General features: G+C 46.9%; 41 protein-coding genes, 11 tRNA genes and 3 rRNA genes (1 of these 55 running past the window's edge). 17 read left to right on the top strand and 38 right to left on the bottom strand.

Going from position 1 to position 57,671, the window contains the following annotated elements; genetic code table 11:
- Positions 1–739, bottom strand: partial view of a GntP family permease gene (locus J4N37_RS00275; protein ID WP_252041410.1) — the 5' portion only. The gene continues 638 nt to the left of window position 1, outside the view; the window shows 739 of its 1,377 coding nt (coding positions 1–739); it begins with the start codon at positions 737–739; the stop codon falls past the left edge of the window.
- Between the two features lie 152 nt (positions 740–891).
- Between J4N37_RS00275 and J4N37_RS00270 the strand changes: the two genes are divergently transcribed.
- Complete coding sequence (locus tag J4N37_RS00270) at positions 892–1,413, top strand: gluconokinase (RefSeq protein ID WP_005429966.1); 522 nt, start codon at positions 892–894, stop codon at positions 1,411–1,413.
- Positions 1,410–3,206 (top strand): phosphogluconate dehydratase, encoded by a 1,797-nt coding sequence (edd, locus tag J4N37_RS00265; protein WP_252041409.1) that lies wholly within the window; start codon positions 1,410–1,412, stop codon positions 3,204–3,206. Before J4N37_RS00270 ends, edd begins: the two co-directional genes overlap by 4 nt.
- Positions 3,207–3,382: 176 nt before the next feature.
- On the opposite strand, the gene J4N37_RS00260 is transcribed toward edd, so the two are convergent.
- The 9 genes from J4N37_RS00260 to J4N37_RS00220 form a co-directional block, all read right to left on the bottom strand.
- Positions 3,383–3,712: an SMR family transporter gene (locus J4N37_RS00260; RefSeq protein ID WP_010444869.1), complete on the bottom strand. Its 330-nt coding sequence runs from the start codon at positions 3,710–3,712 to the stop codon at positions 3,383–3,385.
- Between the two features lie 2 nt (positions 3,713–3,714).
- Complete coding sequence (locus J4N37_RS00255; protein ID WP_138942392.1) at positions 3,715–4,092, bottom strand: SMR family transporter; 378 nt, start codon at positions 4,090–4,092, stop codon at positions 3,715–3,717.
- A gap of 203 nt (positions 4,093–4,295) precedes the next feature.
- Complete coding sequence (locus tag J4N37_RS00250) at positions 4,296–5,222, bottom strand: LysR family transcriptional regulator (protein ID WP_010444865.1); 927 nt, start codon at positions 5,220–5,222, stop codon at positions 4,296–4,298.
- Between the two features lie 39 nt (positions 5,223–5,261).
- A complete protein-coding gene (locus J4N37_RS00245) occupies positions 5,262–6,269 on the bottom strand; it encodes a substrate-binding domain-containing protein (protein WP_138954350.1) in 1,008 nt (335 codons plus the stop codon).
- A 133-nt stretch (positions 6,270–6,402) separates the two neighbouring features.
- Positions 6,403–7,329 carry an SPOR domain-containing protein gene (locus tag J4N37_RS00240; protein ID WP_045392448.1) on the bottom strand — a complete coding sequence of 309 codons (927 nt, stop codon included), beginning with the start codon at positions 7,327–7,329 and terminating at the stop codon, positions 6,403–6,405.
- A 148-nt stretch (positions 7,330–7,477) separates the two neighbouring features.
- Complete coding sequence (locus tag J4N37_RS00235) at positions 7,478–8,434, bottom strand: ABC transporter permease (protein ID WP_252041408.1); 957 nt, start codon at positions 8,432–8,434, stop codon at positions 7,478–7,480.
- Positions 8,435–8,436: 2 nt separating this feature from the next.
- Positions 8,437–9,414 (bottom strand): ABC transporter permease, encoded by a 978-nt coding sequence (locus J4N37_RS00230; RefSeq protein WP_010444857.1) that lies wholly within the window; start codon positions 9,412–9,414, stop codon positions 8,437–8,439.
- A gap of 146 nt (positions 9,415–9,560) precedes the next feature.
- A complete protein-coding gene (locus J4N37_RS00225) occupies positions 9,561–11,114 on the bottom strand; it encodes an ABC transporter substrate-binding protein (RefSeq protein ID WP_252041406.1) in 1,554 nt (517 codons plus the stop codon).
- Positions 11,115–11,219: 105 nt separating this feature from the next.
- Positions 11,220–12,935, bottom strand: coding sequence for an ABC transporter ATP-binding protein (locus J4N37_RS00220; protein WP_252041404.1), 1,716 nt, complete (start codon positions 12,933–12,935; stop codon positions 11,220–11,222).
- A gap of 686 nt (positions 12,936–13,621) precedes the next feature.
- Between J4N37_RS00220 and J4N37_RS00215 the strand changes: the two genes are divergently transcribed.
- The gene (locus tag J4N37_RS00215) at positions 13,622–14,347 is read left to right on the top strand and encodes an HAD family hydrolase (RefSeq protein ID WP_252041403.1); all 726 of its coding nucleotides are present in this window, start codon (positions 13,622–13,624) and stop codon (positions 14,345–14,347) included.
- Positions 14,348–14,575: 228 nt separating this feature from the next.
- Here J4N37_RS00215 and J4N37_RS00210 read toward each other — a convergent pair.
- The 5 genes from J4N37_RS00210 to J4N37_RS00190 all read right to left on the bottom strand — a co-directional run bounded on the left by J4N37_RS00210 (position 14,576) and on the right by J4N37_RS00190 (position 15,179).
- Positions 14,576–14,652 (bottom strand) — tRNA-Pro (locus tag J4N37_RS00210).
- Between the two features lie 64 nt (positions 14,653–14,716).
- A tRNA-His gene (locus J4N37_RS00205) sits at positions 14,717–14,792 on the bottom strand.
- Positions 14,793–14,840: 48 nt separating this feature from the next.
- Positions 14,841–14,917: transfer RNA gene (locus J4N37_RS00200), tRNA-Pro, on the bottom strand.
- 76 nt (positions 14,918–14,993) lie between these two features.
- Positions 14,994–15,069 (bottom strand) — tRNA-His (locus J4N37_RS00195).
- 33 nt (positions 15,070–15,102) lie between these two features.
- Positions 15,103–15,179: transfer RNA gene (locus J4N37_RS00190), tRNA-Arg, on the bottom strand.
- A 361-nt stretch (positions 15,180–15,540) separates the two neighbouring features.
- Here J4N37_RS00190 and J4N37_RS00185 point away from each other — a divergent pair.
- Positions 15,541–15,954: a c-type cytochrome gene (locus J4N37_RS00185; protein WP_010444846.1), complete on the top strand. Its 414-nt coding sequence runs from the start codon at positions 15,541–15,543 to the stop codon at positions 15,952–15,954.
- 72 nt (positions 15,955–16,026) lie between these two features.
- Here the strand turns inward: J4N37_RS00185 and rep are convergent, their stop codons facing one another.
- On the bottom strand, positions 16,027–18,042 hold the full coding sequence (rep, locus tag J4N37_RS00180; RefSeq protein ID WP_045392445.1) for a DNA helicase Rep: 2,016 nt from the start codon (positions 18,040–18,042) through the stop codon (positions 16,027–16,029).
- 170 nt (positions 18,043–18,212) lie between these two features.
- On the opposite strand from rep, the gene J4N37_RS00175 reads away from it, so the two are divergent.
- From J4N37_RS00175 to ubiK, 4 genes are all read left to right on the top strand, one after another.
- Complete coding sequence (locus J4N37_RS00175) at positions 18,213–18,794, top strand: TetR/AcrR family transcriptional regulator (protein ID WP_010444841.1); 582 nt, start codon at positions 18,213–18,215, stop codon at positions 18,792–18,794.
- 18 nt (positions 18,795–18,812) lie between these two features.
- Positions 18,813–19,919 carry a multidrug efflux RND transporter periplasmic adaptor subunit VmeC gene (gene vmeC / locus J4N37_RS00170; RefSeq protein WP_010444839.1) on the top strand — a complete coding sequence of 369 codons (1,107 nt, stop codon included), beginning with the start codon at positions 18,813–18,815 and terminating at the stop codon, positions 19,917–19,919.
- A gap of 11 nt (positions 19,920–19,930) precedes the next feature.
- The gene (vmeD, locus tag J4N37_RS00165) at positions 19,931–23,053 is read left to right on the top strand and encodes a multidrug efflux RND transporter permease subunit VmeD (RefSeq protein ID WP_252041401.1); all 3,123 of its coding nucleotides are present in this window, start codon (positions 19,931–19,933) and stop codon (positions 23,051–23,053) included.
- A 131-nt stretch (positions 23,054–23,184) separates the two neighbouring features.
- Entirely contained in the window at positions 23,185–23,436 is a 252-nt protein-coding gene (gene ubiK / locus J4N37_RS00160; protein ID WP_005427244.1) for a ubiquinone biosynthesis accessory factor UbiK, read from the top strand.
- A gap of 468 nt (positions 23,437–23,904) precedes the next feature.
- On the opposite strand, the gene ilvC is transcribed toward ubiK, so the two are convergent.
- Positions 23,905–25,389, bottom strand: a complete 1,485-nt coding sequence (gene ilvC / locus J4N37_RS00155) for a ketol-acid reductoisomerase (protein ID WP_071236557.1) — start codon at positions 25,387–25,389, stop codon at positions 23,905–23,907.
- Positions 25,390–25,531: 142 nt separating this feature from the next.
- Here ilvC and ilvY point away from each other — a divergent pair, with 142 nt between their 5' ends.
- On the top strand, positions 25,532–26,422 hold the full coding sequence (ilvY, locus tag J4N37_RS00150; protein WP_010444829.1) for an HTH-type transcriptional activator IlvY: 891 nt from the start codon (positions 25,532–25,534) through the stop codon (positions 26,420–26,422).
- Between the two features lie 204 nt (positions 26,423–26,626).
- On the opposite strand, the gene J4N37_RS00145 is transcribed toward ilvY, so the two are convergent.
- The 12 genes from J4N37_RS00145 to J4N37_RS00090 all read right to left on the bottom strand — a co-directional run bounded on the left by J4N37_RS00145 (position 26,627) and on the right by J4N37_RS00090 (position 35,345).
- Positions 26,627–26,703 (bottom strand) — tRNA-Trp (locus J4N37_RS00145).
- Positions 26,704–26,771: 68 nt separating this feature from the next.
- Positions 26,772–26,848 (bottom strand) — tRNA-Asp (locus tag J4N37_RS00140).
- A gap of 32 nt (positions 26,849–26,880) precedes the next feature.
- A 5S ribosomal RNA gene (gene rrf, locus J4N37_RS00135) occupies positions 26,881–26,997 on the bottom strand.
- An 87-nt stretch (positions 26,998–27,084) separates the two neighbouring features.
- A 23S ribosomal RNA gene (locus tag J4N37_RS00130) occupies positions 27,085–29,974 on the bottom strand.
- Between the two features lie 261 nt (positions 29,975–30,235).
- Positions 30,236–30,311: transfer RNA gene (locus tag J4N37_RS00125), tRNA-Val, on the bottom strand.
- Positions 30,312–30,349: 38 nt separating this feature from the next.
- Positions 30,350–30,425, bottom strand: a tRNA-Ala gene (locus J4N37_RS00120).
- 9 nt (positions 30,426–30,434) lie between these two features.
- A tRNA-Lys gene (locus tag J4N37_RS00115) sits at positions 30,435–30,510 on the bottom strand.
- A gap of 2 nt (positions 30,511–30,512) precedes the next feature.
- Positions 30,513–30,588: transfer RNA gene (locus J4N37_RS00110), tRNA-Glu, on the bottom strand.
- A gap of 89 nt (positions 30,589–30,677) precedes the next feature.
- Positions 30,678–32,230: ribosomal RNA gene (locus J4N37_RS00105) — 16S ribosomal RNA — on the bottom strand.
- Together the 16S, 23S and 5S rRNA genes with 6 tRNA genes alongside form the textbook arrangement of a ribosomal RNA operon.
- A gap of 450 nt (positions 32,231–32,680) precedes the next feature.
- The gene (hemG, locus tag J4N37_RS00100; RefSeq protein ID WP_252041399.1) at positions 32,681–33,208 is read right to left on the bottom strand and encodes a menaquinone-dependent protoporphyrinogen IX dehydrogenase; all 528 of its coding nucleotides are present in this window, start codon (positions 33,206–33,208) and stop codon (positions 32,681–32,683) included.
- A gap of 9 nt (positions 33,209–33,217) precedes the next feature.
- A complete protein-coding gene (locus J4N37_RS00095; RefSeq protein ID WP_038885256.1) occupies positions 33,218–34,675 on the bottom strand; it encodes a TrkH family potassium uptake protein in 1,458 nt (485 codons plus the stop codon).
- A gap of 46 nt (positions 34,676–34,721) precedes the next feature.
- A complete protein-coding gene (locus J4N37_RS00090) occupies positions 34,722–35,345 on the bottom strand; it encodes a YigZ family protein (RefSeq protein ID WP_038885255.1) in 624 nt (207 codons plus the stop codon).
- A 267-nt stretch (positions 35,346–35,612) separates the two neighbouring features.
- Here J4N37_RS00090 and fadB point away from each other — a divergent pair, with 267 nt between their 5' ends.
- The 3 genes from fadB to acuI all read left to right on the top strand — a co-directional run bounded on the left by fadB (position 35,613) and on the right by acuI (position 40,221).
- The gene (gene fadB, locus J4N37_RS00085) at positions 35,613–37,784 is read left to right on the top strand and encodes a fatty acid oxidation complex subunit alpha FadB (protein WP_252041397.1); all 2,172 of its coding nucleotides are present in this window, start codon (positions 35,613–35,615) and stop codon (positions 37,782–37,784) included.
- Positions 37,785–37,798: 14 nt separating this feature from the next.
- A complete protein-coding gene (fadA, locus tag J4N37_RS00080) occupies positions 37,799–38,974 on the top strand; it encodes an acetyl-CoA C-acyltransferase FadA (RefSeq protein ID WP_252041395.1) in 1,176 nt (391 codons plus the stop codon).
- A 266-nt stretch (positions 38,975–39,240) separates the two neighbouring features.
- Positions 39,241–40,221, top strand: a complete 981-nt coding sequence (gene acuI, locus J4N37_RS00075) for an acrylyl-CoA reductase (NADPH) (RefSeq protein ID WP_252041393.1) — start codon at positions 39,241–39,243, stop codon at positions 40,219–40,221.
- 73 nt (positions 40,222–40,294) lie between these two features.
- Here the strand turns inward: acuI and J4N37_RS00070 are convergent, their stop codons facing one another.
- Both J4N37_RS00070 and J4N37_RS00065 read right to left on the bottom strand, forming a co-directional pair.
- On the bottom strand, positions 40,295–41,236 hold the full coding sequence (locus tag J4N37_RS00070; RefSeq protein WP_010444807.1) for a LysR family transcriptional regulator: 942 nt from the start codon (positions 41,234–41,236) through the stop codon (positions 40,295–40,297).
- Between the two features lie 167 nt (positions 41,237–41,403).
- Positions 41,404–41,586: a hypothetical protein gene (locus J4N37_RS00065; RefSeq protein WP_045386113.1), complete on the bottom strand. Its 183-nt coding sequence runs from the start codon at positions 41,584–41,586 to the stop codon at positions 41,404–41,406.
- 132 nt (positions 41,587–41,718) lie between these two features.
- Between J4N37_RS00065 and tusA the strand changes: the two genes are divergently transcribed.
- Positions 41,719–41,967 (top strand): sulfurtransferase TusA, encoded by a 249-nt coding sequence (gene tusA / locus J4N37_RS00060; RefSeq protein ID WP_010444805.1) that lies wholly within the window; start codon positions 41,719–41,721, stop codon positions 41,965–41,967.
- 43 nt (positions 41,968–42,010) lie between these two features.
- On the opposite strand, the gene J4N37_RS00055 is transcribed toward tusA, so the two are convergent.
- Complete coding sequence (locus J4N37_RS00055; protein WP_005426054.1) at positions 42,011–42,271, bottom strand: hypothetical protein; 261 nt, start codon at positions 42,269–42,271, stop codon at positions 42,011–42,013.
- A gap of 160 nt (positions 42,272–42,431) precedes the next feature.
- Entirely contained in the window at positions 42,432–42,986 is a 555-nt protein-coding gene (locus J4N37_RS00050; RefSeq protein ID WP_010444803.1) for a TMEM165/GDT1 family protein, read from the bottom strand.
- 483 nt (positions 42,987–43,469) lie between these two features.
- Here J4N37_RS00050 and glyQ point away from each other — a divergent pair, with 483 nt between their 5' ends.
- The 4 genes from glyQ (at position 43,470) to J4N37_RS00030 (ending at position 50,252) form a co-directional block, all read left to right on the top strand.
- The gene (gene glyQ, locus J4N37_RS00045) at positions 43,470–44,387 is read left to right on the top strand and encodes a glycine--tRNA ligase subunit alpha (RefSeq protein ID WP_045421103.1); all 918 of its coding nucleotides are present in this window, start codon (positions 43,470–43,472) and stop codon (positions 44,385–44,387) included.
- A 13-nt stretch (positions 44,388–44,400) separates the two neighbouring features.
- Entirely contained in the window at positions 44,401–46,467 is a 2,067-nt protein-coding gene (gene glyS / locus J4N37_RS00040) for a glycine--tRNA ligase subunit beta (RefSeq protein ID WP_252041391.1), read from the top strand.
- Between the two features lie 217 nt (positions 46,468–46,684).
- Positions 46,685–48,769 carry an alpha-amylase gene (locus J4N37_RS00035; protein ID WP_252041389.1) on the top strand — a complete coding sequence of 695 codons (2,085 nt, stop codon included), beginning with the start codon at positions 46,685–46,687 and terminating at the stop codon, positions 48,767–48,769.
- Between the two features lie 229 nt (positions 48,770–48,998).
- Positions 48,999–50,252: a valine--pyruvate transaminase gene (locus J4N37_RS00030; protein ID WP_252041387.1), complete on the top strand. Its 1,254-nt coding sequence runs from the start codon at positions 48,999–49,001 to the stop codon at positions 50,250–50,252.
- 140 nt (positions 50,253–50,392) lie between these two features.
- On the opposite strand, the gene J4N37_RS00025 is transcribed toward J4N37_RS00030, so the two are convergent.
- The 5 genes from J4N37_RS00025 to dnaA form a co-directional block, all read right to left on the bottom strand.
- Positions 50,393–50,830 carry an Hsp20 family protein gene (locus J4N37_RS00025; protein ID WP_005426066.1) on the bottom strand — a complete coding sequence of 146 codons (438 nt, stop codon included), beginning with the start codon at positions 50,828–50,830 and terminating at the stop codon, positions 50,393–50,395.
- A 650-nt stretch (positions 50,831–51,480) separates the two neighbouring features.
- The gene (gene gyrB, locus J4N37_RS00020) at positions 51,481–53,898 is read right to left on the bottom strand and encodes a DNA topoisomerase (ATP-hydrolyzing) subunit B (protein WP_010444796.1); all 2,418 of its coding nucleotides are present in this window, start codon (positions 53,896–53,898) and stop codon (positions 51,481–51,483) included.
- A gap of 13 nt (positions 53,899–53,911) precedes the next feature.
- A complete protein-coding gene (gene recF / locus J4N37_RS00015; RefSeq protein ID WP_010444794.1) occupies positions 53,912–54,991 on the bottom strand; it encodes a DNA replication/repair protein RecF in 1,080 nt (359 codons plus the stop codon).
- A gap of 9 nt (positions 54,992–55,000) precedes the next feature.
- Positions 55,001–56,101, bottom strand: a complete 1,101-nt coding sequence (dnaN, locus tag J4N37_RS00010) for a DNA polymerase III subunit beta (RefSeq protein WP_252041385.1) — start codon at positions 56,099–56,101, stop codon at positions 55,001–55,003.
- A gap of 63 nt (positions 56,102–56,164) precedes the next feature.
- Positions 56,165–57,571 carry a chromosomal replication initiator protein DnaA gene (gene dnaA, locus J4N37_RS00005; protein ID WP_010444790.1) on the bottom strand — a complete coding sequence of 469 codons (1,407 nt, stop codon included), beginning with the start codon at positions 57,569–57,571 and terminating at the stop codon, positions 56,165–56,167.
- Positions 57,572–57,671: the final 100 nt, after the last annotated feature.

The following is a 57,671-nucleotide window of genomic DNA, read 5'->3' as shown; positions in this document are numbered from 1 at the left end:
GTACAGGCAGCACTAGGATGGTCATTACTGTGCCAAATTTTGGCAGTTGTGCATCTTCAACTTGCGTATCACCGTTGAAGAAGGCTTTTGATAATGGGATATCGAATTTCTTGCCCGCGTACAAACCAAATAGGTAAGCGCCTAAGTACCAAGTTGGAATAGCCACTAGGATACCAACAACAAGCAGTAGACCAATGTTTGCGCCTAGGAATTCTGCTGCTGCAACTGGACCTGGATGCGGAGGAACAAAGCCGTGCATCACTGCAAATGCACCTGCTGCTGGTAGTGCGTATTTGATTGGCGAACCACCAAAACGTGCTGCCACACTTAAGATGATTGGCATCATTACGACTAGGCCAGCATCAAAGAAAATTGGGAAACCGAACAGTAGTGAAGCCACACCCAATGCAAATGGTGCGCGCTCTTTACCGAAGCGTCCAATCAAAGTATCTGCCAGCACTTGCGCACCGCCAGTTACTTCCAAAATCTTACCGATCATTGCGCCAAGACCAACCAGCAATGCGACTGAAGCCAACGTGCCACCAAAGCCACTCATCATGGTTGGAACAACTTGGTCAGAAGAAACGCCAGTCGCCAATGCTGTACCTAAACTCACCATAGTTAGGGAAGCAAAAGCGTGCACTTTTAGTTTAATAATCAATACAAGTAACGCTGCTATCGCGAGGACTGCAATCGTTAGTAGGAACGTAGGGTCTGGAGCTTGGGTTAGCTGTTCCATGGGTTCACCTTTAAGAATTATTGTTTGTGTTGTGGTTCACATTTATTTGAGTTACCGGTAACATGTTACCGATAACATGAATAAGATAAACCCATATTTTAAAGTGAATTCGAAAATTGAGATCACGCGCAAATTTGTTATGAGGATAAGTTATGGCTGGTAGTAGTGTCGTCGTTATGGGCGTTTGTGCGAGTGGCAAAACCACAATTGGTGAGCACTTGGCGAAAAAGCTGGGACGTAAATTCATTGATGGTGATGATCTTCACCCACGAGCAAACATTCAGAAGATGGCGTCAGGTCAGCCTCTGAACGACGACGACCGCAAACCTTGGCTAGAACGTATCCGCGACGCTGCTTATAGCTTAGAAAGCAAAAACGAGCACGGCATTATTGTCTGTTCGGCACTAAAAAAGATTTATCGTGACCAAATCCGCGAAGGCAACGAGAACGTGACCTTCCTTTTCCTAGACGGCAGCAAAGACCTGATCCTTGAGCGCATGCGTGCTCGCCAAGGTCACTTCATGAAAGAGAACATGGTCAACAGCCAGTTTGAAACGCTAGAGCGTCCAGAAGATGAGCCTCGCACCATTTTCGTCAGCATTGATGCAACCATCGAAGATGTTGTGTCGAATGCCGCTGAGTTAATCCTAGTGCAAGACGAGGCAATGGCATGACTCATCAAGTAATCTTAGACGTTACCCAGCGCTTAGTTGAACGCAGCCAAGAAGCGCGTGCGGCGTTTCTTGCTCGCACTGAAGTCCAAGCCGAAGCAGGCAAAGGCCGCATAGGTCTCTCTTGCGGTAACTTGGCTCATGCTGTTGCGGCATCTTGTTCTTCAGAAAAGAAAAACATTCTCGATTTCACTCATTCAAATGTGGCACTGATCAGTGCTTACAACGATATGTTAAGTGCCCACCAGCCTTACCAACACTATCCTGATCAAATCAAACAAGTGCTGTCTGGTTACGGTCACACTGCGCAAGTTGCTGGCTGTGTTCCGGCAATGTGTGATGGCGTGACTCAAGGTCAAGCGGGCATGGACATGTCACTGTTTTCTCGTGACTTAATTGCTCAATCGACAGCACTTTCACTGAGCCACAACGTATTCGATGCGACCTTGCTGCTGGGTATCTGCGACAAAATCGCACCGGGACAACTGATGGGCGCGCTGTCTTACGCACACCTACCAACGGCATTTGTGCCAGCAGGTTTGATGGCAACAGGCATCAGCAATGAAGAGAAAGTCGACGTTCGCCAAAAATACGCGGCGGGCGAAGTAGGTAAAGACGCGCTACTTGATATGGAGTGTCGCGCTTACCACTCGGCGGGCACGTGTACTTTCTACGGCACGGCAAACACTAACCAACTTGTGTTTGAAGCCATGGGTTTGATGCTGCCAGGTTCGGCATTCATCCATCCACATACTGAACTACGTAAAGCGCTGACCGATCACGCGGCTCTGAAAATCGCGGCAATGAATGCAGGTTCAGCCAACTTCCGCCCATTGTCTGAAGTTGTCACAGAAAAGAGCCTGATCAACGGTATTATTGCGCTATTGGCATCGGGTGGCAGCACCAACCACACTATCCACATGTTGGCAGTGGCGCGTGCAGCAGGTTTGATTCTGACATGGCAAGACATCAGTGACCTATCTGAAGTCGTGCCACTATTAGCGCGCGTTTACCCAAATGGCCCAGCTGACATGAACGCATTCCAAGAAGCGGGCGGCGTACCTGCGCTATTGCATCGTTTGGACGAGGCAGGCTTGCTTCATCGTGACGTGAAACCGGTATTCGGCGAATTCGAAGACCAAATGACTCTACCGAGCTTAGTCGACGGCAAACTAACTTGGACACCATGTGGTGGCAGCCAAGACGGCGAAGTGATTGCTGCGCCAACGCAAGCTTTCCAAAACACCGGTGGTACTCGCGTACTTAACGGTAACTTGGGTAAAGCGGTAGTGAAAGTGTCTGCGGTGAAAGAAGATCAGCGCATCATCGAAGCGCCAGCAATCGTATTCCAATGCCAACACGAAGTGGAAGCGGCGTACAAACGCGGTGAACTAAACCAAGACTGCATTGTGGTTGTGACGCACAACGGTCCTGCAGCGAACGGCATGCCGGAGCTGCATAAACTGATGCCAATTCTCGGCAACGTGCAGAAAGCGGGCTTCAAAGTCGCACTAGTTACGGACGGTCGACTATCTGGTGCATCCGGTAAGATTCCATCAGCAATCCACGTATCTCCAGAAGCAATTCGTGGCGGCGCGATTGGCTTGGTGCGCAATGGCGACATCATCCGCGTTGATTGCCAAACTGGCGAACTGAATAACCTAAGCGACGTTACGGGTCGGGAACTGTTAGAGATGGATACTGAAGCCAAGCAACAGACTTGGGGTCGTGGTTTCTTTAGCGTGATTCGTCAAAGCGTTTCGAGCGCAGAAGAAGGCGCAAGCTTTATTGTTTAAGACGGAGAGAAAGATCCCGTCATTCCGACGAGCTTAGGCGAGATCAGGAATCTAATATCAGAGTGCTGTGAAGCGAGAGGAAATACCTCTGCCACAGCACTTTTTGTTGGCAGATTCTGAATCATGCTCGTACCTCGCTGTTCAGAATGACGAGCTTTGGGATTCAGCAAACGACATCAAGCCGTCTTCATCACCACAACCGCCGCAATCACAACAAAGATACCAAACCAGCCAATCGGCTTAAGCTTTTGTTTGAACAGCAAAGCACCACCAATCGCGGTACCTAAGATACCTATCGCGCCCCAAGAGGCGTAAGCGATAGCAAGATCGATCTCTTTTACCGCTTGGGCAAGTAAGGTAAATGCCGCCATCACTAGCACTATTGCGATAACGCCCCAGCCTTTGTGCTCAAAGCCTTTCGAGCGAGTCAGCGCCATGTTCGCCATGATATCGACTAACGCCGCCAACACCACAAATCCAAATGAAACAGTAAAAAATTGGCTCATGATTAACACCTCGCATTCGATGAGCGTGGCAACTCATCTTTTTGTTGAGGCTGACCATGTGATTCGCCTAGCGTCACACACACGATACCGACTACTGCCAGCGCCAAACCAAGCAACTGCTGCGTGCTTAAGTTGGCATCAAACAAAACGATAGAAACTAGGGTAATCAAGGCGATACCCAAGCCTTCCCATGTTGCGTACGCGACACCGATGGAAATTTTCTTTGCCGCAATTGATAAGAAATAATAAGAAATGGCGATCAGAACATACATCACCAAATAGCCTTCCCATGCGTTACTTTCACCGATAAATGACATGGTACTGGTGCCGGCCACTTCAGCAACGATGGCGAGCAATAAAAATAGACGTGCAATAAGCATGGTTCATCCTCCCCAGAAATTAAAAAACTGCATAACGGAGAATGGTGAATGCCTTTCAATGATCAGACACTCAAAGAATTGATAAGATAAAAAGAGCCGCTTCTCCTGACTATTTGTAGTCAGATTAGCCCTTCTTCAGCGAAACAGACAGGTAATTGAGATATTCATTTTTGAATATCTTTAGGGATTGTTTGTCTATGAGATCACGTTAATGGTGTATTGAGGGTTTGTTGGACCACTTGATGCAAATGACGATGCAATGGATGGTTACGATACGTCTGCAAATAGCCACCCGAGACAACAAATTGGCTGAATTCGCGGTTTACCATCGGCATTGGATAAGAGGCGAGTTCATGCATCAAATGCGCAGTGCTTTGGCTGGCGTACATAATGGCATCAGTCTCAAGCAGCATTTGGCAAGCAACACGCAAATTGTAGGACTTGAGCAGTACCACAGGTTCGTAACCCATGCGACGATATTCCGATTCCACTGTACACAGCGGATTGTATGACGCAGGCCCAGGTAGCGATACCAGCGGCAATTTCGACACCGTACCCCAGTCATTACTGACTTGCGACAATGTTGGATGGTCTTTACGCGCCAAAATCACGCGCTTCTCGACAAACAGAGGGCGCATGTAGATGTCTTTCGACAATTCAGTTTCTTGATCGAGAATACAGTAGTCGTGTTCGCCCTCTAACATCTCATCTTGGGAATAGATGTTCCAACTTGAGAAAGCAAACGAGGCTTGAGGAAACGCCTGATGGCAGCCGCGCAGAAGGCGTTGACCTTGTTCGTCCATCAGATATGGATCCGTCACAATCGCAATCTGACCTTGGTAGTCGAGTGGATCAAATTCAGAGAACTCCTGCACCACTTTTTCCAGCGGTGATAGCATGTTATCGAACTCTGCCGCTAAGCGAATCGCCATTGGTGAGGGCTCAACCCCATGAGCTTTGCGCACGAACAGTGGATCATCAAATACATTTTTGAGTTTCATCACCCCTCGACTAGCACTCGGCTGCGAGATACCAAGCTGCATTGCCGCCAACTTGATACTGCGGTTTTCCACCACGGCTTTGAGCAGGCGCATTAAATTAAGATCTAGCGCATCAAGTTGGTGTGGCATATAAGTACCTTTGTCAAAGATGGAGAAAACTAGGGTGAGTTAGACGCTCTCGCCTGCGGTTATTTGATAGCCCATATCGACAATGGTATCAGCTTGCTCCTCACCCTTGAGGCGTGATATCAGCAGTTCAGCACTCTTCTCTCCGATTGCAAAACGCGGAGTATCGACACTGGTTAACTTGGGACTAATGGCTTGACCGATATCTAATGCGTTATAGCCAACAATGGCAAGTTGCTCTGGTACTTTGATATTAAGTTGCTGTGCATTTAATAAAGTACCGATTGCGATATCATCATTGGTACAAAATACACCGTCCAGATCTGGATAGGTATTTAAAGCGCGTTCTAGTAGATCAGATGCCAAAGAGAAACTTGAGTGTTCGCCAGTTAATATATGCTTGGGCTCTAAACCTGCTTCTGTCATCGCACGATCATAACCTTTCATACGTAGCTTGGTACGCGTATCTAGGCGAGCTCCGAAGTAGACTATCGTACGTTTTCCCGACTCCAACATACGCTTCACCACGTTATAAGCCGCATCTTCATGATCCAACCCCACTGCCATATCAATCGGGTATTCTGGCAATTCCATCGTTTCCACTACTGGTACGCCTGCATTCTTGATCATCTGCAACGTGCGCTGAGTATGATGGCTTTCCGTCAGGATTAAGCCGTCGACTTGGTAAGAAAGCAAAGAGGCAATCTTGCGCTCTTCTTCCAATTCATCATAGCTAAAGTGTGCAAGGAGGGTTTCGTAGCCATTGGCTTTGGTGACTGTTTCAATGCCCTGAACAAAAGACGCAAAAATTTGGTTGGACAATGAAGGAAGCAAAATGCCGATCGCTTTACTGGAAGACTTCGACAACATCGCTGGCGCTCGGTTCTCGATGTAACCCATCTCTTCAATCGCCGCAGCAATCTTCACCCGTGTTTTTTCTGCCACGGAGTCTGGGTTACGCATATAACGCGAGACCGTCATTTTAGTTACGCCAACTTTATCTGCGACATCCTGTAGCGTCGTTCGTGCTTTCTTATTCTGTTGAGCCATAAATATCTAAATTATCAGTAATGTTACATGTAACATTATGCCCAGTCAGTCAAACTTGAACAAGCAGCACTGTTCTTTTATGCAAGCTAGTAAGTAATAAGCCTCGCATTGCGAGGCTTATATCGGGACTGCGTTATTTGACGCACATGACATTGAGTAGTGATATGCCTGTTAATGGGTTCGGCTCACGATCAGCGAATAACCCCAACCGATTCTCTCCCCAATAAGGCAGTTGCAGAGGCCATTCATTCTTTTCCATCACTCCAGAATCGCGTAAAGCTTTGAACTCAGATGAAGATACTAAGCCCATCCCTAACTCACCACATACTTGTTGTGAGCTTGCATAACTCAAGCGATTCCATGGCTTGCCATATTCCATGTAAAACTGATTTCCTGCATCAAGCAAGTAAGGTACGACGTAAGTTTTGCCTTGTAAGATGGCCTTCAATCGCACTTCAACATTGTTGCTGACACTCACAGGTTCTGCTGGCTTCACTTTTGTAGAAGGGGTTGCCTCCGGCACGTTTACAGCAGCCGGCTTTGGCTCGAACGCAGAGGTATTCTTAGCCACTGGCTTCGGCTTGCTTACGCTCTTAGTCTTCTTCACTGGCTCAGAGATGTTTGCTCCCACCACACGAATAAAGGCTTCTTTATAACCAGATACGGTCCTAACTTGGGCTAAATCTGTGCTCGCTTGCTCAAAACTTTTGTACGGCCCAATCAAACAGCGGAACCCTTTGTCTTCCGGCTTCATCCAAACATCAGTACTGATTTTGTTATAGAGTGGCTTAGCTTTGGCTAACGGCATTTTTTTAGGTAACAAACCGCATTGAACCCAAAATAAATTGCCTCCTTGCGGCACTTTCTTTCCCCATACTCCCTTCCCAATAGGACAAGTCTTATCCAGAACAGGCAACTCTTGGTGACTCGCTTGCGTCGCCTGGCACAGGAATTCTTGTGCACTTACCGTCTCTGCGAACGGCGCACAGGCTAGCAGTAAAGCTAAGCTCAAAGTTGGATGGGCGATACGTGATGGCTTAAGCGCCTTCTTCATTTCCATACGCTTCACTCTAATAAGGTTTAGTGATGAAATTATCGCGACAAAGCGTCAATAAAACATGAATGATAAAACAACAAGCAAAAAAAGAGCCGGATTTTCATCCAGCTCGTATTTTATACTCAACTTGTTGTTTTCTTAACTACTGAGATCAACCTTTATAAATTTTTGGGTTGAATACATCACGTAACCAGTCACCCAAGAGGTTGATCACCAATACTAGCGTTACTAGTACGATACCTGGGAAGGCAGTAATCCACCAAGCACCTGAGAAGATGTAGTTAAAACCGATGCTGATCAACGCACCCAGTGACGGCTGGTCGACTGGCAGCCCCAGACCTAGGAATGACAGTGCTGCTTCCGACATGATTGCGTTTGCTACCTGTACCGTCGAGATAACCAAGATTGGCGATAGACAGTTCGGTAGGATATGGCGGAACATGATGCGAGGTGCTTTAAAGCCCATAACACGCGCCGCTTCGACGTATTCTTTCTTCTTCTCAGCCAGTACCGAAGCACGAATGGTACGTGCGTACTGCGGCCATTCTGCCACGCCAATGATCACCACCAGCATGACTACCGCGTATTGGCTATAGAAATCACTGCCAAAACTGGCTTTGAAGATAGCTGACACGATGATCGCTACCATCATGGTCGAGAACGACAACTGTACGTCTGCAAAGCGCATCAGGAAGCTATCGATACGACCGCCGAAGTAACCTGCAGACAAACCAATGATGATACCCAGTACCAACTGAAGACCAACCGCAAGGAAGCCGATAGTCAGAGACAGGCGAGAGCCGTAAAGAATGGTCGATAAAATATCGCGGCCTTGCTCATCAGTTCCCAACACAAAACGCTCATCGCCCTCTTCCATCCAAGACGGTGGCAACTCAGAATCCATGATGTCGATAGACGTCAGATCATACGGGTCTGTCGGTGCCAGAATTGGCGCAGCCAACGCCAACACTAAGAACATCATAAAGACGGTAAAACTCGCCATCGCAACTTTGTCGCGTTTGAAGTAGTACAAGAAATCCGACTCTTTGAAACGTTGCCACGCCGATGGAGCGGCTTCCTGAGCTGGTGTTACACTTGATTGGCTCATGATTAAGCTCCTTTTCCAGTTAGGTTCACAGTTGGGTTGATGATGCCGTACAGCAAGTCAACGATGGTATTGGTTACCACGAAAATCAGACCAACAAAGATAACGTAGGCAGTAATCAGCGGTGTATCAACACGGTTGATTGCCTCTAGGAAAAGGAAGCCAGTGCCCGGCCATTGGAACACGGTTTCCGTCAGGATGGTGTAAGCCACCATAGTACCAATCTGCACACCGCCAACCGTCAGTACTGGTAGCATAGTGTTCTTAAGTGCATGTTGGTAATAAATTTTGTTTAAGTTCAGGCCTTTTGCTTTGGCGAACTTAATGTATTCCGAGCTCAGTACTTCCAGCATTTCTGAACGGACCAAACGGATGAACAACGGCAGCATGATCGAAGCCAGTGCCACACAAGGTAGAATCAAGTGCTTGATGCCATCAATGGTAAAGAAGCCAGATTCCCAACCGAGCACATTAGCGGTCTCGCCCCGTCCGTAGGAAGGTAGCCAACCGAGTTCTATGGAGAAGACATACATCAGCATGATTGCGGTTAAGAACACCGGAATCGAGATACCGACACTACTCATCGCCATGACGAATTTCGTAAAAATACTCTTAGGATGGATCGCGGAATACACCCCAAGCGGAATCGATAAAAAAACAATAATCAGCGTCGCACCAAACACGAGCTCTAGCGTAGCCACCAGCTTATCGAGAATCACCTCAACCGCAGGTCGCTTGAAGAAGTAAGATGTACCTAAATCACCTTGCAGTGCATTGCCCACAAAGCGAGTGTACTTTGTGATAAAGGGATCGTTCAGGCCCAGTTCATCACGCAGCGCTTGGCGCTCCGATTCTGAAACCGACTGACCTACAAGCTCACGCAGCGGGTCACCCAGGTTATCCTGAATGGCAAACGCCACCAAACTGATCACAAACATCACTATCAGTGCCTGAAACAGGCGCTTGACCAGAAACGAAAACATTCCTTGCCCCTTAACTATCCATAGATCTCTATTCAGAGAGAAAATTCAGTCTGTAAAACCAACTCAGTCCGACTGAAACAAAACTGAGTCGAGTGCTTTAAGTTGAGGAGGGACATCCATCCCTCCTCAAAATCGACTAACCGTGATTATTCAACCACTAGGTCACCGAAGTAAGGCATTACCATTGGGTTAACGATGTCAGCTGCTTTCACGTTAGACTTCGCGCCCCACGCTTCACTTTGCCAGTGTAGCGGTACGAATGCTGCATCGTTGTATAGCGTCGCTTCTACACCTTTCAGCATTTCAGCGCGTTTCGCTGGATCCGTTTCTACGTTTGCCGCTTCAACCACTTTGTCCATTTCTGGGTTTGAGTAGTAACCACAGTTGTACTGGCCACGGCCCGTTTCTTCGTTACGAGTCATGGTTAGGAACTCGTTGAAGTTCGCTGAATCTTCCGTATCTGAGTGCCAACCGATCATCAACATGTCTGCCGCACACTTGTCGAACTCAGGCCAGTATTGCGCTTTAGGCATCGTCTTCAGATCAACCTTGATGCCGATCTTAGACAGCATTGCTGCCGCCGCTTGCGCAACTTTCGCATCGTTCACGTAACGGTTGTTTGGCGCCATCATGGTCAGCGTAAAGCCTTTCTCATAACCCGCTTCTTTCATCAGCTGTTTCGCTTTCTTCAGATCGTAGCGAGGAACCAATTTGTCATCGTGACCTACGTAACCAGCAGGGCTCTGTTGACCAGCTGCCGTAGCGAAGCCTTTCATGATCTTCTTCACGATGCCTTCGTTATTGATTGCGTGAACAATCGCTTGGCGAACGCGAACATCTTTCAGTGCTTCATTGCTGTTTTGGTTCATTTGGAATGTGATGATACGTGTACCTGGTAGCGTCACTAAGTCGATGCCGTCTGCATCTTTCACACGTTTGTGATCGTTTGGTGCTACTGGATGAATCATGTCAACGCCGCCAGAAAGCAGTGCTGCTACACGAGTCGCGTCTTCTTTGATCGGAACCAGCGTTAGCTTATCAACGTTACCTTTCGACGCTTTATCCCAATAATCTTTAAAGCGTTCGAATTCCACTTTTACGCCCTGCTCACGAGAAGTCACAATGAATGGACCCGTGCCAGATACGTTAGTCGATGCAAATGAGTTACCGTGCTTCACTAGCTCAGACTTGTCTTTGCCATCTTCTGTCTTACCAGAGTAGAACTTGCTGTCCATTGGGAAGATGTAAGTCGCCGTTTGTAGCACAAGTGGGTACGGACCTTTAGTCACTAGATCCACTGTGTAGTCGTCAACCTTCACGATTTTTTCGTACGGGTCGAAGATAGCTTTGAAATCTGGAGAGCTTTGTAGACGTTCGAAAGTCCATACTACGTCGTCCGCCGTCATGTCGTTACCAGAGTGGAACTTAACACCTTGGCGTAGCTTGAAACGTACCGTTGTATCGTTCACACGTTCCCAGCTTTCTGCTAGACGAGGTTCAAAGTCCATGTCTTGTGTGAAACGAACTAGTGGATCAAATACCATGTGTGACATTTGCAGCGTACCGCCTGATAGCTGCTCATGCGGGTCCAGCGATACTGGGTCAGCTGCGTAGCCAACTTTGATATCTGCTGCCATTGCGTTAAAGCTTAGGCCCGCTGCCATTAGCGCCACTGCTAATTTGCTTTTCATGGTTTTCATTTGCATAACTCCTTCATGCGGGAATTCGAATCCCTTGTTGTGTTTGCGTCTTTGTTATGACTAAGGTTTGTTGACCTTGATGGTCAGCCAAGCGAAAAACTTGGTTTATGCCGTTTTGATTTCTTCTCTCAAACCTGTGAATTCAGGCATCAGAGAAATCAGTTTCTTGCTGTATTCGTGCTGAGGAGCGGTAAATAACTGCTCAGTTGGCGCCACTTCCAGTAGCGTACCCATCTGCATCACACCCACTCGGTCACACATTTGGCGAATAACCGGTAAGTCGTGGCTGATAAACAACATGGTGAGGTTGAGCTCACTTTGCAGATCTTTTAGCAAGTTCAGAATTTGTGCCTGTACCGATACATCCAACGCTGATGTCGGTTCATCACAAATCAGTAGTCGAGGACGGGTCGCCAGTGCACGCGCAATAGAAATACGCTGACGCTGACCACCGGAGAATTCATGAGGGTATTTCACGCCCGCCATTTTGCCCAAACCTACGTGATCAAGCAGGTCATTCACAATCTGACGCGTTTCCGCTTCATTCTTAGTGAGCTTATGGAAACGAATTGGCTCCGCGATGATGTCGAAAATCTTCATACGCGGGTTCATTGAAGTGTATGGGTTTTGGAAGACCATCTGCATTTGGCGACGCAACGGACGACGCGCTTTTTCTGATTTCAGCGCCGTTAGGTCAATGCCTTCAAAGCTTACTTGACCTGAGTTTGGTTCGTACAAACCAGCAATTACACGTGCGATGGTCGATTTACCTGAGCCAGATTCACCCACCAAGCCAAACGTCTCGCCTTCGTGCACTTCAAAACTGACATTGTTTGAGGCCTGCACGTATTCGCGGCGGCTTTCAAACAACGAATCTTTGGTCACGAAGCGTAGGTTTACGCTCTTCACATCCAATAGAGGGCCGGTGTACTCGCGTTGGTCTTGGCTTTGACCTAGCCAGTGGTTCTTGATATCCAGTTCTTGTAGCTCTGTTGCTTCTTCGATGTAGCTCACTAGTGGGAAGCGATCGAGTTTAATGTCAGAACGAGGAACCGCTGAAATCAAGCTGCGCGTGTATGGGTGGTCAGGATCGCCCAACACCTTAGCGGTTGGGCCAAATTCAACCAAATCACCACGGTACATAACTGCCACACGGTCAGTCACGTTTGAAACCACGCCCATGTCGTGTGTCACCAACATACAACCGACGTTGTTCTTGATACACAGTTCACGGATTAGGTTTAGGATTTGGTCTTGGATTGATACGTCGAGTGCCGTAGTTGGCTCATCGGCAATGATCAGATCTGGCTCACCAGCCAGTGCGATAGCAATAACCACACGCTGACGCATACCGCCAGAGAATTGGTGTGGGTACTGTTTAAGACGGTTTTCAGGTTGCGGGATGCCAACCTGCTGCATAAGAGAAAGCGCACGTTGATACGCCTCTTCATCCGACACCTTCATGTTGGCGTGGATGGTCTCTTTCAATTGCTGCTCAACCGTAAATAGAGGGTTAAGCGAGGTCATTGGGTCTTGAAAGATAAAGCCAATCTTAGAGCCGCGAACCTTACGCATCGCTTCTGGCGTCAAACCAGAAATTTTCTCCCCATCAAGGTACACATCGCCGCTGGCAACACGCCCCGGAGGACTAAGCAAATCAATAACGGCGTTACCAACGGTGGATTTACCCGCACCTGATTCGCCAACAACACCCACAATTTCGCCACGATCGATATGAAAAGAAAGCGATTTCACGGCCGCATGGACACCGTGACGGGATGGATATTCAATACGAAGGTTTTTCACCTCTAATAGTGACATTTCAGACCTCTACTGCCTTGTCTGTGGTATTAAATCGCGCCATAAAAGCGCCATTCATCACCTGAATGAATCCGTTCAAATTCAGAATAATACTCTGAAATCTTAATGCGGAGACAATTTGGCAAAAATTACACAAAAAAGCAACAATTAAAGTATATTCCGCCGAAAAAACATTAATTACACGCACAATGAGCGAATAAAAATTCATTAACAAGTATTTAACCATTTTCATAACACACCATTTTTGTGCGCCACGCACCATTAAAAACAGAAAAATGCTCTAAATTTACGCATAAACTCACTATTGATAGTATCCCTATTATTCACGTGTCATCATTAACATTTACCAAACAATATTCCGTTCTTATTGGGACTTTTCGACATAAAATGTTACTAACAAAATAGTCTGCATACATAAAAAGCCAAAATTCACTCACCAACGGTAAGGCTAAAACGTGAGCAGTTTTGCAAAACACATGAAATATGCCATTGAACTTAAGTTATGCGTCTGTTATGCGGTTTTGTGATTAAAGCAATTTTGTTGCTGTCAGAAATTCGGAGTGGCCTACCTAATTCAAGGTAAAAAATCACAAGTTGAAGCGGTAATTTTGCGTATTCCTCTGTCATTTTGGATGAGATAAGAGATAATCAAACTTCAACGCTGAGTAGTGAATAAAGGAGCCCTTGTGCTTAAAGCGATTTTTTTTGATATGGACGAAACTTTATGTGGCACATCCCAAGCCGATAAAGTGGCAGGACAAGATTTTGCTGATTGGATAGCTCGAACATACCCACAAGTCGCCGATTCAACTGCCTTTGTTCAGCGCTACTTGCAAGGCGTATACAAAAAGCTCAATGACGAATTTCCTCAGCTGATTGCTCTATTACCAGATGAAAATGCTTTCCGCTGTGGTTTAATTCAAACCATCCTGGCAGAGCAAGGGATCGAGATCGACGGCGAACAAGCGCAGCAGGCACAAAGCTTCTTCGACTCAGCTCGAATGGGCGCTTTTACCTTCTTCCCTGGCGTGAAGGAGATGCTGACCGAGCTTCGCCAGCACTACAATTTAGTGGTGATCACCAACGGGCCCATCTTCTCCCAGCATCCTAAGCTCAAAGCGACGCAGATGCACGAATGGGTGGATCACATCATCGTGGGTGGCGAAGAGCCAGAAGAGAAGCCTGCTGCAAGCATCTTCCAAAAAGCACTCAACCTTGTTGATGCGAAACCAGAAGAAGCGATTCATATTGGTGATTCTCTACTCGCAGATATTGCGGGAGCCAACAACATAGGCATTCTGAGTGTGTGGGTTAACGAGGCAGGCACAGCGAATCCAACCGATATCAAACCAAGCTATGAAGTGAAAGAGACGGTTGAGCTCAAAGAAATTCTAAAAACGCTCGCTCAATAAAGCGCTCAACTCAAGAAATACAAAGCCCCAGCTATCGTGCTGGGGTTTCTTTTATCAGCTCGAAAAGCATTTGGATCATGGGTGGTCAAAAGCTCCCAGAGCTGTACATTTTTGGCAGAATTGAAAATAGAGTGAGGATTTTTGAAAGTAAGAAATGCAAAAAGCCCCAGCCTTTCGACTGGGGCTTTTAAACGACGAAAGCCTGCTAAAAAGCAGGCTTTCTAATGGTGGTCGGTGAAGAGGGATTCGAACCCCCGACCCTCTGGTCCCAAACCAGATGCGCTACCAAGCTGCGCTATTCACCGAACTGTATTTGCTGATTCTCTCAAATCAGACTGGATACTTCAACTAAGAAGTCACCTAAATTAATGGGGTGGCTAACGAGATTCGAACTCGCGACCACCGGAATCACAATCCAGGGCTCTACCAACTGAGCTATAGCCACCATCAATTTTTACTGTTTACCGCTCTATTATAGCCATAAACTAAATAGTGGTCGGTGAAGAGGGATTCGAACCCCCGACCCTCTGGTCCCAAACCAGATGCGCTACCAAGCTGCGCTATTCACCGACGAATTTTGTTTCGACTCTTGGGATATCTGAATCAAAACTGGAAACTTCATTAATTTAATGAGTTACCTAAATAATGGGGTGGCTAACGAGATTCGAACTCGCGACCACCGGAATCACAATCCAGGGCTCTACCAACTGAGCTATAGCCACCACTATTTTGTGCCGTTAATTTGTATTCCGGAATGGCACGCCCGAAAGGATTCGAACCTTCGACCTTTGGCTCCGGAGGCCAACGCTCTATCCAACTGAGCTACGGGCGCATGCCCCATCGGCGGAGAGGAATAATACGGATATCACACTATGCCGTCTAGTACTTTTTTTACTTTTTTTCTCGTTTGGTCTCTTTTTCGACAGTTATCTGCCTTTAAAGTGAATTTTTGATGTGATTCACGCCCTGTCATGGATAACTTGTTGTTTATTGCAACAACTTATCGGGATATAATCACCCATTATTTACATTGATTTAACAGTCGCAACCAGATTGTTCAATCACTTTAGACTGTTAGAGATGGTATTCTGCATAGTATTCAAGCCATGCATCGAAACTGTCTCTAACCGCGCTAAATACTCTAACTATATAAGTAGGTAAGTCACTTACCTTTGGAATGTGAAGTGGGTTTAATGGATATGTCTCGACGAATGATTAGCGTTTTGTTCGCTGCCTTAACTTTTTCTACGGCAGCTTTAGCTTCTGACATCAGCCAAACTGAATATGATGCGATCGCAGAACGCATCAAGCCTGTCGGTGATGTTTATCTTGCAGGTGCAGAACCAGTAAAAGCAGAACCAACTGGTCCCCGCGATGGCGCGTCAGTTTATGGTACTTTCTGTATTGCTTGCCACGCATCTGGCGTAAACGGCGCACCGAAGACTGGTGATGCTGGAGATTGGGCGCCGCGTATTGCACAAGGCAAAGACGTGTTGAACAACCACGCAATCCAAGGCTTCAATGCAATGCCTGCAAAAGGCACGTGTATGGATTGTTCTGATGACGAAATCATCGCGGCAATCGACCACATGATTGAAGGTCTATAATAAAGACATCAACGAAAAAGGCTTGCCACTTGGCAAGCCTTTTTGTTTTAAGCAAGTTAGAACAACGTTGTTCTACTTCTTAAACATAGCTCGAATATTGGCGATGTGTGCTTGGCCCTTTGCCATGCGTTCTTCTGCCGACACTGGTTTCTTGTTTGCTTCCCATTCAACATCATCAAATGGCAGTTCATCCAAGAAGCGGCTTTGAGTTGGTTTAAGCAGCTCACCAAACTGTCGACGCTCTTTACACATAGTAAAGGTAAGCTCACGCTGAGCTCGAGTGATGCCCACGTACATTAGTCGACGTTCTTCTTCAACGTTGTCTTCATCAATACTGGTTTGATGCGGCAAGATACCCTCCTCCGAACCAATCAAGTAAACATAAGGAAATTCTAGACCTTTCGACGCGTGCAATGTCATTAGCTGAACGGCATCGCTGTCTTCGTCCTCCTCACCCCGCTCCATCATGTCACGCAGAGTAAGGCGTTGAACGACCTCTTTTAACGTTTTCTCTTCTTGGTCATAGTTGTCGCCTTCTAAATCCGCCACAATCCACGAGTAGAGATCAGAAACGTTCTTCATGCGCATTTCTGCCGCTTTCGGACTTGCTGAGGTTTCGTATAGCCAATCTTCATAATGAATATCACGCACAAGCGAACGCACCGCTTCGACCGTATCACCACGCTCTGCTTGATCAGCAATCGCCACCAACCATTGCGTGAAACGGCGCAGGTTTTCTAAGCCACGGCCAGTAAGGTGCTGCTCCAGTCCCATCTCAAAGCTGACTTCAAACAGGCTCTTACCACGCATATTGGCGTAGCTGCCTAGCTTCTCTAGTGTGACCGGACCAATTTCACGACGGGGCGTATTCACAATACGTAGAAATGCATTGTCATCATCTGGGTTCACCAACACGCGTAGGTAAGCCATGATGTCTTTGATTTCCGCACGAGCAAAGAAAGACGTGCCGCCAGACAGTTTGTATGGCACACGGTTTTGCATCAGTGACTTTTCAATCAGACGTGACTGGTGGTTACCACGGTATAGAATCGCGTAATCTTTATAATCGGTGCGGTTTAGGAACTTGTGCGCAATCAATTCACCCGTTACGCGTTCTGCTTCGTGCTCTTCATTCTTCGCCAACAGCACTTTGAGTTTTTCACCGTCAGGAATTTCCGAAAACAGTGATTTCTCATACACGTGAGGGTTGTTGGCAATCAGGATGTTCGCCGCGCGCAGGATGCGACTGGTCGAGCGGTAATTCTGCTCCAACTTAATCAAGCGCAAATTTGGGTAATCTTCACCAAGCAATACTAAATTTTGCGGTTTAGCACCACGCCATGAATAGATAGATTGGTCATCGTCGCCTACCACAGTCAAACGACCACGCTCGCCAACGATTAACTTCACCAAGTCATATTGGCTAGTGTTGGTATCTTGATATTCGTCCACCAATAGGTAACGAATGCGGTTCTGCCAACGTTGACGCACTTCTTCATTGTTACGTAGCAATTGCACTGGCAGAGAAATCAGGTCATCAAAGTCGAGCGCGTTGTACGCCTTCATCTGCTTCTGATACATCTCAAAACAGAACGCAAACAGCTGTTGTTGCTCACCTTGAGCCAACGCTTTGGCTTGCTCTGGTGTCAGCATGTCGTTCTTCCAGTTAGAGATACAACTTAGCAACTGACGCAGCAGATCTTTGTCGCCATCTAGCTGCTTTTCTGTCAGTTCTTTAAGAAGCGCAAGCTGGTCTTGATCATCAAACAGTGAGAAACCGGCTTTTAAGCCGAGATGTTTGTACTCACGCTTGATGATGTTGAGCCCCAAAGTGTGAAAGGTCGAGACCATCAGACCTTTCGACTCACTCTTACCCAACGTCTGACCAACGCGCTCTTTCATTTCACGCGCCGCCTTGTTGGTAAAGGTTACCGCAGCAATATTGCGAGCCTTATAGCCACACTGCTGAACCAAATAAGCAATTTTATTGGTAATTACACGAGTTTTACCCGAACCAGCCCCAGCAAGCACCAAGCATGGGCCTGATACGTACTTAACGGCTTCGTCTTGTCTAGGGTTCAGCTTCATAAAAATTCTCTGCGGGTGGAAATAGTGGCGCCTATGATAAAGGGGTGACCGTGGGAAAGCTACGCTGATTTTCACGTAAATTTTACACGGATAGTTGCAACATTTTGTTGCATAAGTGACCAGTCTTTACGCTATAATGAATGAACGTTCATTCATTGGGTGGTGGGGTTATGACCAATAACACTACTGGAGATAAATACCAGCAAATCATTACAGCTGCTGAACGCTTAATCGCTGAGTCAGGTTTTCATGGTCTTTCCATGCAAAAACTTGCGACTGAAGCCGGTGTCGCTGCAGGCACGATTTACCGATATTTCTCAGATAAAGAACATCTTTTGGAAGAAGTTCGTCTTACTGTTACTAAACGTATCGCGGACGCCGTTCAAGCAGATGTGACTGACGATATGCCATTGAAAGAGCGTTACCGCACTATGTGGCTCAACATTTGGCACCTTGCTGGTTCAAACTTAGACACTTTAAGCAATCGTGTCCAATATGAATCACTGCCTTGTGCAAGTCGTGGAAATACTAGGGAACTTGAACGACAAATGTTTGCCCAAGTAGATCGTCTTTTTAATCAAGGCAAAGCGGAAGGGGTATTCAAACCTCTTGATAACGAAATTCTTTCAGGGTTGAGTTTCGAAGCTAGTGTTGCGCTTGCTAGAAAACATGCTTTGGGATTTTATCAGCTGGATGACGATGCGCTGGAAGCAGCCGTTGAAGCCAGCTGGGATGCAATTATTAAACACTAACTTGGAGTTCTTAATAGAATGAAAAAGTGGACTTTCTTTATGTTGCTTATCGCAATTCTACTATTCGGTAGCGTGATAGGTTTCAACTTATTCAAGCAACAGAAAATTGCTGAATACATGGCGAATCGTCCAGAGCCAGAATTTCCAGTAACCGTCACAGATGTAAAAGCGGTTGATTGGATTCCGGTGATCGAAGCGATTGGTTTTATCGAGCCGAACCAAGGTGTCACTGTTGCGAATGAAACCAGCGGTGTCATTGATAAGATTTCTTTCGATTCAGGCACTCAAGTTGAAGAAGGCCAACCTCTAGTACACCTAGATTCTGAGGTAGAAAAGGCTAACCTTAAGAGCTCTCAAGCAAAATTACCAGCAGCTCAAGCGAAGTACAAACGCTACCAAGGTCTTTTCAAGAAAGGCTCTATCTCTAAAGAAGCGTATGACGAAGCTGAAGCAAACTACTTCTCACTTAAAGCGGATATCGAGAGCCTGAAGGCAACCATCGACCGCCGTGAAATCAAAGCACCTTTTGCTGGTGTTGTTGGTATTCGTAACGTTTACCTTGGTCAGTACCTACAAGCAGGTACCGATATCGTACGCCTTGAAGACACTAGCGTCATGCGTCTGCGCTTCACTGTGCCGCAAACAGATATCTCTCGTATCACACTTGATCAAGAAGTGGATATCTTCGTTGATGCTTACCCAGACAGACCTTTCAAAGGTTCTATCTCGGCAATCGAACCTGCGGTTAACGTTCAAAGTGGTCTGATCCAAGTTCAAGCTGACATTCCAAACAGCGATGGCAAACTTCGCAGCGGTATGTTTGCGCGTGCAAACATTATTCTGCCTAAGTTAGAGAACCAAGTAACGCTACCGCAAACGGCTATCACGTTTACGCTTTACGGTGACAACGTGTACATCGTGACTGAAGAAGATGGTGAAAAACGCGTTAAACAACACGTAGTAAAAGTTGGCGAACGCACTAAAGACATCGCGCATATTCTAGAAGGCGTGAAACCAGGTGATGTGGTGGTAACTTCGGGGCAAATCCGTCTAAGTAACCATGCGAAAGTGACCATCGTTGAAGATTCGGCACTGACACCACCTGCTGAAACACCAATGCTTTAATTGGAGGCATCATGCGCTTTACTGATGTTTTTATTAAACGTCCAGTTTTAGCGGTATCGATCAGCTTTTTGATTGCGTTACTTGGTTTACAAGCCGTTTTCAAAATGCAGGTTCGTGAATACCCTGAAATGACAAACACGGTAGTTACAGTAACTACTAGCTATTACGGTGCTAGCGCCAACTTGATCCAAGGCTTTATTACCCAGCCTTTGGAGCAAGCGGTGGCTCAGGCCGATAATATCGACTACATGACTTCACAGTCGGTACTTGGTAAATCAACCATTACCGTCAACATGAAGTTGAACACCGATCCGAATGCAGCACTATCTGATATTCTGGCCAAAACCAACTCGGTTCGTTCACAGCTTCCAAAAGAAGCGGAAGATCCAACAGTAACCATGTCTACGGGTTCAACAACGGCGGTTCTGTATATTGGTTTCACTAGTGATGAGCTGTCTTCAAGCCAGATCACCGACTACCTTGAACGTGTAATCAACCCACAGCTATTCACGGTTAACGGTGTATCAAAAGTTGACCTATACGGTGGTATGAAATACGCATTACGCGTATGGCTAGATCCAGCGAAAATGGGTGCACTTAAGCTGACCGCAACAGATGTGATGGGCGTTCTAAATGCCAATAACTACCAATCAGCGACCGGTCAAGCAACAGGTGAATTCGTTCTTTACAACGGTAGTGCTGATACTCAGGTATCGAATGTTGCCGAGTTAGAAGCACTGGTTGTAAAAACGGGTGACGGTGACGTAATTCGTCTTGGCGATATTGCAAAAGTAACGCTAGAGAAGAGCCACGATGTTTACCGCGCAAGTGCAAACGGTCAGGAAGCGGTGGTTGCTGCGATTAACGCGGCACCAAGTGCTAACCCGATCAACATCGCTGCAGATGTGCTAGAGCTACTGCCTCAGTTAGAGCGTAACTTGCCAAGCAACATCAAAATGAACGTGATGTACGACTCTACTATCGCTATCAACGAATCAATTCACGAAGTTGTGAAAACTATTCTTGAAGCGGCGATCATCGTACTGGTGGTTATCACCCTATTCCTTGGTTCATTCCGAGCGGTAATTATCCCTATCGTTACTATCCCACTATCATTGATTGGTGTTGCGATGGTAATGCAGGCGATGGGCTTCTCGTGGAACTTGATGACACTTCTGGCAATGGTACTCGCCATCGGTCTGGTGGTAGATGATGCGATCGTGGTTCTTGAGAACGTCGACCGCCACATCAAGGAAGGGGAATCGCCGTTCCGCGCAGCCATCATCGGTACACGTGAGATTGCCGTACCAGTAATTGCAATGACGCTGACACTAGGTGCGGTATACGCACCGATCGCGCTAATGGGCGGTATCACAGGCTCACTATTTAAAGAGTTCGCGTTAACCCTAGCGGGTGCGGTATTTGTGTCTGGTATCATCGCTCTGACTCTGTCGCCGATGATGTGTTCAAAAATGCTTAAGGCAAATGAAGAGCCAAGCAAGTTTGAACAAAAAGTACATCACGTATTGGATGGCATGACCCACCGCTACGAGAAAATGCTGACCGCTGTTATGGCGCACCGCCCAGTGATCATCGCTTTCGCGATCATCGTATTCGCAACGCTCCCAATTCTGTTTAAGTTCATTCCAAGTGAATTAGCTCCTTCAGAAGATAAAGGCGTTGTCGTACTGATGGGTACTGCACCATCGAACGCGAACTTGGATTACATCCAAAATACCATGAATGACGTAAACAAGATTCTGTCTGATCAACCAGAAGTGGAATACGCTCAGGTGTTTAACGGTGTACCAAACTCCAACCAAGCGTTCGGTCTTGCGACTCTAAAACCTTGGAGTGAACGTGAGGCGAGCCAAGCAGAGATAACTAAACGCGTAGGTGGGCTAGTTTCTCAGGTACCGGGTATGTCTGTTACTGCATTCCAGATGCCAGAACTTCCTGGTGCAGGTTCAGGTCTGCCTATTCAGTTCGTTATTACTACGCCAAATAGCTTTGAAAGCTTGTTTACGATCGCAAGTGATATTCTAGCGAATGTGTCAACTAGCCCGATGTTTGTCTACTCGGACTTGGATCTAAACTACGATTCAGCAACGATGAAGATCAGCATTGATAAGGACAAAGCTGGCGCGTACGGCGTGACCATGCAAGACATTGGTGTAACGCTAAGCACTATGATGGCAGATGGTTACGTAAACCGTATCGACCTAAATGGTCGTTCTTATGAGGTAATCCCTCAGGTTGAACGTAAATGGCGTCTAAACCCAGAGTCAATGAAGAACTACTACGTACGTTCTGTTGATGGTAAAGCTGTGCCACTTGGTAGCTTGATTACTATTGATGTGGTCGCAGAGCCTCGCTCTCTACCTCACTTCAACCAGTTGAACTCTGCTACAGTTGGTGCAGTACCATCACCAGGTGTTGCGATGGGTGATGCCATAAATTGGTTCGAAGATATCGCACAGAGCAAGCTACCTGCAGGCTACAACCATGACTACATGGGTGAGGCTCGTCAGTTTGTAACGGAAGGTAGCGCACTATACGCCACATTTGGTTTGGCACTGGCAATCATCTTCTTGGTACTGGCGATTCAATTTGAATCTATCCGCGATCCAATTGTAATCATGGTATCGGTACCGCTAGCAGTATGTGGTGCATTGATTGCTCTGGCGTGGGGTACGGCCTCGATGAACATCTACTCGCAGGTTGGTTTGATTACTCTGGTTGGTCTGATTACCAAGCACGGTATCTTGATCTGTGAGGTAGCGAAAGAAGAGCAGTTACACAACAAACTGTCTCGTATCGATGCGGTAATGGAAGCGGCGAAAGTTCGTCTACGTCCGATCCTGATGACAACGGCGGCGATGATTGCAGGTCTGATCCCACTGATGTATGCAACGGGTGCAGGTGCGGCTCAGCGCTTCAGTATCGGTATCGTAATCGTTGCTGGTCTAGCGATCGGTACACTGTTTACGCTATTCGTACTTCCTGTGATTTACAGCTACCTAGCTGAGAAACACAAACCACTGCCAGTATTTGTTGAAGACAAAGACTTGGAAAAGCTAGCTCGAGTGGATGAAGCAAAAGCTGCTCATCGCGAATTAGCTGATAACAAGTAAGCATAAAGCACTAAGAAAAAGGTCACTTCGGTGACCTTTTTTATTGCTGCTCTCTTTTTTGCCATCTAAATGGCGACTTTCCCGTATCATTTACATAGAATGTGGGCAAATCAAAAGGAGTTTTAGCCACTATGTTTGACCCAAAGAAATTAGAGCAAATCGCTAAACAAATTCACGAATCAATGCCACAGCCAGTAAAAGAACTAGGCGCGGATGTTGATCAAAAAGTTCGCCAAGTAATCCAAGGTCAGCTAAACAAGCTAGACGTAGTTAGCCGCGAGGAATTCGACGTACAAACTCAAGTTCTGTTGCGTACTCGTCAAAAGCTGACAGAAATGGAAAAGAAATTGGCAGAGCTTGAAGAAAAGCTCGCTGACAAATAAGCGAGAAGCGACAAGAAAATTCTAAGGGTTGATGTGAGAACGTCAGCCCTTTTTGCTTATTGGGTTTCGGTTCCATTTTGTCTTTTTAGTAACAAATTCAGTCAACTCCTCCCAAATTAAGGCTTTGATCCAGAATCTCCGAAATACTCCTATAGATTTCCAAAGCCAAGCATTCCCGCATCTCGAAAGATGAAGTCAGTCTCTCTCAAAAACAAAAAGGCTTGGTCAACGGAGACCAAGCCTTTTAATTAGATGTTGTGTTTTATTTTGTATTTATTGACCCCAGTCTATCTGGAGTTCTTCCTGCTTTGCTTTAATGCAATTATGCAGATTGTATATTCGAAGCTAAGAGCTTTAGTCCCTTAAACGAATTGCGCTGAATTAAGGTTTCATTTCTAGGAGAAGGCGCGGAGTTTACGATAGTAAATGAGCACCTTCGACACCGAAATGGAACCTTAAGGCAAGTAATTAGCCGCCTACAGCGATGTTCTTCATATCAGTCATATACCCGCGTAGCTCTTCACCAATGTACTCCACTGGGTGGTTACGGATAGCATCATTTACAGCGATAAGAGTCGCGTTATCTACTTGGTTAGAAGCTTCACCTAGCCCCTTACCAATTACGTCAGTATTTACTGCTGGCATAAACTTCTCACGTAGAAGCGGTGTTGCTACGTTAGCGAACAGGTAGTTACCGTATTCCGCAGTGTCTGAGATAACCACGTTCATCTCGTATAGGCGCTTACGTGCGATAGTGTTCGCAATCAGTGGTAGCTCGTGTAGAGACTCGTAGTAAGCAGACTCATCGATGATGCCAGATGCCGTCATTGCTTCAAACGCTAGCTCAACACCCGCACGAACCATAGCAACCATAAGAATACCGTTGTCGAAGTACTCTTGCTCAGAGATTTCTACGTCAGTTTCTGGGTAGTTTTCGAAAGCAGTTTCACCTGTTTCTGCACGCCAGCCTAATAGGTTCACATCGTCGTTTGCCCAGTCAGCCATCATAGTGCTAGAGAAGTGACCTGTGATGATGTCATCCATGTGCTTGTTGTATAGCGGACGCATCAGCTCTTTTAGCTCTTCAGAAAGCTCAAATGCTTTCACTTTTGCAGGGTTAGTTAGGCGATCCATCATGTGAGTGATACCACCAAACTTCAGTGCCTCAGTGATGGTTTCCCAACCGTATTGAAGAAGCTTACCTGCGTAGCCAGGATCGATACCATCAGCAATCATCTTCTCGTAACATACGATAGAACCAGCCTGTAGCATGCCACAAAGGATAGTTTGCTCACCCATTAGGTCAGATTTCACCTCAGCAACAAAAGAAGACTCTAGACAGCCAGCACGGTGACCACCTGTTGCTGCAGCCCAAGCTTTAGCGATATCCCAACCTTCGCCTTTAGGATCGTTCTCTGGGTGAACAGCGATAAGAGTCGGTACACCAAAACCACGCTTGTATTCTTCACGAACTTCTGTGCCCGGACACTTAGGTGCAACCATTACTACCGTTAGGTCTTTACGGATTTGCATGCCTTCTTCAACAACATTGAAACCGTGTGAGTAACCTAGTGCTGCGCCTTCTTTCATTAGCGGCATTACTGTCTCAACAACGTTTGTGTGCTGCTTATCTGGAGTAAGGTTTACTACTAGGTCAGCTTGTGGAATTAGCGTTTCGTAGCTACCTACTTCAAAACCGTTGTCTTTTGCGTTTTTGAATGACTGGCGTTGCTCATCAATCGCGGCTTGGCGAAGCGCATAAGCAACGTCTAGACCAGAATCGCGCATGTTCAGACCTTGGTTAAGGCCTTGAGCACCACAACCTACGATGACCACTTTCTTACCTTTTAGGTAATCTGCTTCTGATGCGAATTCTTCGCGGTCCATAAAGCGACAACGACCAAGTTGGTCCAATTGCTCACGCAAGTTTAGGGTATTGAAATAGTTAGCCATCTGGGTGCTCCTTAACATTCTTCCATAGAGGTCGGTATTTGTGTTACCGAATGAGTTCATACTAAAACAGACATTCCGTTGCTGAAAGTGATATATTCACAATTACTTATTGCAATTAATGCAACATGAAAGTGAAGATTTAATGAACATCAAAAGCCTACAATTATTCATTCATCTATGTGATAGTAAGAGCTTCGCTAAGACAGCAGCAGCAATGCATATAAGCCCTTCAGCACTGAGTCGACAGATCCAGAAACTAGAAGAAGAAACACACCAGCAACTGTTCTTGCGTGACAATCGAAGCGTTGAATTAACGGTTCAAGGTAAGAAGCTATTACCTGTTGCCCTGAAGATCTTAGGTGAGTGGCAGCAATACCAAAGTTACGTCAAAGGAACAGAAGACGAGTTAAAGGGTGAGATACGTTTATTTTGCTCGGTAACCGCAAGTTACAGCCACCTCCCAGAGCTTATTTCTGAATTCCGCTTACAGCACCCATTTATTGAATTCAAACTTTCTACTGGTGATCCAGCTCAAGCCATCGATAAGATATTAGCGGATGAAGCTGATATCGCTATCTCTGCTAAACCTGAACAACTTCCAGCAAAAATTGCATTCGAGCCGATCAGTGAAATTCCGCTATCTGTTATTGCTCCTCTCGGGGTCAGTAGCTTCGCTGAAGAACTCCAAAAGGAAAGCCCAGACTGGTCAACGATCCCCTTTATCTTGCCAGAAGCAGGCACCGCTAGGGAAAGAGCTAACGTGTGGTTTAAACAAATGAAGATTAAGCCGAATATCTATGCTCAAGTTTCAGGGCATGAAGCTATTGTCAGTATGGTAGCTCTAGGCTGTGGTGTTGGCATCGCTCCTGACGTGGTAATCAACAACAGCCCCGTCAGAGAAAAGATAAATAGGCTTAAAGTGCTTCCAATTAAGCCATTTGAACTCGGTGTCTGCTGTACTAAAAGTCAGTTAGAAAACCCATTAGTCAAAGCTCTTTGGGAGATAGCAGAAAGCAAATACATCTCCTTATAAGCCAAAGGCTTCTTATGAAGATTGCGAGTAGCTTTGGTCAGTGATGAAAAATGACAAAAGTAGCCAAGTAAAAGCAACGCCTAGCAATAACTAGAAAGGCTCCAGTATTTCTGCTAGAGCCCTAAATATGGCAGGGGTAGATAAGTTGATAGTTTTTATTCAGACGTAAAAAAGCCCCAGCATTGCTGCTGAGGCTTTAGAAGATGGCAGGGGTGGAGAGATTCGAACTCCCAACACGCGGATTTGGAATCCGCTGCTCTGCCAATTGGAGCTACACCCCTGTAGAAACTACAGTTTATCACATTGTAGATTCAAAAAAACCTCGCATAAGCGAGGTCTTTGAAATAAGTGGCGGAGCGGACGGGACTCGAACCCGCGACCCCCGGCGTGACAGGCCGGTATTCTAACCAACTGAACTACCGCTCCGCACTGGTTAGACATTTAAGTCTAAATTTAAAGCCTGGCGATGTCCTACTCTCACATGGGGAAGCCCCACACTACCATCGGCGCTAATTCGTTTCACTTCTGAGTTCGGAATGGAAATCAGGTGGGTCCAAATCGCTATGGTCGCCAAGCAAATTCTTTAATTCGGAAAGCTGTTTTCAGTTCTTAACACATTCAATGTTCTTACATTGAGTCCATCAAAACCCCTTGGGTGTTGTATGGTTAAGCCTCACGGGCAATTAGTACAGGTTAGCTCAACGCCTCACAACGCTTACACACCCTGCCTATCAACGTTCTAGTCTCGAACAACCCTTTAGGATACTTAAAGTATCAGGGAAGACTCATCTCAGGGCTCGCTTCCCGCTTAGATGCTTTCAGCGGTTATCGATTCCGAACTTAGCTACCGGGCAATGCGTCTGGCGACACAACCCGAACACCAGAGGTTCGTCCACTCCGGTCCTCTCGTACTAGGAGCAGCCCCCTTCAATCTTCCAACGCCCACGGCAGATAGGGACCGAACTGTCTCACGACGTTCTAAACCCAGCTCGCGTACCACTTTAAATGGCGAACAGCCATACCCTTGGGACCGACTTCAGCCCCAGGATGTGATGAGCCGACATCGAGGTGCCAAACACCGCCGTCGATATGAACTCTTGGGCGGTATCAGCCTGTTATCCCCGGAGTACCTTTTATCCGTTGAGCGATGGCCCTTCCATTCAGAACCACCGGATCACTATGACCTGCTTTCGCACCTGCTCGAATTGTCATTCTCGCAGTCAAGCGGGCTTATGCCATTGCACTAACCTCACGATGTCCAACCGTGATTAGCCCACCTTCGTGCTCCTCCGTTACGCTTTGGGAGGAGACCGCCCCAGTCAAACTACCCACCAGGCACTGTCCGTAACCCCGATAAGGGGTCGACGTTAGAACATCAACACTACAAGGGTGGTATTTCAAGGACGGCTCCACCAACACTGGCGTGCTGGTTTCAAAGCCTCCCACCTATCCTACACATGTAGGGTCAATGTTCAGTGCCAAGCTGTAGTAAAGGTTCACGGGGTCTTTCCGTCTAGCCGCGGGTACACTGCATCTTCACAGCGATTTCAATTTCACTGAGTCTCGGGTGGAGACAGCGTGGCCATCATTACGCCATTCGTGCAGGTCGGAACTTACCCGACAAGGAATTTCGCTACCTTAGGACCGTTATAGTTACGGCCGCCGTTTACCGGGGCTTCGATCAAGAGCTTCGACCGAAGTCTAACCCCATCAATTAACCTTCCGGCACCGGGCAGGCGTCACACCGTATACGTCATCTTACGATTTTGCACAGTGCTGTGTTTTTAATAAACAGTTGCAGCCACCTGGTATCTGCGACTCTCAATAGCTCCATCCGCAAGGGACTTCACCGTCGAGAGCGTACCTTCTCCCGAAGTTACGGTACCATTTTGCCTAGTTCCTTCACCCGAGTTCTCTCAAGCGCCTTGGTATTCTCTACCCGACCACCTGTGTCGGTTTGGGGTACGATTCCTTACAATCTGAAGCTTAGAGGCTTTTCCTGGAAGCATGGCATCAATGACTTCACTACCGTAGTAGCTCGACGTCGTGTCTCAGCCTTAAGAAGAGCCGGATTTACCTAACTCTTCAGCCTACGCACTTGAACCTGGACAACCGTCGCCAGGCCCACCTAGCCTTCTCCGTCCCCCCATCGCAATTGTAAGAAGTACGGGAATATTAACCCGTTTCCCATCGACTACGCCTTTCGGCCTCGCCTTAGGGGTCGACTTACCCTGCCCCGATTAACGTTGGACAGGAACCCTTGGTCTTCCGGCGAGGAGGTTTTTCACCCCCTTTATCGTTACTCATGTCAGCATTCGCACTTCTGATACCTCCAGCAAGCTTTACAACTCACCTTCAACGGCTTACAGAACGCTCCCCTACCCAATGAAGTAAACTTCATTGCCGCAGCTTCGGTTTATAGCTTAGCCCCGTTACATCTTCCGCGCAGGCCGACTCGACTAGTGAGCTATTACGCTTTCTTTAAATGATGGCTGCTTCTAAGCCAACATCCTAGCTGTCTAAGCCTTCCCACATCGTTTCCCACTTAGCTATAATTTGGGACCTTAGCTGGCGGTCTGGGTTGTTTCCCTCTCCACGACGGACGTTAGCACCCGCCGTGTGTCTCCCGGATAGTACTTACTGGTATTCGGAGTTTGCAAAGGGTTGGTAAGTCGGGATGACCCCCTAGCCTTAACAGTGCTCTACCCCCAGTAGTATTCGTCCGAGGCGCTACCTAAATAGCTTTCGGGGAGAACCAGCTATCTCCAGGTTTGATTGGCCTTTCACCCCTAGCCACAAGTCATCCGCTAATTTTTCAACATTAGTCGGTTCGGTCCTCCAGTTGATGTTACTCAACCTTCAACCTGCCCATGGCTAGATCACCTGGTTTCGGGTCTATATCCAGAGACTGAACGCCCAGTTAAGACTCGGTTTCCCTACGGCTCCCCTAGATGGTTAACCTTGCCACTGAATATAAGTCGCTGACCCATTATACAAAAGGTACGCAGTCACACCACGAAGGTGCTCCTACTGCTTGTACGTACACGGTTTCAGGTTCTATTTCACTCCCCTCACAGGGGTTCTTTTCGCCTTTCCCTCACGGTACTGGTTCACTATCGGTCAGTCAGTAGTATTTAGCCTTGGAGGATGGTCCCCCCATATTCAGACAGGATATCACGTGTCCCGCCCTACTCGATTTCACTGAATGTGCGTTGTCAACTACGGGGCTATCACCCTGTATCGCCGGACTTTCCAGACCGTTCGTCTAACGCATATAAAGCTTAAGGGCTAGTCCAATTTCGCTCGCCGCTACTTTCGGAATCTCGGTTGATTTCTTTTCCTCGGGGTACTTAGATGTTTCAGTTCCCCCGGTTCGCCTCCTGTTGCTATGTATTCACAACAGGATACTTACTTATGTAAGTGGGTTTCCCCATTCGGAAATCCCAGACTCAAATGGTTTTTACTACCTAATCTGGGCTTATCGCAAGTTAATACGTCCTTCATCGCCTCTGACTGCCAAGGCATCCACCGTGTACGCTTAGTCACTTAACCATACAACCCGAAGGAGTTTCGAGTTGATGAACAAGTCACCAAAGTTGTCTGCAATTTTTATACATGATGCAGACTCGATTTTGCCGGACTCAAATTCCAAGAACACTTGAATGTGTTGTATTGGTGTTTGTCATAAAGACAAACATTGAGAACTTTACAATCAACAATAAATTGTTGATTTGTCAGCTTTCCAAATTGTTAAAGAGCAGATTTTCTAATGAAAACCATTTTTAAAAACTCTCAAGAGAGAATGTTTAAAGATGGTGGGCGATACCGGGCTCGAACCAGTGACCCCCTGCTTGTAAGGCAGGTGCTCTCCCAACTGAGCTAATCGCCCACATTAGTTTTACTTCTTGTGGAAGAAGGTTTTCAAGATGGTGGAGCTATGCGGGATCGAACCGCAGACCTCCTGCGTGCAAGGCAGGCGCTCTCCCAGCTGAGCTATAGCCCCAGCTTGAAATGGTGGGTCGTGCAGGATTCGAACCTGCGACCAATTGATTAAAAGTCAACTGCTCTACCAACTGAGCTAACGACCCAATGGTATCCCGTAGGGGAGTCGAACCCCTGTTACCGCCGTGAAAGGGCGGTGTCCTAGGCCTCTAGACGAACGGGACACTGGATTGAAGATATTGGGATATCTTCGTCTCTTTTACTTATAAACCGTATCAATCTGTGTGGACACTCATCGTGAGTAATCATCGTATAAGGAGGTGATCCAGCGCCAGGTTCCCCTAGCGCTACCTTGTTACGACTTCACCCCAGTCATGAACCACAAAGTGGTAAGCGTCCTCCCGAAGGTTAAACTACCTACTTCTTTTGCAGCCCACTCCCATGGTGTGACGGGCGGTGTGTACAAGGCCCGGGAACGTATTCACCGTGGCATTCTGATCCACGATTACTAGCGATTCCGACTTCACGGAGTCGAGTTGCAGACTCCGATCCGGACTACGACGCACTTTTTGGGATTCGCTCACTCTCGCAAGTTGGCTGCCCTCTGTATGCGCCATTGTAGCACGTGTGTAGCCCTACTCGTAAGGGCCATGATGACTTGACGTCGTCCCCACCTTCCTCCGGTTTATCACCGGCAGTCTCCCTGGAGTTCCCGACATTACTCGCTGGCAAACAAGGATAAGGGTTGCGCTCGTTGCGGGACTTAACCCAACATTTCACAACACGAGCTGACGACAGCCATGCAGCACCTGTCTCAGAGTTCCCGAAGGCACCAATCCATCTCTGGAAAGTTCTCTGGATGTCAAGAGTAGGTAAGGTTCTTCGCGTTGCATCGAATTAAACCACATGCTCCACCGCTTGTGCGGGCCCCCGTCAATTCATTTGAGTTTTAATCTTGCGACCGTACTCCCCAGGCGGTCTACTTAACGCGTTAGCTCCGAAAGCCACGGCTCAAGGCCACAACCTCCAAGTAGACATCGTTTACGGCGTGGACTACCAGGGTATCTAATCCTGTTTGCTCCCCACGCTTTCGCATCTGAGTGTCAGTATCTGTCCAGGGGGCCGCCTTCGCCACCGGTATTCCTTCAGATCTCTACGCATTTCACCGCTACACCTGAAATTCTACCCCCCTCTACAGTACTCTAGTCTGCCAGTTTCAAATGCAATTCCGAGGTTGAGCCCCGGGCTTTCACATCTGACTTAACAAACCACCTGCATGCGCTTTACGCCCAGTAATTCCGATTAACGCTCGCACCCTCCGTATTACCGCGGCTGCTGGCACGGAGTTAGCCGGTGCTTCTTCTGTCGCTAACGTCAAATAATGCAGCTATTAACTACGCTACCTTCCTCACGACTGAAAGTGCTTTACAACCCGAAGGCCTTCTTCACACACGCGGCATGGCTGCATCAGGCTTGCGCCCATTGTGCAATATTCCCCACTGCTGCCTCCCGTAGGAGTCTGGACCGTGTCTCAGTTCCAGTGTGGCTGATCATCCTCTCAGACCAGCTAGGGATCGTCGCCTTGGTGAGCCATTACCTCACCAACTAGCTAATCCCACCTAGGCATATCCTGACGCGAGAGGCCCGAAGGTCCCCCTCTTTGGCCCGTAGGCATTATGCGGTATTAGCCATCGTTTCCAATGGTTATCCCCCACATCAGGGCAATTTCCTAGGCATTACTCACCCGTCCGCCGCTCGACGCCGTTATCGTTCCCCGAAGGTTCAGATAACTCGTTTCCGCTCGACTTGCATGTGTTAGGCCTGCCGCCAGCGTTCAATCTGAGCCATGATCAAACTCTTCAATTTAAGATTTTGTTCGGCTCAATGAATACTGAACATTACATAAGTAATGTTTGAATTGACTGTGCTGAATCTTTCGATTCAATGGTCACTTCGTATCATTGAAACCTAATTTGATACCGAAGTATCTAATTGGATTATCATCAACGAGTGCCCACACAGATTGATAGGTCTATATTGTTAAAGAGCTTTCCTATTGAGCTTTGCTCAAATCGGACGGCCATTTTAGCGAGTTAAAGTTTAGTGTCAATCACTTTTTTCAAACTTTTTTCAAGCGTTTCCGCTTGGCTAATTGGCTTGCTAACTCAACCTCGTTTCTTTCGAAGCGTTGCCGTGTCAGCGAGGTGGCATTATAGAGATTGCGATCACATTGGCAAGCCCTTTTTGACGTTTTTTTTGATTTTTTTATTGTTCGGGCAAAATTTCATCAAAAGCAGTCAAAAGAGCACGTTATTTCTACAGTTCTTTGAATTTATCTGCGAAAAGAGCCACTTTTTCCCAATTGGTGTATTCAACTTCTTTGGTTGTATCGGTTTCACCACCTGTCATCGACATAATAAACTTAATCATGGTTTTGTCGAACCAACTATAACGTGGGTAATAAAGCGCACCAGCGAACACACCTATTAACGTTGGCTTCCAAGGTGACTTAATTAGGAACTTGCGAATATAAGCACTGCCTTCTGGAGTATCCTTTCCTTGGTCTTCTTTACGAGCAGTTAGGTTTACGCAGAAAAACGCCACTTTACTTTGCTCTAGTTGACCCAAGTTTCGCTCAATAAACTGGTATAGCTTCTTATTAAGGTGGCCATAACGAATAGAAGCTCCGATCAGTACTCTGTCGTATTGGCTAAAATCCATCGCCTCTACATTATGTAAATCCACCAGCTCGCAATCGAAGTCTGGTAGTTGCTCATCTATATAGTGAAGAATTTTTCTTGTCTGCCCTTCACGGGAAGAGTATAGAAATAACGCTTTTGCCACGATTTCCCCTTAGCTACGCCAAAACGTCGGCGTAAGTAGAATAAGTAAGGTAAAGATTTCCAAGCGGCCAAACAGCATAGAAACAATCAATACCCATTTTGCTTTGTCATTCACGTCACCAAAGTGAAGTGCCACTTCCCCCAAACCTGGGCCGAGGTTGTTTAGAGTTGCCGCCACTGCCGAGAACGCACTTAGCTCGTCCATCCCAGTTGCAATCAAACCCAACATACAAACCACAAATACCAGTGCATATGCAGAGAAGAATCCCCACACCGCATCAACAACACGTTGCGGTAGCGCACTACCACCCACTTTGATGGTGTAAACCGCACGCGGGTGAACCAAACGCTTTAGCTCACGCGCACCTTGTAAGGTCAGTAGCAAAATACGGATCACTTTCATGCCGCCGCCTGTCGAACCAGCACAGCCACCTATAAAAGAAGAGAACAATAGCAACACTGGTAAGAACAATGGCCAATCAGCAAAGCCGGTCGTTGTAAAACCTGCAGTTGTAGATATAGACACGGTTTGGAAGAGCGCCTGATCAAAAGCGTCATATGGCGAGTCATACGAGTGGTGGTTCAATAATAATAAGAAGCACACTAAAAACAGGACAACTTGTATAAAGATGAAGGCGCGGAACTCTGGATCTTTCCAATAATATTTAGGATGCACGCCGCCAGACGCAAATGCGGCGAAGTGCAAAGAGTAGTTACATGCCGAAATCAACAAGAAGACAACGGTAATCATGTTAATCGCATAGCTATCGAAATAGCCCATGCTGGCATCGTGGGTAGAGAAACCACCGATGGCAATGGTTGAGAAGCTGTGACTGATGGCATCAAATGGCGTCATGCCCGCCAACCAAAACGCCACAGCACACGCGATGGTCAAACTTAAGTAGATGTACCACAGCGCTTTTGCTGTTTCTGCAATACGTGGAGTCATCTTGGTGTCTTTGACTGGACCCGGTATTTCAGCTCGATACAGCTGCATACCACCGATACCAAGAACTGGAAGAATCGCTACCGCCAATACGATGATACCCATACCACCAAACCACTGTAGAAGCTGGCGATAAAAGAGAATCGCTTTTGGTAGTTCGTCCAGTCCGACAATAACCGTCGCGCCAGTAGTCGTTAAGGCAGAGAAAGACTCAAAAAATGCATCAGTCACAGATATATTGGGATTATCTGAGATCAGAAAAGGGATAGAGCCTGCACTACCAAGTACAGTCCAGAAAAGAACCACTATAAGAAAGCCATCACGCGCTTTTAGCTCATGCTTATGCCTGCGGTTTGGGAACCAACATATCCCACCACACAATAAAAGCACGAAGAAAGTCGTGACAAATGGTACACCCGCACCATCTCGATAGATAAGCGCAACTAGCGCAGGCGCGAGCATTGTGACACTAAAAAGTGCGAGCAATAGCCCGACGATTCGAATAATTGAACGAAATTGCATGGATTGATTGACTAGCGAAGCTGTCCCTGTGGCTTCCTATTTTTCATTATTGTCCGTCTAGTGGGGTGACAACTGCCTTTGCACCACTTTTGTTGATGATAGCTTGGGTAAACGCGCTCACTTCACGTAGCTCAATTTCCACCACTAATACCACCTGATCGCTGTATTCAGCATCCACTTCAACCGCGCCAAACTGGGGCATGAGTGACTGTGCGATAGGCATAAACCCATAGTCTAACTCTAGTCGGAGTTTTGTGGTTATTTTTTTCTCAATAGTTTGAAGCAGCTTGAGCGCTTGTTGCACACCACCACCATAAGCTTTGACCAAACCACCCGTACCAAGCTTGATGCCGCCAGAATATCGAGTAACCACCGCGGTGATCTCACCAACTCCAGAGCCAGACAGCTGAGCGAGGATCGGTTTACCAGCCGTCCCTGATGGCTCTCCATCATCACTAAAGCCCCACTTCATCGAATCTTCTGGTCGACCAGCAACAAATCCCCAGCAGTTATGCCTTGCATCAGAGTGTTTGGTTTTGATCTGCTCAACGAATGCCTTCGCAGCTTCCACGCTGGGCGTATGAGCTAAGTAAGTAATAAAGACACTCTTTTTGATCTCTTCTTCAAATTGAGTGGGCTGGGCAGGAATCAGATAAGGCAGGTCATTCATAGGATTAGGTCACTTTTCTCTTTGTTCAAAGTCTATCACGAGACGGAATTGTGAGTCGCATAAGATCTGCACCAGCGCACAATGTTAAACACTTGTTTAAAAAATGTATTGAAATTAACCAATCCGAGGTCCAAACTAACTCCACTGGTCAAACCAGAATAAAAATATAACGACTTTCCTCTATATCTATTTGTTGCCCTACAGGCGCTCAGCCCGCATCAAATCGGTATACAGACAATCCAAGATTGTATGTCATGGAGATAGACAATGATTTACCAAGCCGAAACCCTACAGGTAAAGGAAGTACAAGATGGCATTGCAGAGCTTAGCTTCTGCTCTCCAAAATCCGTTAACAAGCTCGACCTAGCGACACTAGAGTCACTCGACAAGGCCCTTGATGCACTAAAAGCACACCAAGGACTGAAGGGCTTGATGCTCACCTCAGATAAAGACGCGTTCATTGTTGGCGCTGATATCACCGAATTCTTAGGACTTTTTGCAAAGACAGACGCTGAGCTCGATCAGTGGCTGCAATTTGCTAACAGCATCTTTAACAAGCTGGAAGACTTACCGGTCCCGACTATCTCGGTACTAAAAGGTCACACGTTAGGTGGCGGTTGTGAGTGCGTGCTTGCGACTGACATGCGAATTGGTGACAAGACCACCAGCATCGGTCTACCAGAGACAAAATTAGGCATCATGCCGGGCTTTGGTGGTTGTGTACGTCTGCCACGTGTTATCGGTGCCGACAGTGCGATGGAAGTGATCACACAAGGTAAAGCGTGTCGTGCGGATGAGGCATTAAAGATTGGTCTTCTGGATGCGGTTGTCGATAACGACGCACTTTACGAATCAGCACTCAAGACACTGACCTCGGCAATCAACGAGAAGTTGGACTGGCAAGCTCGTCGTAAGCAAAAGACATCACCACTTACGCTAAGTAAGCTCGAATCAATGATGAGCTTTACCATGGCGAAGGGTCTAGTGGCACAAAAAGCAGGTCCTCACTACCCTGCTCCAATGACAGCCGTTATTACTATTGAAGAGGGTGCTCGCTTTGCTCGTAACGAAGCACTCGACATTGAACGTAAGCACTTCGTAAAACTGGCTAAGTCTGAAGAAGCAAAATCACTGGTTGGTTTATTCCTCAACGACCAATACATCAAAGGGCTTGCTAAAAAATCAGCTAAGTCAGCGAGTAAAGACACGCAACGTGCAGCTGTACTTGGTGCAGGTATAATGGGCGGCGGCATCGCTTACCAATCTGCATTAAAAGGCGTGCCGGTGTTAATGAAAGACATCGCGCAACCTTCACTCGATTTAGGCATGACTGAAGCATCTAAGCTGCTGAATAAACGCTTATCTCGTGGTCGTATTGATGGCTTTAAGATGGCTGGTATTTTAGCGTCTATTACACCGAGTCTACATTACGCAGGCATCGAAGAATCAGACGTGATTGTTGAAGCCGTAGTAGAAAACCCGAAAGTAAAAGCAGCAGTTTTGAGTGAAGTCGAATCGCATGTCAGTGAAGACACGGTTATCACCTCAAACACCTCGACAATTCCTATCAACCTGTTGGCAAAATCGCTGAAACGCCCAGAAAACTTCTGTGGCATGCACTTCTTCAACCCTGTGCACCGCATGCCTCTTGTTGAGATCATTCGTGGTGAACATACCTCTGATGAAACCATCAATCGTGTTGTTGCCTACGCAGCGAAAATGGGCAAATCACCAATTGTCGTTAATGACTGTCCTGGGTTCTTTGTAAACCGCGTATTGTTCCCATACTTTGGTGGCTTCAGCATGCTACTTCGCGATGGTGCTGACTTTACGAAAATCGACAAAATCATGGAACGTAAGTTTGGCTGGCCAATGGGACCTGCATACTTGCTCGATGTTGTTGGTATTGATACTGCTCACCACGCACAAGCCGTTATGGCACAAGGCTTCCCTGAGCGTATGGGCAAACAAGGTCGTGACGCAATAGATGCGCTGTTCGAAGCAGATAAATACGGCCAGAAGAATGGCAATGGCTTCTACAGCTACACCATTGATAGAAAAGGTAAGCCTAAGAAAACCTTCTCTGAAGAAATCTTGCCGGTACTCGCTGACGTTTGTGCCGATAAGCAGGACTTTGACGATCAGACCATCATTCAACGTATGATGATTCCGATGATCAACGAAGTGGTACTGTGTCTACAAGAAGGCATCATTGCCACTCCACAAGAAGCGGATATGGCATTGGTTTACGGTCTTGGTTTCCCTCCATTCCGCGGCGGCGTATTCCGCTACCTAGATAGCGTAGGTATTGCTGAGTTTGTTGCAATGGCAAAACAATACTCAGAACTTGGTGCTATGTACCAAGTACCACAGATGCTGATTGATATGGCGGCGAAAGGTGAAAGCTTTTACGGTGCACAACAGCAAGGTTCTATCTAAGGAGGGATTCTAAAATGACTAATCAAACAAGAAATGTTGTCGTAGTCGATTGTCTACGTACTCCAATGGGTCGCTCTAAAGGTGGTGCTTTCCGTCATACTCGAGCAGAAGATCTATCTGCGCGCCTGATGAAGGGCATTCTTGCGCGTAACCCACAGGTGAACCCAAGTGAGATTGAAGATATCTACTGGGGCTGTGTACAACAAACACTAGAGCAAGGCTTTAACGTTGCTCGTAATGCAGCGCTGCTTGCTGGCCTACCAATTGAGATTGGCGCCGTGACGGTGAACCGCTTGTGTGGTTCATCAATGCAAGCGCTTCACGACGGTACACGTGCCATCATGACGGGTGACGCTGAAATCTGCCTAATTGGTGGTGTTGAGCACATGGGACACGTACCAATGAACCACGGCGTGGACTTCCACCCTGGCATGTCAAAGACAGTTGCAAAGGCAGCAGGCATGATGGGCTTAACAGCAGAAATGCTTGGTAAGCTGCATGGCATTAGCCGTGAGCAACAAGACGAGTTTGCTGCGCGTTCTCATGCTCGTGCACATGCTGCAACCGTAGAGGGGCGTTTTAAAAACGAAATCCTACCAATTCAAGGTCATGCGGCTGACGGCACGCTGTTCACTCTGGATTACGATGAAGTGATTCGCCCTGAAACATCCGTTGAAGGTCTGTCTCAACTTCGTCCTGTTTTCGACCCAGCCAACGGCACAGTAACAGCCGGAACATCATCGGCGCTGTCTGATGGTGCATCAGCGATGTTGATCATGAGCGAAGAAAAAGCCAATGAGCTTGGTTTGAAGATTCGTGCACGCATTAAAGGTATGGCCATTGCGGGCTGCGATCCTTCTATTATGGGTTACGGTCCTGTACCTGCGACGCAAAAAGCGCTCAAGCGTGCAGGTCTTTCAATTGAAGATATGGATGTGGTTGAGCTAAACGAAGCATTTGCCGCGCAGTCTCTACCATGTGCTAAAGACTTGGGGCTACTTGATGTGATGGATGAGAAGGTCAACCTTAACGGTGGTGCGATTGCATTGGGTCACCCGCTTGGTTGTTCTGGCTCACGTATCTCAACGACGTTAATCAACCTAATGGAAGCGAAAGATGCGAAATACGGTCTCGCAACCATGTGTATTGGTTTAGGTCAGGGTATTGCGACTGTATTTGAACGACCATAGTCTGTTTAAGAAACGCTAGGTTGTAGTGATCAATTCAACAGTCACGAGCAAATGAACCAATACTGAAATTTTTTAGTATTACACTTAAGGGCGACATCTGATGTCGCCCTTTGTTTTACGCTAAACATTGCTTACATGCACAAAAAGCATACATTAAATGCTCAAGTTTCATTTTATTCATAGACAAAGAAGACATACACTTAGCAGCAGTTGATATCTTGCTGCATGTGACCCAGAGTCACGCTACCGCACAATCGGAGAACCTTATGTTTAATGCTCTAGTTCTAAATCAAGAAGACAAACGTACTATCGCTAGCATCGAGAAAATCGATGAAACACAACTGCCTGAAGGCGACGTTCTGATTGACGTTGATTACTCATCGTTGAACTACAAAGACGGTCTTGCAATTACAGGTAAAGGTAAAATCATCCGTAACTTCCCGATGGTGCCGGGTATTGACCTAGCAGGTACGGTAGTAAGCTCAGAAGACGAGCGCTACCAAGCAGGCGACAAAGTTGTTCTTACTGGTTGGGGTGTAGGTGAAAACCATTGGGGCGGTATGTCTCAACGTGCTCGTCTAAAAGCGGATTGGCTAGTACCACTACCAAAAGGTCTGGACAGCAAGAAAGCAATGATGGTGGGTACTGCTGGCTTCACTGGCATGCTATGTGTTCAAGCACTGCTTGATGCAGGCATCAAACCTGAAAATGGCGAAATCCTAGTAACTGGCGCAAGTGGCGGTGTAGGCTCAGTAGCCGTAACGCTTCTAGCACAGCTTGGCTACAAAGTGGCAGCCGTGACAGGTCGTGTTGAACAAAATGGTCCGCTACTGGAAAAGCTAGGTGCTAGTCGCATCATCGACCGTGTTGAATTTGAAGAGCCAGCACGTCCGCTTGAAAAACAAGTATGGGCAGGTGCGGTTGATACTGTGGGCAGCAAAGTACTAGCAAAAGTATTGGCGCAAATGGATTACAACAGTGCAGTTGCGGCTTGCGGTCTTGCAGGTGGCTTCGATCTACCAACCACAGTGATGCCGTTCATTCTACGTAACGTTCGTCTACAAGGTGTGGATTCTGTTTCATGCCCATTTGAAAAACGTACTGCAGCATGGGAAAAATTGGTTGAGCTACTACCAGACAGCTACTTCGAACAAGCTTGTACTGAGGTAGAGCTAGCAGAAGCACCAAAATACGCTGAAGACATCACAAATGGTCAAGTAACTGGTCGCGTGGTTATCAAGCTATAAGCATTAACTCTTTAATAGAATAAACAAAGCCGGGTCATCACCCGGCTTTTTGCTATTTGGATTTTAGGAAAAATTAGTCCAATCCCATATCTTCAATTCGTTTGGCAATAAGACGGCTACATTCTTCTCGAACCACCGCACGCAACCATTCTTGAGCGGGAGAGTGCTCGCAACGAGCATGCCAAATCATCGAATATTCAAACGGCGTGAATTGGAATGGTAATGGCTTCACCACCAAGTCATAACGATCAGCAACCAAGTACGCTAAATCGGCTGGTACGGTAATGATGATTGGTAAAGTATCAACAATCGCCAGCGCCGCTTCCAAGTGATAAGCGCGTAATACCATTTGACGTTGCGGCTTCTCCACGAGCGCTTGTTCAATCAGCGCTTTAACCCCATCACTGATGGCGATCATGGCATGCGGGTGACTGAGATAATCATCCAGACTCATCTCTTTGTCAGCTAGCGGATGCTGCTTAGAGAGCAGACACAACACACCAACTCGCCCTAACACTTCACTGCGTAATGGCTCCACTGGACCTGTTGGACGACAAATCGCTAAGTCCGCGCCTTCATATGTTAATTGATCAGATAAGCGGTCGTGTTGCAGCGGCAAGAAGTTAAACGACACATTCGGTGCTTCTTGATAAATACGCGGCAAAGCAAAAGGCAAAATGGTTTGCATCGCGTAATCGGTCGTGGCGATAGTAAACGTCTGATCGCAACTGCGTGGATCAAACTCACGTGGAGAAAGTAATTGGCGCAGCGATTCCAGCGGTTCACCTAAAGAGCGATCAATTTCTAACGCTTTCTGGGTTGGGATCAAGTGCTGACCTTGGCGAGTAAACAGTGGGTCACCAAGCAGATCACGTAAACGCCCTAGCACACGACTCATAGCCGATTGGCTCAAATTCAAACGAGTGGCGGCTTTACTGACGCTGCTCTCTTCAATCAACACACGTAGTGCAACCAATAAGTTCAGATCTCTACGGTAGATGTCTTCTAATTCCACGATTTGCCACTTACCATGTTGGGGATTTAGATAAATTGTACTCTTCAGGCAAAAAAAATCCCGCCTTTCAGCGGGGAAGCCCAAGAAAAATGGGGATAGTGTCGGAATGAAGTGTCGTTAAACTTGGTGAGCGGTATATCAATAGGTTCCGATTACAGCAAGAAGCGCTAATTTTCTTGCTCAGATGCACCTGACCATTTGTGCATCTCAATCCAAATCCCAATAATGGTTGCACTCATGCCTAAAAGAGGCATCAATGAGGTTTCAGCTGGCGTTCGAAGCACTAATGCACAAAACGAGATGAAACATAAAACCGAATAGATGGTTAGTCTGTCTAACGCTGTTAACATCGTCTCTCCTTGCCAGTTGTTACCAAATTGTTAATTTAAGGTAAAACAAAAAAATCACTTTGCCAAGTGGTTATTGAATATTTTTTCAACGAAAGTAAAATTCACCGCTAAGTTAGTTACGAGAATCACATTATGAGTTTTAATCCTGAACTGGCGACCAAGACATTAGAGGCGGAAGGATTACGCTGCCCAGAGCCAGTAATGATGGTCAGGAAGACAATTCGAAACATGCAAGATGGTGAGGTATTGCTGGTAAAGGCAGACGACCCATCCACGACTCGAGATATCCCAAGTTTCTGTCGGTTTATGGACCACCAGTTGGTTGCAGCGCAAACAGAACAGCTTCCATACCAATATCTAATTAAGAAAGGTTTGGAATAATCTCAGCAAGATCAAAAACGGCAGCCCAAAGGCTGCCGTTTGTTTATTCATCGTATTCTAGTGTGCGAACTTCAGATTGTAGCTTATTTAATTGTTTTCTCATTGCACGCATCTCTTCGTGCATAGGAATAATATGCGCGACCCGAATCCATGCTTCTACCGTTAAGCCGGTAAGAATGAAGGTCCCTGCCACAATCGGCAACCACATATCAGTCAGCACCATCGCCAACAAGCACAGCGCCAAACCAAAGGTGAATAAATAACTCTGACTCTTTGGGGACATCCCCATATAACGTGTAAGCATAAACTTGCCCTCTCGCCATCATTCACACCATTAAAGTACCATGACAAGTATGGCACTAATATGTCACCCGTCACGGTCTTGAATGATTTTGAGCCAGAGTTTTAACTCGCGCATTACTTCACTAGTTATTGATAATTCAGACCATTTTATGTGCAATGAATCAGAACAATGCCGCTCCGATAGCTAGCGCGATAAACAGGAATGCGGTCACCTTACGAATCAACCCTAAAGGCATCTTATCCGCCGAGAGTTTGCCGATTAAAACCACAGGAACGTTGGCAAGCAACATACCAATCGTGGTACCAAGAATCACCCAACTCAATGCATCTGCGTATTGCGCACCCAAGATAGAAGTGGCGATCTGAGTTTTGTCGCCAATCTCCGCAACGAAGAAAGCAATAAAACTCGCAATGAATGGGCCTCGGTTAGAGATCTGCTCGTCATCATCTAACTTGTCAGGGATCAGTACCCAAGCCGCCATAGCGACAAAACTGACCACTAGCACCCACTTAAGGACTTCTGGTGAAAGGTAATCGGCCACAACCACACCTAACCATGCAGCCAAAGCGTGGTTGGCAATCGTTGCCAAAAAGATTGCTGCAATAATTGGGATTGGCTTGCGGTAACGACTGGCAAGCAATAGAGATAGCAATTGGGTCTTATCGCCAATTTCTGCTAACGCTACAGTAGTAATTGAAATAGCTAAAACGCTCACGACATGCTCATTGGGGCGGGATAATTATTTTTAACCATAGACAAACCTCACGCCCCACCCCGGTTCGTGATGATTTGTCTAAGGTCTTGCTAAACCCATCAGGCTGATGAGTCTCGAGCGCCATGGTGATTTTGCACCAATTATGTTGACGAACGAACCGGATGAAACGGACATTTCATCGAGTAAGCTACTCCCCAAAGACAGGCGCAATTCTAGCCATGTTTCCCTACCACCTCAAGAGTGAAAGCCAGCGAAAACTCCCTTTTAGGAAAAATTCAGCAGATAAAGCGGTAAAAATCCATTAAAGGAGAAAATTGCCCACGAATTAATCAAGATTAGCTCTACTCCCATGCTCAATATCTGGGTATACTTGATCGTTATTTTATTCAACCGTCATTACTTTGAATCCTCACTGTTGAGGCTAGAAAACCCAACAATAGAGATGACTTCACAAGTAATAAGAGAATCGCGCGAACCTGACTTATGCAAAAATACGATATCAAAACCTTCCAGGGAATGATCCTCGCGCTGCAGGATTATTGGGCTCAAAATGGTTGCACCATTGTTCAACCGCTAGATATGGAAGTAGGTGCGGGTACCTCTCACCCAATGACATGTCTACGAGCACTTGGCCCAGAGCCAATGTCTACAGCTTACGTACAACCTTCACGTCGTCCTACTGATGGTCGTTACGGTGAAAACCCTAACCGCCTTCAGCACTACTACCAATTCCAAGTAGCGCTAAAACCATCGCCAGACAATATTCAAGAGTTGTACTTAGGTTCTCTAGAAGTACTTGGTATTGACCCACTTGTACACGACATCCGTTTCGTAGAAGACAACTGGGAAAACCCAACACTAGGCGCATGGGGTCTAGGCTGGGAAGTTTGGCTAAACGGGATGGAAGTGACTCAGTTCACTTACTTCCAGCAAGTTGGCGGCCTTGAGTGTAAACCAGTAACAGGTGAGATCACTTACGGTATCGAACGTCTAGCAATGTACATCCAAGAAGTAGATTCGGTTTACGATCTTACTTGGAACATCGCACCAGATGGCAGCAAAGTGACTTACGGTGATATCTTCCACCAAAACGAAGTAGAGCAATCGACTTACAACTTCGAGCACGCAGACGTTGACTTCCTATTTGGTTTCTTCGAACAGTGTGAGAAAGAGTGTAAAGAGCTGCTTGAGCTTGAAAAGCCACTGCCACTACCTGCTTATGAGCGCATCCTAAAAGCTGGTCACGCATTCAACCTACTAGACGCGCGTAAAGCGATCTCAGTAACTGAACGCCAACGTTACATCCTACGCATCCGCAACCTGACGAAAGCAGTTGCAGAAGCATACTACGCATCGCGTGAAGCTCTTGGCTTCCCAATGTGTAAGAAAGAACAAGCGTAAGGGGCAGAGTAACATGGCAAAAGAATTTCTAATCGAGCTAGGTACAGAAGAGCTACCACCAACGCAACTTCGCACTCTAGCTGAAGCATTCGCAGCAAACTTCGAAGCAGAACTAAAAGGCGCTGAGCTTGCTCATGAAGGCGTTAAATGGTTCGCGGCACCTCGTCGTCTTGCACTTAAAGTCGCAGCACTAGCAGACAGCCAGTCTGACAAAGTTGTTGAAAAACGTGGTCCTGCGGTTTCTGCAGCGTTTGACGCGGAAGGCAACCCAACAAAAGCGGCTCAAGGCTGGGCACGCGGTTGTGGCATCACGGTTGACCAAGCAGAGCGCATGGTAACAGACAAAGGTGAATGGCTACTGTTCAAACAAGAAGTGAAAGGTCAGCCAACGTCTGAGATCGTAGTTGAACTTGCAGCGAAAGCACTAGCAAACCTACCTATCGCAAAACCAATGCGCTGGGGTAACAAAACGACTCAATTTATCCGTCCAGTTAAGACGCTAACCATGCTAATGGGCAGCGACCTAATCGAAGGCGAGATCCTTGGTGTCGCTTCAGACCGCACTATCCGTGGTCACCGCTTCATGGGTGAGCAAGAGTTCACTATCGATTCTGCTGAACAATACCCTGCGATCTTAGAAGAGCGCGGTAAAGTAATGGCAGATTACGAAGCGCGTAAAGCAATCATCCTAGCTGACGCACAAAAAGCAGCAGCAGCGGTTGGCGGTATCGCTGACCTAGAAGATGACCTAGTAGAAGAAGTAACGTCTCTGGTTGAATGGCCAGTAGTACTAACAGCGAAGTTCGAAGAAGAGTTCCTAAAAGTGCCTTCTGAAGCGTTGGTTTACACCATGAAAGGTGACCAGAAGTACTTCCCTGTTTATGACGAAAACAAGAAGCTACTACCTAACTTCATCTTCGTATCGAACATCGAATCAAAAGAGCCTCGTTACGTAATCGAAGGTAACGAGAAAGTAGTTCGCCCTCGCCTTGCTGACGCAGAGTTCTTCTTCAATACAGACCGTAAGCGTCCGCTTATCGACCGTCTGCCAGAACTAGAACAAGCGATCTTCCAAAAGCAACTGGGTACGATCAAAGACAAAACAGACCGCATCACAGAACTTGCTGGCTACATTGCTGAACAAATCGGTGCTGACGTTGAGAAATCAAAGCGTGCTGGTCTACTAGCAAAATGTGACCTAATGACCTCAATGGTATTCGAATTCACGGATACTCAAGGCGTTATGGGTATGCACTACGCTCGCCACGACGGTGAAGCAGAAGAAGTTGCAGTAGCACTGAACGAGCAATACATGCCTCGTTTCGCAGGTGATGAACTGCCATCAAACGGTGTTTCAACTGCAGTTGCAATGGCAGACAAGCTAGACACTATCGTAGGTATCTTCGGTATTGGTCAAGCACCTAAAGGCAGCGACCCATTCGCACTACGCCGCGCATCTCTAGGTGTACTACGTATCATCGTTGAATACGGCTACAACCTAGACCTTGTTGACCTAGTAGCGAAAGCGAAGTCACTGTTTGGCGACCGCCTAACCAACGACAACGTTGAACAAAACGTTATCGAGTTCATGCTTGGTCGTTTCCGTGCTTGGTACCAAGACGAAGGCTTCAGCGTAGACATCATTCAAGCGGTTCTAGCTCGTCGTCCGACGAAACCAGCAGACTTTGACCAACGAGTTAAAGCGGTTTCTCACTTCCGTGAGCTAGAAGCGGCAGAGTCTCTAGCAGCAGCGAACAAACGTGTAGGTAACATCCTAGCGAAATTCGACGGCGAACTAGCAGCAGACATCGACCTAGCACTTCTACAAGAAGACGCAGAGAAAGCACTAGCAGAAAGCGTTGAAGTAATGACAGAAGCGCTAGAGCCAGCATTTGCTACTGGTAACTACCAAGAAGCCCTAAGCAAGCTAGCTGACCTACGTGAACCAGTTGATGCGTTCTTTGATAACGTAATGGTAATGGCAGACGACGAAGCACTTAAGAAGAACCGTCTGACACTACTGAACAACCTGCGTAACCTGTTCCTACAGATCGCAGACATTTCTTTGCTTCAAAAGTAATTCATTACTCTTAGAAGTGATTAAGAAATAAGTAAAAGGGAAGCAGATGCTTCCCTTTTTTGTTGCCTTCAAACCGATGAAGGTGATGCTTATTATTCATTTTGTGAACAAGACTAAAATTTGTAGGGTGAGACGCGTTTAACTTGTTGGTGTAGAGCTCGGATTGTAGAGGCACAGTTTTGCTATAACTGGACTGTTTATTCGGGGGAAGGACACAATGAAAAAAACAATTCTCGCACTCTCTATCGGTCTACTGAGCGCCTGCAGCCAGATTCCAGAAAATGCCATCGTATTAAGCGTTGGTGATGACACCGCTGTTTTTGAGGAAAACTCACAGGGCTTACTTGTCGCCGAGCAAAAACTCGAAAAAGGCAGTTATAGCTTTACCATTGCTGACAGCAAGCAAAGCTGTGGCAGTAGCTTTGCCCTAGCAGAAGAAGATCGCATCAAATTCAATCGTCCATTAAAAATGGATAACTGCGCCACTGATGCACAAATGCCGCTGCGCATCTTCAAAGCCAATACCTATCAATTTACGCTCAACCCAACCACCAACGAGCTAACGGTAAAAATCAAACCAAAACAGAGTCAGGACATCACCTACTCTTGCCCTGTCGCAACTGACACGCCAAAAACCATCAATGTTACTCAAACCTTTAATGATGGCACTGTCGTTCGTGACGCCTTAACCGGACAAGAAGCCACTGTCGCCAATGGCAGCGTCACCATGCAACCGGGTCCTATGAGCCAAGGTCTGTTGTTACTAGAAGAGGTTGAACAGCAAGCCGACAAACCGTTCAGCTGGGATAACGCGACGGTGTACTTCGTCATGACCGACCGCTTCTACAATGGCAACCCAGACAACGACAACAGCTACGGTCGCAGCAAAGATGGAAAATACGAGATTGGCACCTTCCACGGTGGTGACTTAGCGGGTCTAACGAAAAAACTCGATTACATCGAATCACTTGGTGTGAATGCTATCTGGATAACCTCACCACTGGAACAAATCCACGGTTGGGTTGGCGGCGGCGATAAAGGCGACTTTAAGCACTACGGTTACCACGGCTACTACCATCAAGATTGGACCAAACTTGATGCCAACATGGGTACCGAAGATGAACTCAGAACCTTCGTCGATACCGCGCATAAGAAAGGCATTCGCGTGATTTGGGATGTGGTCATGAACCACACTGGCTACGCGACATTAGCAGACATGCAGGAATTCGGCTTTGGTCAGCTTTACCTTGATGACCAAGAAGCCAAAGAAGTCCTCGGTGAAAAATGGACCGACTGGAAGCCAAAATCAGGGCAAAGCTGGCACAGCTTCAACGACTACATCAAATACGGTGATAGCGAAGCGTGGGATAAATGGTGGGGCAAAGATTGGATCCGCACCGACATTGGTGACTACGATGCTCCGGGCTACAACGACATCACCATGTCTTTGAACTACCTACCGGATCTCAAAACCGAATCAACTCAAAAAACCGGACTACCAAACTTCTTCCGCAATAAAGACACCAATGCGCAAGATGAGCTGCAAACTCCGCGTGAGCATCTGATTACCTGGTTATCCGATTGGGTGCGCGACTATGGCATTGATGGCTTCCGTGTCGACACAGCCAAACACGTAGAAATGGAAGCGTGGGCAGAGCTGAAAGCCAGCACCACTCAGGCGCTTGCCCAGTGGAAGCAAAACAACCCGGACAAAGCCTTGGATGACTTACCTTTCTGGATGACAGGTGAAGTGTGGGCACACAGCGTAGTGAAGAGCCCGTATTTCGATAACGGCTTCGATTCCATCATCAACTTCGAGTTCCAATCTGATGTAGCACCAAAAGCGCTGAAGTGTTTTGCTCAGCTTGATGGAGACTACCGCCGCTATGCAGAGCGCATCAACAGCGACACTGAGTTCAATGTGTTGAGCTACCTGTCTTCACACGATACTCAACTTTTCTGGGCGGCACGCAGCCGCAGTTTTGATGACCAAGCTCGTGCAGCCAATGCGTTGATGCTGGCGCCGGGTGCAGTGCAAATCTACTATGGTGACGAGATCGCCCGTGACTTTGGTGTTACCGGCTCGGACGCTCACCAAGGTACTCGCTCTGATATGCCATGGGATAAGATTAATGGCGAGCGTGAAGATCTACTGCAACATTGGCAAAAGTTGGGTGAATTCCGTAAACGCCACCCAGCGGTTGCTCAAGGTAAGCACATCACTCGTAACCAAGAAGGTTACTACGCATTTGAACGCCAATACCAAGACGACAAGGTGCTGATTGTTTACACCGGTGAGTAAATCACACTCTCTCCACCAGCAAGGGAAGCATAAGCTTCCCTTTTTTATTGCTCTTTTTGCCTTTTTATCTCGTACCTCTGGTCTGATGACACACTTTTTTCTTTTTCGGCTTAATTCACACTTTGCGTTAATTACGCATTGAGGTAAGGTCAAGGATTACTCGATAAGCCGATAAAACATCGGCACAAACATACACAAAGCAATCACAATGAATTAGGTATAACGACAAATGCAGTTCTCTAAGTTTGGTGAAAAATTTAATCAGTATTCAGGTATCACGCAGTTAATGGACGATTTGAATGATGGTCTGCGCACACCAGGTGCCATCATGCTCGGTGGAGGCAACCCAGCCGCCATTCCTGCCATGCTCGATTACTTTCGCCAAGCCAGTGAGGAAATGCTCGCCAGTGGGGAGCTTGTCGCCGCCCTCGCCAACTATGATGGTCCGCAAGGCAAAGACGCGTTCGTTAAAGCGTTGGCTCAGTTATTCCGTGAAACTTACGGCTGGGATATTTCCGAGAAGAACATCAGCCTAACTAACGGCAGCCAAAGTGGCTTCTTCTACTTGTTCAACTTACTAGCAGGTCAGCAGCCAGACGGTTCACACAAGAAGGTGCTACTGCCAATCGCGCCTGAGTACATCGGTTATGGTGATGCAGGCATTGATGAAGATATCTTTGTCTCTTACCACCCAGAAATCGAGCTGTTGGATAACGGTCTGTTTAAATACCACGTCGATTTTGAGCAGCTAAAAGTTGATGACTCTGTTGCGGCAATCTGCGCGTCTCGCCCAACCAACCCTACGGGTAACGTACTGACAGATGAAGAAATACGTAAGCTGGACAAGCTAGCACGTGAGAACAACATTCCGCTGATCATTGATAACGCCTACGGTCTGCCGTTCCCGAATATCATTTTTGAAGATGTCGAACCGTTCTGGAATGAAAACACTATCCTTTGCATGAGCCTATCTAAACTTGGCTTGCCGGGCGTGCGTTGTGGCATTGTGATTGCGAGTGAGGAAATCACGCAAGCGTTGACCAATATGAACGGCATCATCAGCTTAGCTCCAGGCAGTGTTGGTCCAGCGCTGGCAAACCACATCATTGGTAAAGGCGATCTGCTTAAACTGAGCTCAGAGGTGATTAAGCCGTTTTATAAGCAGAAGTCGCAACGTGCGGTTGAACTGCTCCAAGAAGCGATTACCGATGAGCGCTTTCGTATTCACAAACCGGAAGGCGCTATCTTCTTGTGGTTATGGTTCGATGAACTGCCAATTACGACAATGGAACTGTACCAACGCTTGAAAGCGCGTGGGGTCTTGATTGTTCCGGGTGAATACTTCTTTATTGGTCAGAAGGACGAGTGGGATCATGCACACCAATGCTTGCGTATGAACTACGTTCAAGATGATGAGATGATGCAAAAAGGCATTGCGATTATCGCAGAAGAAGTGGAAAAGGCTTACCACGAAGGTAAATAGACTTGTTAACTCAGCCGTTGTTCTCTTTGAAATTACGGCTTTGAAATAGCAGCTTTGAAAGCCCCAAACTAAAAAGAGCGCCCATGTGGCGCTCTTTCTCATTCTATAACCGGGTGGTTAACTGAAATGTCATCAGTTGATTAGCTGTTTTCAATCAGATTATTGCCACCGATAGCAATCTTACGCGGTTGCATCGCTTCTGGAATTTCACGAACTAAATCGATATGAAGTAGACCGTTTTCCATTGATGCACCAACGACTTTTACGTAATCCGCAAGTTGGAATTTACGTTCAAAATCGCGCTCCGCAATACCTTGGTAAACGTAGTTTTTACCTTCTTCGGCTTTACGCTCGCCCTTCACGATCAACATGTTTTCGTTTTGAGTCAAATCGAGCTGATCTTCAGCAAAACCAGCGACTGCCATAGTAATACGGTAGTTATGCTCGTCTTTTTGCTCGATGTTGTATGGAGGGTAGCCGCCAGAAGTGTTCTTCGCAGAGCTTGCTTCCATCAGGTTGAACAGACGGTCGAAGCCAATTGCATTACGGTATAGTGGTGAGAAATCTACATTACGCATAATCTATCCTCTTTTAAGCAATAGTCTTAGCCCAGATGAAGGTCATCCACGTGGCGTATTTATGCAAGAAAACGTCGAGCTAAGGGATCCGATGATTCATTCCTCTGACCTACTCTTTAGGTGCGGGGACATGATGTCGAATCTAGGGTCAAGTTGTGTGCTAATACTGAGTATCCTCTCTTGAGCGATCTCGTTTAGCGATTCCAGAGGCGCTGTTCTTCTCTTGTTGAGCAAGCTAGCCATCCCTCTTCATAACTAGATATAAGGTCGAAAAATGGGCTTTCAAGGGCTCCAGTGAAAATATTTTTAGATCCCCGACTCGGTCGTTCCTCCCTCTCGAGGATGACGCCCTAACATACTGATAATGAAAAGCGACACTTACACCCACTCTTCCCATAAACGTAGAGTTTGAAAGCCAAGCCTCCCCGTCTCCACAGGGCGCAGCCCATTCTCGTTTCTTTTATCTGGTTTCTCTCACTCAATAAAAAAGCACCACCCGAAGGCAGTGCTTTTAAAATTCTATTAAAAGAAATTTAGATTCGTTTTTCCGCAGGGGGATATGCTTAGTTCTAGGAGAAGGCGCGCAGCATACAAGTGTATGTGAGCACCTTCGACAACGAAATCAGCATATCCAGCAAAAGAAAAATAGTCTAAACGTCTAGGTTTGCTACTTTCAGCGCGTTCTCTTCGATGAAGTTACGACGCGGCTCAACTTGGTCACCCATTAGCGTTGTGAACAATTGGTCTGCGCCTACCGCATCTTCAATGGTTACTTGCATCATACGACGAGTCTCTGGGTCCATTGTGGTTTCCCAAAGCTGATCTGGGTTCATCTCACCTAGACCTTTGTAGCGCTGTAGGCTTAGACCACGACGCGACTCTTTGATTAGCCACTCAAGTGCCGATGCAAAGCTTGATACTGGCTGAGTACGCTCACCACGCTTGATGTAAGCGCCTTCTTCTAGCAGACCGTCTAGCGCTTCAGATAGATCCGCTAGCTTGCCGTACTCTTTCGAGTTCAGTAGGTCGATGCTTAGTGCGTAGTTGTGCGTCACACCGTGAGTACGTACGATGATCTTAGGTAGGTTTAGACCTAGCTCTTCGTGTTGCTCTACTTCGAAGCTGTATTGGCTTGCGCCTACTTCTTTCGCGTTTAGCTGTTCAACTAGCTGTTTTGTCCACGCTTCTACTGCTGCTGCATCGTGACATTGCTCTGCCGTTAGACGCGGCGTGTAGATTAGCTCATGAACTAGCGCGCTTGGGTAACGACGGCTCATACGATCCGCTAGCTTGATACCTGCGTTGTATTGCTGAACTAGCTTCTCTAACGCTTCACCTGCCAATGCTGGCGCTTCTGCATTTACGTGTAGTGACGCGTTATCAAGAGCCAAAGCAACTTGGTATTGGTTCATCGCGTCTTCATCTTTGATGTACTGCTCTTGCTTACCTTTCTTCACTTTGTAAAGTGGTGGCTGAGCGATGTACACGTAGCCACGCTCGATAAGCTCTGGCATTTGACGGTAGAAGAAGGTCAACAGTAGCGTACGGATGTGCGAACCATCGACGTCAGCATCGGTCATGATGATGATGTTGTGGTAACGCAGTTTGTCCGGGTTGTACTCGTCACGGCCGATACCACAACCTAGTGCCGTGATCAGCGTTGCTACTTCTTGAGAAGAAAGCATCTTGTCGAAACGCGCTTTTTCTACGTTAAGAATCTTACCTTTTAGCGGTAGGATTGCTTGGTTCTTACGGTTACGGCCTTGTTTTGCGGAGCCGCCTGCCGAATCACCCTCCACTATGTATAGTTCAGAGAGTGCTGGATCTTTTTCCTGACAGTCTGCAAGTTTGCCTGGTAGACCTGCTAGGTCTAGCGCACCTTTACGACGAGTCATTTCACGAGCTTTACGCGCCGCTTCACGAGCACGTGCTGCATCGATGATTTTAGTACACACCATCTTAGCTTCTGTTGGGTTCTCAATTAGGAACTCAGACAGTTTCTCACCCATTGCCGACTCAACCGCAGATTTCACTTCAGATGAAACCAGTTTGTCTTTGGTTTGGCTCGAGAATTTAGGATCTGGCACTTTAACCGAAACAACCGCAGTTAGACCTTCACGAGCGTCATCACCAGAAGTTGCCGTTTTCGCTTTCTTAGAGAAACCTTCTTTGTCCATAAAGGTGTTCAGTGTACGCGTTAACGCCGCACGGAAACCAGCAAGGTGAGTACCACCATCGCGTTGTGGAATGTTGTTAGTAAAACAGTAGATGTTCTCTTGGAAGCCGTCGTTCCATTGCATTGCTACTTCTACGGCAATGCCATCTTCACGTTCAAAATCGAAGTGGAAGATTTTCTCAATGATCGGTGTTTTGTTGGTGTTTAGGTGCTCAACGAACGCTTGAATACCACCTTCAAACATGAAGTGGTCGCTCTTGTCTGCTTCACGCTCATCAACCAGCTTGATAGAAACACCTGAGTTTAGGAAAGAAAGCTCACGTAGACGTTTTGCTAGGATATCGTAATGGAATTCGATATTTGTGAAGGTTTCAGCACTTGGCCAAAAGCGGATTTGTGTACCCGTTTGCTCAGTGTCACCTACTACCGCTAGTGGCGCTTGAGGCTCACCGTGGTGGTAAGTTTGCGTATGGATATGACCACCGCGGTGGATAGTCAGAACCACTTTCTCAGACAGAGCGTTTACTACAGAAACACCTACGCCGTGCAGACCGCCTGATACTTTGTATGAGTTATCATCGAACTTACCGCCAGCGTGAAGTACCGTCATGATAACTTCTGCTGCCGATACTTGCTCTTCTGGGTGCATTTCTGTTGGAATGCCACGACCATCATCCGTAACTGAAACCGAGTTATCCTCATGAATTGTCACAACGATGTCTTTACAGTGACCTGCCAACGCTTCATCAATTGAGTTATCCACCACCTCAAAGACCATGTGGTGAAGACCGGTGCCGTCGTCCGTGTCGCCGATGTACATACCTGGACGCTTACGAACCGCATCCAGACCCTTTAGTACCTTAATACTCGATGAATCGTAATTTTCAGACATGAGTTTCTCTCTTCTAGTTTGACTCTATCCTGCCATGTTCCACATGAAACAATTTGCCCGTATCGTCCAACATATCGGCGATTTGGCTATCAGTGATAGAGCTTACAAATACTTGTGCGCCCGTCTCTTTTAAGCAGTCAGCAAGACGCTTACGACGTTGGCTGTCTAATTCCGACGCAAAGTCGTCAATTAGGTAAATACATTGTTTTCCGGTCATTTCGGTAAGGTGTTGTCCCTGCGCCACGCGCAATGCACACACCATGAGCTTTAATTGACCGCGTGATAGGACGTCCTCAACTGGCGTGCCATTCACTTTAATGCGCAGATCAGCCTTATTCGGCCCACTAAAGGTGTAGCCCAACGACTGATCACGCTCGAAATTTTTCTCTAGTATCTCATGATAGGGCGTGTCTTTGTCCCATCCACGATAATACTTTAATTGGATCTCAAATTCTGGCAAAAATGTCTGACAGATGGTTTCCGCTACGGTTTTCATCTGTTCGATGTAATGCGCTCGCCATTGGCTAATATTTTCTGCCAAACGTGCCATTTCCTGATCCCAGTAACTGAGTTCGCGATAACTTCTGGCAGTTTTGAGTAAAGCATTGCGTTGCTTGTTAAGACGCTTAAAACGTCCCCATGCATCATAGAAAGCTGGCTCCGTATGAAACACGCCCCAATCAATAAATGCACGACGATGCTTTGGACCATCCGTGAGGAGATCAAACCCTTCCGGGTGTATCAACTGCAAAGGCAAAACTTGTGCAAGTTGCGCCAATTTTTGCCCAGATTGACCGCCTATTTTAACCTCTGTTGAGCCATCACGCTGCTTATTAATGCCAATAGGTAGCTCAAATTGATCCGAGTTCAAAAAACGACCATGAACAAACAGTTCATCGCACTCATTTTGGATAACTCGGCCAGTCAATGAGCTCTTGAAAGAGCGGCCATGTCCGAGCAAATAAATCGCTTCTAGGACGCTGGTTTTACCGCTGCCATTCGGTCCAATAAGAAAGTTAAAGCCTGCTGATAGGTTAATATCACAGGCTTTAATGTTTCGAAACTGCTGAATGATGAGGCGAGAAAGTGGCATTCAGATGACTTACAGACGGATTGGCATCACCACGTACATGGCACTGTCGTCGTCTGCATTTTCAATCAACGCACTGGCGTTGGCATCTGACATCGATATACGCACATTATCGCAACGTAGGGTGTTAAGTACGTCCAGCACATAACTTACGTTGAAGCCAATCTCAATAGCATCACCTTCGAAGGTCACGTCTAGCATTTCTTCCGCTTCTTCTTGCTCAGGGTTATTTGCAGTAATACGCATTTCACTGCCGGCAAGATTCACACGAACACCACGGAACTTTTCATTAGAAAGAATCGCTGCACGAGAAAACGCTTGGCGTAATTCATCGCAGCTTGCTTCTAGTGTTTTGGTCGTACTTTGTGGCATTACGCGGCGATAATCAGGGAAACGGCCATCAACAAGCTTAGAAGTGAAGATAAAGTTATTTACTTCTGCACGTACATTTGAACTGCCAATCTGTAGCACAACAGGCTGTTCTGGCGCGTCCATCAGTTTAACCAACTCTTGTACACCTTTACGTGGCACGATGATTTGCTTCTGTGCAAAGTCGACACCCAATTGTGTTTGAGACACTGCCATACGGTGACCATCGGTTGCCACGCTGCGTAGCGTCGTACCGTCGATTTCAAACAACATGCCGTTTAGGTAGTAACGAACGTCTTGGTTCGCCATCGAGAATTGTGTTTTTTCAATCAGCGTACGTAGCTCAGACTGAGTCAGTGATACTTCAACTTCGCTTTGCCAATCTTCGATATTTGGAAAATCATTTGCTGGTAGTGTAGCTAAAGAGAAACGGCTACGGCCGGAACGAACTTGTACACGATCGCCTTCTAGTACGAAGGTAATGATCGCATCGTCTGGTAGGCCACGGCAGATATCGAGAAACTTACGAGAAGGAACGGTAATGCTGCCCGCTTCAAAATCCCCTTCTAGAGTCACTTTGCTCACCAATTCCACTTCCAAATCGGTTGCGGTCATTGATAACACGTTCTCTTCTACTTTGATCAGTAGGTTACCTAAAATTGGCAGGGTTGGTCGGCCACCCAGAGCGCCCGAAACCTGTTGTAGCGGTTTGATTAAATGACTACGTTCAATGGTAAATTTCATGCTTGGCTCTTTACGCTGTCAGCTCAATTAGTGATTTGCTTAGAATACTGCCATTCTAACCGATTACGAGGACAGGGTGCGAATCAAGTTAGAGTAATCTTCCTTAATATCGTGGCTCTCTTCACGCAGCTGCTCAATCTTGCGACAAGCATGTAGCACCGTGGTGTGGTCACGACCACCGAATGCATCACCAATTTCAGGCAAGCTGTGGTTGGTCAGCTCTTTTGCCAACGCCATCGCCAACTGGCGAGGACGCGCAACCGATCGAGAGCGACGTTTAGATAGTAGATCCGCCACTTTAATCTTGTAGTATTCAGCGACGGTCTTTTGAATGTTATCGATCGTCACCAGCTTCTCTTGCAGAGCAAGTAGATCGCGCAGCGCTTCACGAACAAAATCAATCGTAATTGGACGGCCAGTAAAGTTTGCGTTTGCGATTACGCGGTTCAGTGCACCTTCCAGTTCACGAACGTTAGAGCGTAGACGCTTAGCAATAAAGAACGCTACTTCATCCGCTAAGTGGATTTGGTGGTCTTCGGCTTTCTTCATCAAGATCGCTACACGAGTTTCTAACTCAGGCGGCTCGATCGCGACGGTTAGACCCCAACCAAAACGTGATTTCAGACGATCTTCTACACCGCTGATCTCTTTTGGATAACGGTCAGATGTCAGGATGATCTGTTGGTTGCCTTCTAGTAATGCGTTGAAGGTATGGAAGAATTCTTCTTGTGAACGCTCTTTATTAGCAAAAAATTGAATGTCATCGATAAGTAGCGCGTCAACACTGCGGTAGTAGCGTTTGAACTCTTCAATCGCGTTATTTTGCAGTGCTTTTACCATGTCTTGTACAAAACGCTCAGAGTGCATGTACACCACTTTTGCGTTTGGATTGTTATCCACAATCGCATTACCCACAGCGTGCAAAAGGTGGGTTTTACCCAAACCTGTACCACCATATAAGAACAATGGGTTGTAGGCTGCGCCTGGGTTATCTGACACCTGACGTGCAGCGGCCAAACCCAGTTGGTTTGACTTACCTTCAACGAAGTTATTGAACTTGTGTTTTGGGTTCACGTTTGAGCGGTGGTTGATGTTCGCGATCGCTTGAGCGTCATCATCCCACGTTTTGTGTACAGGTTTGCGTGCTTGCAGCTGTGCAGGCGCTGAAGATTCAGCAGCCACATCTGCCGGCGTACGTGTCGGTGCCGGTTTTGGAGCTGCTACAGGGCGACTGCCCACTTCGAAACGCAAGCTAGGGACGTCATTACCGCAGTATTCTTGCAGTAGACGATTAATGCTGTTCAGGTACTTGTCGCGAACCCAATCCAAAACAAAGCGGTTTGGCGCGAACAGAGTGAGAGTATTGTCATTGAGCTCCGCTTGTAACGGACGAACCCACATGCTGAATTCTGTAGCTGGTAGCTCTTCTTGAAGCTGCTGCAAACATTGCAACCAAAGCGAAGATGACACGGTGCCCCCACTGAGTATTTGAATTATCGGAAAAGACTGGCAATTTTACCTGTTGATAACCAAGATCGCCAGCGATTGATCGACGATCCAGTGAATAAGA

The sequence above is a fragment of the Vibrio sp. SCSIO 43153 genome (genome assembly GCF_023716625.1).
Classification (GTDB): domain Bacteria; phylum Pseudomonadota; class Gammaproteobacteria; order Enterobacterales; family Vibrionaceae; genus Vibrio; species Vibrio rotiferianus.
This window is presented reverse-complemented; position numbering and strand designations above follow the sequence as displayed.

Excerpts from the sequence above, each read along its gene's own strand:
- J4N37_RS00270 (WP_005429966.1), top strand. The coding sequence starts at position 892 with ATGGCTGGTAGTAGTGTCGTCGTTATGGGCGTTTGTGCGAGTGGCAAA.
- edd (WP_252041409.1), top strand. The coding sequence starts at position 1,410 with ATGACTCATCAAGTAATCTTAGACGTTACCCAGCGCTTAGTTGAACGC.
- J4N37_RS00260 (WP_010444869.1), bottom strand. The coding sequence starts at position 3,712 with ATGAGCCAATTTTTTACTGTTTCATTTGGATTTGTGGTGTTGGCGGCG.
- J4N37_RS00255 (WP_138942392.1), bottom strand. The coding sequence starts at position 4,092 with ATGCTTATTGCACGTCTATTTTTATTGCTCGCCATCGTTGCTGAAGTG.
- J4N37_RS00250 (WP_010444865.1), bottom strand. The coding sequence starts at position 5,222 with ATGCCACACCAACTTGATGCGCTAGATCTTAATTTAATGCGCCTGCTC.
- J4N37_RS00245 (WP_138954350.1), bottom strand. The coding sequence starts at position 6,269 with ATGGCTCAACAGAATAAGAAAGCACGAACGACGCTACAGGATGTCGCA.
- J4N37_RS00240 (WP_045392448.1), bottom strand. The coding sequence starts at position 7,329 with ATGGAAATGAAGAAGGCGCTTAAGCCATCACGTATCGCCCATCCAACT.
- J4N37_RS00235 (WP_252041408.1), bottom strand. The coding sequence starts at position 8,434 with ATGAGCCAATCAAGTGTAACACCAGCTCAGGAAGCCGCTCCATCGGCG.
- J4N37_RS00230 (WP_010444857.1), bottom strand. The coding sequence starts at position 9,414 with ATGTTTTCGTTTCTGGTCAAGCGCCTGTTTCAGGCACTGATAGTGATG.
- J4N37_RS00225 (WP_252041406.1), bottom strand. The coding sequence starts at position 11,114 with ATGAAAACCATGAAAAGCAAATTAGCAGTGGCGCTAATGGCAGCGGGC.
- J4N37_RS00220 (WP_252041404.1), bottom strand. The coding sequence starts at position 12,935 with ATGTCACTATTAGAGGTGAAAAACCTTCGTATTGAATATCCATCCCGT.
- J4N37_RS00185 (WP_010444846.1), top strand. The coding sequence starts at position 15,541 with ATGGATATGTCTCGACGAATGATTAGCGTTTTGTTCGCTGCCTTAACT.
- rep (WP_045392445.1), bottom strand. The coding sequence starts at position 18,042 with ATGAAGCTGAACCCTAGACAAGACGAAGCCGTTAAGTACGTATCAGGC.
- J4N37_RS00175 (WP_010444841.1), top strand. The coding sequence starts at position 18,213 with ATGACCAATAACACTACTGGAGATAAATACCAGCAAATCATTACAGCT.
- vmeC (WP_010444839.1), top strand. The coding sequence starts at position 18,813 with ATGAAAAAGTGGACTTTCTTTATGTTGCTTATCGCAATTCTACTATTC.
- vmeD (WP_252041401.1), top strand. The coding sequence starts at position 19,931 with ATGCGCTTTACTGATGTTTTTATTAAACGTCCAGTTTTAGCGGTATCG.
- ubiK (WP_005427244.1), top strand. The coding sequence starts at position 23,185 with ATGTTTGACCCAAAGAAATTAGAGCAAATCGCTAAACAAATTCACGAA.
- ilvC (WP_071236557.1), bottom strand. The coding sequence starts at position 25,389 with ATGGCTAACTATTTCAATACCCTAAACTTGCGTGAGCAATTGGACCAA.
- ilvY (WP_010444829.1), top strand. The coding sequence starts at position 25,532 with ATGAACATCAAAAGCCTACAATTATTCATTCATCTATGTGATAGTAAG.
- J4N37_RS00095 (WP_038885256.1), bottom strand. The coding sequence starts at position 34,675 with ATGCAATTTCGTTCAATTATTCGAATCGTCGGGCTATTGCTCGCACTT.
- J4N37_RS00090 (WP_038885255.1), bottom strand. The coding sequence starts at position 35,345 with ATGAATGACCTGCCTTATCTGATTCCTGCCCAGCCCACTCAATTTGAA.
- fadB (WP_252041397.1), top strand. The coding sequence starts at position 35,613 with ATGATTTACCAAGCCGAAACCCTACAGGTAAAGGAAGTACAAGATGGC.
- fadA (WP_252041395.1), top strand. The coding sequence starts at position 37,799 with ATGACTAATCAAACAAGAAATGTTGTCGTAGTCGATTGTCTACGTACT.
- acuI (WP_252041393.1), top strand. The coding sequence starts at position 39,241 with ATGTTTAATGCTCTAGTTCTAAATCAAGAAGACAAACGTACTATCGCT.
- J4N37_RS00065 (WP_045386113.1), bottom strand. The coding sequence starts at position 41,586 with ATGTTAACAGCGTTAGACAGACTAACCATCTATTCGGTTTTATGTTTC.
- tusA (WP_010444805.1), top strand. The coding sequence starts at position 41,719 with ATGAGTTTTAATCCTGAACTGGCGACCAAGACATTAGAGGCGGAAGGA.
- J4N37_RS00055 (WP_005426054.1), bottom strand. The coding sequence starts at position 42,271 with ATGCTTACACGTTATATGGGGATGTCCCCAAAGAGTCAGAGTTATTTA.
- glyQ (WP_045421103.1), top strand. The coding sequence starts at position 43,470 with ATGCAAAAATACGATATCAAAACCTTCCAGGGAATGATCCTCGCGCTG.
- glyS (WP_252041391.1), top strand. The coding sequence starts at position 44,401 with ATGGCAAAAGAATTTCTAATCGAGCTAGGTACAGAAGAGCTACCACCA.
- J4N37_RS00035 (WP_252041389.1), top strand. The coding sequence starts at position 46,685 with ATGAAAAAAACAATTCTCGCACTCTCTATCGGTCTACTGAGCGCCTGC.
- J4N37_RS00030 (WP_252041387.1), top strand. The coding sequence starts at position 48,999 with ATGCAGTTCTCTAAGTTTGGTGAAAAATTTAATCAGTATTCAGGTATC.
- J4N37_RS00025 (WP_005426066.1), bottom strand. The coding sequence starts at position 50,830 with ATGCGTAATGTAGATTTCTCACCACTATACCGTAATGCAATTGGCTTC.
- gyrB (WP_010444796.1), bottom strand. The coding sequence starts at position 53,898 with ATGTCTGAAAATTACGATTCATCGAGTATTAAGGTACTAAAGGGTCTG.
- recF (WP_010444794.1), bottom strand. The coding sequence starts at position 54,991 with ATGCCACTTTCTCGCCTCATCATTCAGCAGTTTCGAAACATTAAAGCC.
- dnaN (WP_252041385.1), bottom strand. The coding sequence starts at position 56,101 with ATGAAATTTACCATTGAACGTAGTCATTTAATCAAACCGCTACAACAG.